At 43.7% G+C, this 57671-nt stretch carries 52 protein-coding genes and 2 pseudogenes (1 of these 54 running past the window's edge); 35 read left to right on the top strand and 19 right to left on the bottom strand.

The window, feature by feature from the left end:
• Positions 1-473, bottom strand: the 5' portion of a protein-coding gene (gene xseA / locus C8R34_RS09200) for an exodeoxyribonuclease VII large subunit (RefSeq protein ID WP_110340056.1). Its footprint begins 877 nt before the window's first position; only the first 473 of its 1350 coding nucleotides appear in the window; it begins with the start codon at positions 471-473; its stop codon lies off the left edge, out of view.
• Between the two features lie 375 nt (positions 474-848).
• On the opposite strand from xseA, the gene C8R34_RS09195 reads away from it, so the two are divergent.
• The 4 genes from C8R34_RS09195 (at position 849) to C8R34_RS09180 (ending at position 5552) form a co-directional block, all read left to right on the top strand.
• Positions 849-1457, top strand: coding sequence for a MotA/TolQ/ExbB proton channel family protein (locus C8R34_RS09195; RefSeq protein ID WP_110340054.1), 609 nt, complete (start codon positions 849-851; stop codon positions 1455-1457).
• 242 nt (positions 1458-1699) lie between these two features.
• Positions 1700-2515 (top strand): VacJ family lipoprotein, encoded by an 816-nt coding sequence (locus C8R34_RS09190; RefSeq protein WP_258364439.1) that lies wholly within the window; start codon positions 1700-1702, stop codon positions 2513-2515.
• Between the two features lie 151 nt (positions 2516-2666).
• A complete protein-coding gene (shc, locus tag C8R34_RS09185) occupies positions 2667-4700 on the top strand; it encodes a squalene--hopene cyclase (protein WP_110340050.1) in 2034 nt (677 codons plus the stop codon).
• A gap of 129 nt (positions 4701-4829) precedes the next feature.
• Positions 4830-5552, top strand: a complete 723-nt coding sequence (locus tag C8R34_RS09180) for a phosphorylase (protein WP_110340048.1) — start codon at positions 4830-4832, stop codon at positions 5550-5552.
• A gap of 10 nt (positions 5553-5562) precedes the next feature.
• On the opposite strand, the gene C8R34_RS09175 is transcribed toward C8R34_RS09180, so the two are convergent.
• Positions 5563-7326 carry an ABC transporter transmembrane domain-containing protein gene (locus tag C8R34_RS09175; protein ID WP_110340046.1) on the bottom strand — a complete coding sequence of 588 codons (1764 nt, stop codon included), beginning with the start codon at positions 7324-7326 and terminating at the stop codon, positions 5563-5565.
• A gap of 263 nt (positions 7327-7589) precedes the next feature.
• Between C8R34_RS09175 and C8R34_RS09170 the strand changes: the two genes are divergently transcribed.
• Entirely contained in the window at positions 7590-7925 is a 336-nt protein-coding gene (locus tag C8R34_RS09170) for a DUF4156 domain-containing protein (RefSeq protein ID WP_110340044.1), read from the top strand.
• 212 nt (positions 7926-8137) lie between these two features.
• Here C8R34_RS09170 and C8R34_RS09165 read toward each other — a convergent pair whose 3' ends face one another.
• Positions 8138-8620 (bottom strand): prepilin-type N-terminal cleavage/methylation domain-containing protein, encoded by a 483-nt coding sequence (locus C8R34_RS09165; protein ID WP_110340042.1) that lies wholly within the window; start codon positions 8618-8620, stop codon positions 8138-8140.
• 317 nt (positions 8621-8937) lie between these two features.
• The gene (gene glnE, locus C8R34_RS09160; RefSeq protein ID WP_110340040.1) at positions 8938-11730 is read right to left on the bottom strand and encodes a bifunctional [glutamate--ammonia ligase]-adenylyl-L-tyrosine phosphorylase/[glutamate--ammonia-ligase] adenylyltransferase; all 2793 of its coding nucleotides are present in this window, start codon (positions 11728-11730) and stop codon (positions 8938-8940) included.
• A gap of 247 nt (positions 11731-11977) precedes the next feature.
• Here glnE and C8R34_RS09155 point away from each other — a divergent pair, with 247 nt between their 5' ends.
• The 9 genes from C8R34_RS09155 to C8R34_RS09115 all read left to right on the top strand — a co-directional run bounded on the left by C8R34_RS09155 (position 11978) and on the right by C8R34_RS09115 (position 21693).
• On the top strand, positions 11978-12841 hold the full coding sequence (locus C8R34_RS09155) for a carbon-nitrogen hydrolase family protein (protein ID WP_110340038.1): 864 nt from the start codon (positions 11978-11980) through the stop codon (positions 12839-12841).
• Between the two features lie 74 nt (positions 12842-12915).
• On the top strand, positions 12916-14388 hold the full coding sequence (gene tldD / locus C8R34_RS09150) for a metalloprotease TldD (protein ID WP_110340036.1): 1473 nt from the start codon (positions 12916-12918) through the stop codon (positions 14386-14388).
• Positions 14389-14460: 72 nt separating this feature from the next.
• Entirely contained in the window at positions 14461-16164 is a 1704-nt protein-coding gene (locus C8R34_RS09145) for an acetolactate synthase 3 catalytic subunit (RefSeq protein WP_110340034.1), read from the top strand.
• A 4-nt stretch (positions 16165-16168) separates the two neighbouring features.
• On the top strand, positions 16169-16660 hold the full coding sequence (gene ilvN, locus C8R34_RS09140; protein WP_110340032.1) for an acetolactate synthase small subunit: 492 nt from the start codon (positions 16169-16171) through the stop codon (positions 16658-16660).
• Between the two features lie 124 nt (positions 16661-16784).
• Positions 16785-17801 (top strand): ketol-acid reductoisomerase, encoded by a 1017-nt coding sequence (gene ilvC, locus C8R34_RS09135; RefSeq protein ID WP_110340031.1) that lies wholly within the window; start codon positions 16785-16787, stop codon positions 17799-17801.
• A gap of 66 nt (positions 17802-17867) precedes the next feature.
• Entirely contained in the window at positions 17868-18533 is a 666-nt protein-coding gene (locus C8R34_RS09130) for a phosphatidylserine decarboxylase (RefSeq protein ID WP_110340029.1), read from the top strand.
• A 138-nt stretch (positions 18534-18671) separates the two neighbouring features.
• On the top strand, positions 18672-19445 hold the full coding sequence (gene pssA, locus C8R34_RS09125) for a CDP-diacylglycerol--serine O-phosphatidyltransferase (protein ID WP_110340027.1): 774 nt from the start codon (positions 18672-18674) through the stop codon (positions 19443-19445).
• A 225-nt stretch (positions 19446-19670) separates the two neighbouring features.
• Positions 19671-21203, top strand: coding sequence for a 2-isopropylmalate synthase (locus tag C8R34_RS09120; protein ID WP_110340025.1), 1533 nt, complete (start codon positions 19671-19673; stop codon positions 21201-21203).
• 1 nt (position 21204) lies between these two features.
• The gene (locus C8R34_RS09115; RefSeq protein WP_165872550.1) at positions 21205-21693 is read left to right on the top strand and encodes a TlpA disulfide reductase family protein; all 489 of its coding nucleotides are present in this window, start codon (positions 21205-21207) and stop codon (positions 21691-21693) included.
• An 85-nt stretch (positions 21694-21778) separates the two neighbouring features.
• Here C8R34_RS09115 and C8R34_RS09110 read toward each other — a convergent pair whose 3' ends face one another.
• Both C8R34_RS09110 and C8R34_RS09105 read right to left on the bottom strand, forming a co-directional pair.
• Positions 21779-22357, bottom strand: coding sequence for a lytic transglycosylase domain-containing protein (locus C8R34_RS09110; RefSeq protein WP_110340023.1), 579 nt, complete (start codon positions 22355-22357; stop codon positions 21779-21781).
• Complete coding sequence (locus tag C8R34_RS09105; protein WP_110340021.1) at positions 22345-24054, bottom strand: proline--tRNA ligase; 1710 nt, start codon at positions 24052-24054, stop codon at positions 22345-22347. The genes C8R34_RS09110 and C8R34_RS09105 overlap by 13 nt, the downstream gene beginning before the upstream one ends.
• Before the next feature lie 209 nt (positions 24055-24263).
• On the opposite strand from C8R34_RS09105, the gene C8R34_RS09100 reads away from it, so the two are divergent.
• The 10 genes from C8R34_RS09100 to C8R34_RS09055 all read left to right on the top strand — a co-directional run bounded on the left by C8R34_RS09100 (position 24264) and on the right by C8R34_RS09055 (position 33207).
• On the top strand, positions 24264-24827 hold the full coding sequence (locus tag C8R34_RS09100; RefSeq protein WP_110340019.1) for an RNA pyrophosphohydrolase: 564 nt from the start codon (positions 24264-24266) through the stop codon (positions 24825-24827).
• 180 nt (positions 24828-25007) lie between these two features.
• Positions 25008-26000 carry a cytochrome-c peroxidase gene (locus C8R34_RS09095; RefSeq protein WP_110340017.1) on the top strand — a complete coding sequence of 331 codons (993 nt, stop codon included), beginning with the start codon at positions 25008-25010 and terminating at the stop codon, positions 25998-26000.
• Positions 26001-26262: 262 nt separating this feature from the next.
• Positions 26263-26508 (top strand): RNA chaperone Hfq, encoded by a 246-nt coding sequence (gene hfq / locus C8R34_RS09090; protein WP_110340015.1) that lies wholly within the window; start codon positions 26263-26265, stop codon positions 26506-26508.
• Positions 26509-26529: 21 nt separating this feature from the next.
• On the top strand, positions 26530-27702 hold the full coding sequence (gene hflX / locus C8R34_RS09085) for a GTPase HflX (RefSeq protein ID WP_110340013.1): 1173 nt from the start codon (positions 26530-26532) through the stop codon (positions 27700-27702).
• A 21-nt stretch (positions 27703-27723) separates the two neighbouring features.
• Positions 27724-28899: an FtsH protease activity modulator HflK gene (gene hflK / locus C8R34_RS09080; protein WP_110340011.1), complete on the top strand. Its 1176-nt coding sequence runs from the start codon at positions 27724-27726 to the stop codon at positions 28897-28899.
• On the top strand, positions 28900-29775 hold the full coding sequence (gene hflC, locus C8R34_RS09075) for a protease modulator HflC (protein ID WP_110340009.1): 876 nt from the start codon (positions 28900-28902) through the stop codon (positions 29773-29775).
• Between the two features lie 261 nt (positions 29776-30036).
• On the top strand, positions 30037-30222 hold the full coding sequence (locus C8R34_RS09070; RefSeq protein ID WP_110340007.1) for a DUF2065 domain-containing protein: 186 nt from the start codon (positions 30037-30039) through the stop codon (positions 30220-30222).
• A 49-nt stretch (positions 30223-30271) separates the two neighbouring features.
• The gene (locus C8R34_RS09065) at positions 30272-31423 is read left to right on the top strand and encodes an ATP phosphoribosyltransferase regulatory subunit (RefSeq protein WP_110340005.1); all 1152 of its coding nucleotides are present in this window, start codon (positions 30272-30274) and stop codon (positions 31421-31423) included.
• A gap of 36 nt (positions 31424-31459) precedes the next feature.
• Entirely contained in the window at positions 31460-32755 is a 1296-nt protein-coding gene (locus tag C8R34_RS09060) for an adenylosuccinate synthase (protein ID WP_110340003.1), read from the top strand.
• Between the two features lie 23 nt (positions 32756-32778).
• The gene (locus tag C8R34_RS09055) at positions 32779-33207 is read left to right on the top strand and encodes a GNAT family N-acetyltransferase (protein ID WP_110340001.1); all 429 of its coding nucleotides are present in this window, start codon (positions 32779-32781) and stop codon (positions 33205-33207) included.
• Positions 33208-33228: 21 nt separating this feature from the next.
• Here C8R34_RS09055 and C8R34_RS09050 read toward each other — a convergent pair whose 3' ends face one another.
• Complete coding sequence (locus C8R34_RS09050; RefSeq protein ID WP_110339999.1) at positions 33229-33597, bottom strand: hypothetical protein; 369 nt, start codon at positions 33595-33597, stop codon at positions 33229-33231.
• 1069 nt (positions 33598-34666) lie between these two features.
• Positions 34667-36037 (bottom strand): porin, encoded by a 1371-nt coding sequence (locus C8R34_RS09040; RefSeq protein WP_110339997.1) that lies wholly within the window; start codon positions 36035-36037, stop codon positions 34667-34669.
• A gap of 295 nt (positions 36038-36332) precedes the next feature.
• Between C8R34_RS09040 and C8R34_RS09035 the strand changes: the two genes are divergently transcribed.
• Positions 36333-36842, top strand: coding sequence for a hypothetical protein (locus C8R34_RS09035; RefSeq protein ID WP_258364438.1), 510 nt, complete (start codon positions 36333-36335; stop codon positions 36840-36842).
• An 83-nt stretch (positions 36843-36925) separates the two neighbouring features.
• Here C8R34_RS09035 and C8R34_RS09030 read toward each other — a convergent pair whose 3' ends face one another.
• The gene (locus C8R34_RS09030) at positions 36926-38275 is read right to left on the bottom strand and encodes a porin (RefSeq protein WP_110340091.1); all 1350 of its coding nucleotides are present in this window, start codon (positions 38273-38275) and stop codon (positions 36926-36928) included.
• A 407-nt stretch (positions 38276-38682) separates the two neighbouring features.
• Here C8R34_RS09030 and C8R34_RS16270 point away from each other — a divergent pair, with 407 nt between their 5' ends.
• The 6 genes from C8R34_RS16270 (at position 38683) to C8R34_RS09005 (ending at position 42841) form a co-directional block, all read left to right on the top strand.
• The gene (locus C8R34_RS16270) at positions 38683-38886 is read left to right on the top strand and encodes a hypothetical protein (RefSeq protein ID WP_132467081.1); all 204 of its coding nucleotides are present in this window, start codon (positions 38683-38685) and stop codon (positions 38884-38886) included.
• A gap of 225 nt (positions 38887-39111) precedes the next feature.
• Positions 39112-39528 (top strand): alternative ribosome rescue aminoacyl-tRNA hydrolase ArfB, encoded by a 417-nt coding sequence (gene arfB, locus C8R34_RS09025; protein WP_110340089.1) that lies wholly within the window; start codon positions 39112-39114, stop codon positions 39526-39528.
• Between the two features lie 100 nt (positions 39529-39628).
• Entirely contained in the window at positions 39629-40612 is a 984-nt protein-coding gene (locus C8R34_RS09020; RefSeq protein WP_110339995.1) for a serine/threonine protein kinase, read from the top strand.
• A 245-nt stretch (positions 40613-40857) separates the two neighbouring features.
• Complete coding sequence (locus tag C8R34_RS09015) at positions 40858-41352, top strand: hypothetical protein (protein ID WP_110339993.1); 495 nt, start codon at positions 40858-40860, stop codon at positions 41350-41352.
• Positions 41353-41797: 445 nt separating this feature from the next.
• Positions 41798-42244 carry a hypothetical protein gene (locus C8R34_RS09010; protein WP_110339991.1) on the top strand — a complete coding sequence of 149 codons (447 nt, stop codon included), beginning with the start codon at positions 41798-41800 and terminating at the stop codon, positions 42242-42244.
• A gap of 24 nt (positions 42245-42268) precedes the next feature.
• Positions 42269-42841 carry a YMGG-like glycine zipper-containing protein gene (locus C8R34_RS09005; RefSeq protein ID WP_110339989.1) on the top strand — a complete coding sequence of 191 codons (573 nt, stop codon included), beginning with the start codon at positions 42269-42271 and terminating at the stop codon, positions 42839-42841.
• Positions 42842-42994: 153 nt separating this feature from the next.
• Here C8R34_RS09005 and C8R34_RS09000 read toward each other — a convergent pair whose 3' ends face one another.
• From C8R34_RS09000 to C8R34_RS08985, 5 genes are all read right to left on the bottom strand, one after another.
• Positions 42995-43342: a DUF488 domain-containing protein gene (locus tag C8R34_RS09000; protein ID WP_110339987.1), complete on the bottom strand. Its 348-nt coding sequence runs from the start codon at positions 43340-43342 to the stop codon at positions 42995-42997.
• A gap of 143 nt (positions 43343-43485) precedes the next feature.
• On the bottom strand, positions 43486-43653 hold the full coding sequence (locus C8R34_RS16470) for a hypothetical protein (RefSeq protein ID WP_165872549.1): 168 nt from the start codon (positions 43651-43653) through the stop codon (positions 43486-43488).
• Between the two features lie 193 nt (positions 43654-43846).
• Positions 43847-44164 carry a DUF190 domain-containing protein gene (locus C8R34_RS08995; RefSeq protein WP_110339985.1) on the bottom strand — a complete coding sequence of 106 codons (318 nt, stop codon included), beginning with the start codon at positions 44162-44164 and terminating at the stop codon, positions 43847-43849.
• A gap of 16 nt (positions 44165-44180) precedes the next feature.
• On the bottom strand, positions 44181-44564 hold the full coding sequence (crcB, locus tag C8R34_RS08990) for a fluoride efflux transporter CrcB (RefSeq protein WP_110339983.1): 384 nt from the start codon (positions 44562-44564) through the stop codon (positions 44181-44183).
• Positions 44565-45286: 722 nt separating this feature from the next.
• Positions 45287-45496 carry a hypothetical protein gene (locus C8R34_RS08985; protein WP_110339981.1) on the bottom strand — a complete coding sequence of 70 codons (210 nt, stop codon included), beginning with the start codon at positions 45494-45496 and terminating at the stop codon, positions 45287-45289.
• A gap of 335 nt (positions 45497-45831) precedes the next feature.
• Here C8R34_RS08985 and C8R34_RS08980 point away from each other — a divergent pair, with 335 nt between their 5' ends.
• From C8R34_RS08980 to C8R34_RS08970, 3 genes are all read left to right on the top strand, one after another.
• Positions 45832-46743: a LysR family transcriptional regulator gene (locus C8R34_RS08980; RefSeq protein ID WP_110339979.1), complete on the top strand. Its 912-nt coding sequence runs from the start codon at positions 45832-45834 to the stop codon at positions 46741-46743.
• Between the two features lie 230 nt (positions 46744-46973).
• Positions 46974-47432 carry a hypothetical protein gene (locus C8R34_RS08975; protein ID WP_110339977.1) on the top strand — a complete coding sequence of 153 codons (459 nt, stop codon included), beginning with the start codon at positions 46974-46976 and terminating at the stop codon, positions 47430-47432.
• A gap of 332 nt (positions 47433-47764) precedes the next feature.
• Positions 47765-49087: a porin gene (locus tag C8R34_RS08970; RefSeq protein WP_110339975.1), complete on the top strand. Its 1323-nt coding sequence runs from the start codon at positions 47765-47767 to the stop codon at positions 49085-49087.
• A 369-nt stretch (positions 49088-49456) separates the two neighbouring features.
• Here the strand turns inward: C8R34_RS08970 and C8R34_RS08960 are convergent.
• The 4 genes and pseudogenes from C8R34_RS08960 to C8R34_RS08945 form a co-directional block, all read right to left on the bottom strand.
• A pseudogene (locus C8R34_RS08960) lies at positions 49457-49957 on the bottom strand (transposase); the annotation flags it as partial.
• A gap of 234 nt (positions 49958-50191) precedes the next feature.
• Positions 50192-51718, bottom strand: a complete 1527-nt coding sequence (locus C8R34_RS08955) for a hypothetical protein (RefSeq protein WP_110339973.1) — start codon at positions 51716-51718, stop codon at positions 50192-50194.
• A 143-nt stretch (positions 51719-51861) separates the two neighbouring features.
• Entirely contained in the window at positions 51862-53244 is a 1383-nt protein-coding gene (locus C8R34_RS08950; protein WP_110339971.1) for an autotransporter outer membrane beta-barrel domain-containing protein, read from the bottom strand.
• Between the two features lie 85 nt (positions 53245-53329).
• On the bottom strand, positions 53330-55945 hold the full coding sequence (locus C8R34_RS08945) for a caspase family protein (protein WP_110339969.1): 2616 nt from the start codon (positions 55943-55945) through the stop codon (positions 53330-53332).
• Between the two features lie 225 nt (positions 55946-56170).
• Between C8R34_RS08945 and C8R34_RS08940 the strand changes: the two genes are divergently transcribed.
• On the top strand, positions 56171-56989 hold the full coding sequence (locus tag C8R34_RS08940; protein ID WP_110339967.1) for an alpha/beta hydrolase: 819 nt from the start codon (positions 56171-56173) through the stop codon (positions 56987-56989).
• Positions 56990-57276: 287 nt separating this feature from the next.
• Here C8R34_RS08940 and C8R34_RS08930 read toward each other — a convergent pair.
• Positions 57277-57671: pseudogene (locus C8R34_RS08930) on the bottom strand (transposase); the annotation flags it as partial.

Raw genomic sequence — 57671 nt, 5'->3', positions numbered from 1 at the left:
AGCGCTGCAGTATCCGAGGAGGTGATGATGCCGATTTGTTTCGGAAACGCGGGTAACGGTTTTTTATTTGCGGAATTGAATAATCCGGCTTGTTCCAATTTGGATTTAAGCTTTTCAAAGGCCTCGAATAATTCACCGAGTCCGGCGCGTCGCATGGTTTCAACATTTAACTGAAAATCACCGCGCGGTTCGTATAGTGTGACGATTGCAAGTACTTCCACTTGCATGCCATCCTTAGGTTGCCAGTCAATATATTGATTCTTGTGACTGAATAAAACACAGCGAACTTGCGCATCGGCGTCCTTGAGGGAAAAGTACCAATGACCCGATTGATAACGCTTCAAATTGGAAATTTCACCTTGAACCCACAATAATGGAATGCTCTGTTCCAGAAATTGCTTGGTAGTGCGATTTAATTCACTGACCGTCAGTACTTTATGAACGTTGCCGAGCATGATTGAAGGAAAATTCATTTGGTTGCGTCTGTTATGTGATAATCCACATGTCACATGTCTTGTAGAAAGTGTGTAGTGTATTGTCAGAGTGTGTGTAAGAAGTGTGGTTTCTTGTAATTATCTGTTTCTTCTAATAAAGCTATATATAGATTAATAAATAATCAAGTTAAAAAAGTTGTTTGGATATGCTAACTTAATAGTGCTATCCGTAATATATTCACAAACTTATTCACAGAAATTGTGGATAGAAAAAGCACTGTTTTCTTGCTGAAAGTGCACGATCAAGATACATTACATGCCAAATTAATCGCTTAGTTATAAAATAAGCAAATCATCAGGTATTCATAGATTGCAGAATAATACCTGATCTATCATGAGTGAGGAGTTTATCGCGTGTTATCTTTGATTCAAGCGGCCGGCTGGCCGATCTGGCCAATCATTATTGCTTCTATTGTTGCCATGGGTATCATTGTGGAACGGATGTGGACACTGCGTTTAAGTGTCATTTCTCCTAAGGAATTATTGCCCAGAGTATTAAATGAATATAAAAGAAATGGTGTAAACCTTGAGATGATTGCGCGCTTGCAACAGCATTCTCCATTAGGGGAAGTGCTTGCTGCCGGGCTTAAAAATGTTAAGAGCTCGCGGGAAGTCATGAAGGAGTCGATTGAAGAATCAGGTCGTGTAGTCGCACATGATTTGAACCGGTATCTGACCACGCTAGGAACGATTGCCGCGCTGAGTCCACTGATGGGATTGTTTGGCACCTTGGTGGGCATGATTGAAATCTTTGGTTCAAATTCTCCTACGGGTAGTAATCCGGCACAACTTGCTTACGGGATTTCTGTGGCTTTGTATAATGCGGCATTCGGTATACTGGTGGCGATTCCCAGCATGATTTTCTACCGCCATTTTCGTGCGAAAGTCGATGGTTTCGTTCTTGAGATGGAATTACAAGCTCTAAAGCTGATAGAGATCGTACATGGTGAGCGGGAAAGTTAAGAGATGTTGGCATTATTTCCTTCAATTTTCTTATATTTCTTAAGGAGTTTAGATGATCTCTGTCAAGTTGGAAAAACATGAGATTGACGGAGTAGTGTATACTTCGGCCGAATCAAATATTGACAGAGTATTTTGCTTGCTTTTAGTGAGATAAATGTAAAGATTGATGGTTACGTTTTGTGATAATGATGTTTTCTCAGAACTGAATGTTTTACAAGCAAATGAATGAGAGCACCTGAATTTTGAGGAATATACATTCGGTAGTAAATATCAGGCAGTTAGTTAGTAGCGCGGTGTTTTTGTGTGTCGTGATCTTACAGGGTTGTGCAACAACCCCAAAGGGTGGTGATCAAGACGTAGATCCGGTCGATCCGCATGAGAAAGTCAATCGAGCTTCCTATGATATTACCGATCGAGTCGATCGGGCGGTATTTGAGCCCGTTGTGAATGCTTACATTGATTATGTGCCCGATGCAGCGCAACGATCTATAGGGAATTTCTACGATAATCTGTCGTATCCCAATGTCGTTCTGAATTCCTTCTTGCAAGGTAAGGTAAAACAAGGTTTTCAAGATACGCTACGTTTTTTTGTTAACTCATCAGTCGGCATGTTTGGGCTTTTTGATATGGCGACTCACATGGGTTTACAGAAGAATGATGAAGATTTCGGTCAAACACTAGGCGTATGGGGAGTTGACCCAGGTTCTTATTTGTTTATTCCGTTCATGGGGCCGAGTAGTGAGCGTGATGTTTCAAGTATTCCGGTCAGTATTTTTACCAATGTGCTTTTTTACGCAGGTCTTGCAGTGGGTTCGGTATTTGCTGCACCTTTGACGATTCTCGGTGCTGTCGACAAGCGCGCACGTTTATCCGGTCCAATGCGTATTCGTGATGAAGCGGCGTTGGATCCTTATTTATTTGTGCGTGAAGCATCATTACAGCAGCGCGAATTTCTGGTTCATGATGGCAAGCTGCCATTAGACCTTTATTATGAGCCTTTTCAGGATAATCCTTTTGATAAAGACTCGGAAAAGCAAAAACAGAAAAAAACTGACTAGCCTTGGTTATAGGGTTTTATAGTCAGACGCCTCAAGGTTAATGATACTGACAGATGATAAGAGTCTTTAAGTGAATAAAGTAGAGCTACTGGGTGGTATATGCATGTATACCTATTGGAAAATTTGTAACAGCCATAGCGCTTAGGAATATATGAACGGATCTCAAAGAAAATCTAACATATCGCAACAACGGAATGATTTCGTTTTTGAGAACGAAGCACCTTTAGCGGATATAACAGCCGACTCGAGTCGTGAAAGAATCAATGCTGACGAGCTGGAAAAGAAATTTTCCCAAGCTCGCACGGCGATGTTGTCTTTGCGGAATCCAGATGGACACTGGTGTTTCCCACTCGAAGCGGATTGTACCATCCCGGCAGAATATATTCTGATGATGCACTTCATGGATGAAATCGATGTCATTCTGGAGAATAAAATTGCGCGTTTTATCCGTGATAAACAGGACATGGCGCATGGCGGATGGCCGTTATATTATGGCGGCGCATTTGATATCAGTTGCACCATTAAATCGTATTATGCCCTGAAGCTGGTGGGCGATTCTCCCGATGCAGCGCATATGGTGCGCGCACGAGAAGCTATTCTAGAACGCGGTGGTGCGGCCAAAGCTAACGTTTTTACGCGCTTGCTGCTGGCAATGTATGATCAGATCCCGTGGCGCGGTGTGCCTGTTGTGCCTTCGGAACTGGTACTACTGCCGCGTTGGTTTCCTTTCCACCTCAGCAAGGTTTCCTACTGGTCGCGAACCGTTATGGTACCTTTATCCATCTTGTGTACGATGAGGGCACGTGCTATCAATCCGCGTCAAGTGAATATTCGTGAATTGTTTATTGTTCCACCGGAAGAGGAAACAAACTATTTTCCGCAAGCGGAGACATTGCTTAAACGCATTTTTATGTTGGTTGAACGTGTATTGTCGCGGGTGGAGCCCAAGTTGCCTCAATCGGTGCGTCAATATTCGATACGTCGCGCAGAAAGCTGGACACTCGAACGTCTGAATGGCGAATGTGGCATTGGCGCTATTTTTCCCGCCATGGTCAATGCGCATGAAGCATTGACATTGTTGGGCTATGCCTATGATCACCCTAACCGGGTGCAATGTCGTAACGCGTTGCGCGGATTGCTGGTCGATGAAGGAGAACGTGTTTGGTGTCAGCCTTGTACCTCGCCTGTCTGGGATACGGTGCTGACAAGTCTGGCATTACAGGAAGACCCAACAACGGATCAGAAACCGGTGTTGCAAGCGCTGGATTGGTTGGTGGAACAACAGATTCTGGATGAACCTGGCGATTGGCGTGATAAACGGCCGGATTTGCCGGGTGGTGGCTGGGCTTTTCAGTATGCGAACCCGCATTATCCAGATCTCGACGATACGGCTGCAGTGGCCTGGGCACTGGATCAAGGCGATTCGCAGCGTTACCAGAAGGCCCTAGAACGCGCAGCCAACTGGTTGTTCGGCATGCAATCGCGCAATGGTGGTTTTGCAGCCTTTGACATCGATAACACCTATCACTATCTGAATGAGATTCCTTTTGCCGATCACGGTGCATTGATCGATCCGCCTACCAGCGATGTAACAGCGCGTTGCGTCGGTTTTCTTGGAAAATATGGTAAGCAGCATCACCAGCATGCGGTGCTGCGTGGTATCAGTTACTTGTTACGGGAACAGGAATCAAACGGCGCCTGGTTCGGGCGCTGGGGTACCAATTATATCTATGGCACATGGTCTGTGCTGGAAGCATTTCGCTTGGCCAAGTTCGATATGCAACATACGTCAGTACGCCGTGCCGTAAAATGGTTAAATTCCGTGCAGCGCGCGGATGGTGGTTGGGGTGAAACCAACGACTCCTATTTGGATAGCAAACTGGCAGGACAATTTGCTGAAACCAGTACTGCCTTTCAAACAGCGTGGGCGGTATTGGGCTTGATGGCGGCCGGTGAAGTCAATAGTGAATCTGTACGTAAAGGTATCGGCTACTTGCTGCGCAATCAAGCGAGTGACCACTTGTGGGAAGACCCTTGGTTTACCGCACCTGGTTTTCCGCGCGTTTTCTATCTGCGTTATCACGGTTATTCAAAATTCTTCCCGCTCTGGGCGCTGGCGCGTTACCGTGCGCTGACCAGAACTTTGGAGTCTGTCGAACTTGAAACTAATCTACTGCACCAGTAGGAGTAGCAGTTCGTATTTCCTCGATTCCTTGTTGCATAGTCATGCTATGCGCCTCAGAATCGTGAAAATTTGTCCTCGCTATCCTGCTGGTTCGTTACGATTGCTCAAGTCCGACAAATTCCTGACAATATGCATATAATCGGCCTGGTGACGGCGTTGCGGGCTGAAGCCCGCTGTGTTTCATCAGCGCATATTCCATTCAACGAAATGGTGCAGGTTAGCGACCATGCGGTTTTGTGGTTAAGTGGCATGGGCGCACAAGCAGCACAGGCAGCGGCAGAGGGATTGTGCCAGCATGGCGCTACTGCATTGGTGAGTTTCGGTGTTGCCGGCGCATTGGATGCCAATTTGAAACCGGGCGATCTGATTCTTCCGGATATTATCCATGTCGGAGAACAGTTTTCCATCACCACGGTATGGCGCAATCGACTACAACAAATGCTTCCGGCCGATATCGTCGTGGTCAACGGCATACTGGCGAACAGCGCAGTGCCATTGACGGATATACAAGCAAAACGGCACTTGGCGCAAGCAACAGGTGCTTGTGCGGTGGATATGGAGAGCGGCGCTATTGCTGAAGTTGCTGCAGCAGCAGGTATTCCTTTTATCGCTGTACGCGCTATTATCGATCCACTTCAATTTTCCCCGCCGCAAGCACTTCTCAGTGCGGTATATCCGGATGGAGGAGTAAATTCAATGTGCCTGCTCGTGCTATTACTTAAACGTTCAGTCCATGTGAATACGCTGCTTCAGATGGGAGTTGGTATGCGTGCCGCACGCAAAACGCTGTCAAGGGTGATTCAATCGGCTGGTGCCGGATTGGATAGTCAAGCAGCCGATCGATCGGTATAAAATTCAGCTGCTACTGCGGTTGCAGTTGTAGTGCAGCCAAGCGCGCATACAGCGCACTGGATTGCAGTAACTCGGTATGTGTGCCCAGTGCATCCAGATGGCCATGATCGAGCACGGCAATCCGGTCTGCGGATTGTACGGTAGCCAGGCGATGGGCGATAACCAATGTCGTGCGATTATGCATCAATCGCTGCAATGCTTGTTGCACCCAATGTTCACTTTGCGCGTCCAATGCGCTGGTTGCTTCATCCAACAACAGAATCGGTGCATCGGCCAACAGGGCGCGTGCGATGGTCAATCGTTGCTTTTGTCCACCTGATAATCCTAACCCTGAATCGCCTAAGTGCGTTTGATAACCTTGCGGCAGCTTACAGATGAAATCGTGCGCGTAAGCGGCCTCAGCAGCCGCTTCCACTTCGGCATCGGTGGCGTCAGGGCGAGCATAGCGCAGATTGTCACTGATGGTGCCAAAAAACAGCACCGGATTCTGTGACACCAGCGCAAAGCACCGGCGTAAGGCAAAAAGATCCAGATGTCGGATATCAATTCCTTCCAGTTTGATGCAACCGGATTGACTATCAAAAAAGCGCAGCAGCAAATCAAACAACGTTGATTTGCCGGCACCGGAAGGACCTACCAGCGCCAGCGTTTCGCCGGCCCGGATGGTGAGTGTCAGTTCATTGATGGCAAGCACGTCGGGGCGGGAAGGATAAGCGAAGCACAATTGATCAATCTCGATATTGCCAGATACTTTAGGCAATGGTTGAGGCGTTGCTGGGGACTGGATCAGATTGGGAGCCCGTAATAATTCCATCGTCCGTTCGGCGGCACCGGCGGCACGTTGCAACTCACCGATAACTTCCGAAATGGAAGCGACAGCCGAACCTACAATGACACTATAGAAAATAAAAGCAGCCAATTCGCCACCGCTGATGCGGCCTTCAATCACATCAATGCCACCCACCCATAACATCAGGCCTACCGCACCTAGCACCAATACGATGACAATGGTGACGAGTAGTGCGCGCTGCGTAGTGCGTTGTTTGGCAACCGCAAAAGCTTCTTCCACTTGATCGTGAAATATACGTTGGTCGATGGATTGGTGATTGTAAGCTTGTACCGTTTTAATTTGCCCGAGTACCTCGCCGACATACGCGCCTACCGCAGCGATTCTGTCCTGGCTTTGTCGCGACAGATGCCGTACCCGGCGACCGTAGATCAAAATGGGAATGACCACCAGTGGCACACAAATCGTTACCAGTGCGGTCAGTTTTGCATTGGTGATGAATAACCAGATAATGCCGCCCAGCATCATAATCAAGTTGCGTAGCGCGAATGAAACGGACGATCCGATCACGGTTTGCAGCAATGTCATATCGGCGGTCAGACGCGACTGAATTTCGAGACTGCGGTTTTCCTCGAAAAAGCCCGGATGCAAATGGATCAGATGGTTGAATACTGTGCGGCGGATATCCGCAATGACACGCTCACCCAACCACGTAACCCAGTAATAGCGGGTAAACGTGCCGATAGCTAGAGCAATCACCAGCAGCAAAAATATCACCACATATTGACTCAACAGATCTTTCGATTGTGTCGCGAATCCTTGATCAATCAGCAAGCGGATACCTTGTCCGATTGACAACGTGATTGTCGCTGTGAATAACAAAGCCAACAAGCTGTAGATGACTTGGCGTTTGTAGGGTGAGATAAACCGGGCTGCCATTTTGACGGCTTGCCAGCGGGTTTGGGGGCTTGGGGGAAGGTTTGCCATGGATTGTTAGTAATGTGAAGGCATTAGCCTAGCAGAAGCTGATCCGAGCTGATGATGCAATTTCTATCATGGCTCGTAGTAAGCTTTTACCGGTTTGCTCCGGTTAAGTCAATTGCTGGCTGGTGTTTGTGCAAGCAGTGAACATCCTGTTCAAATCCTGTTCCCGTTGGCATATCATATGACCATTGAATGCAAAACCCGGAATCAGAAATAGAACACACCAATGATTTTATCGATAATTTGATTAGTAATGAGGCTTGGTAATGAAAAAAATCCTGATCGCCATATGTATATGCGGTAGTTTAATACTGTCTTCCTGCACGTGGGTTAAAGTTACTTCGAAAGGCGAGAGCGTACGCCTGGTGCAATCGGTCAAAGCAGTCGAGTCCTGCAAAAAGTTGGGGAATGCGAATGCGAAAGTTGTCGATCAAATCATATTCGACCGTGATGCAGAGAAAGTTACCGGCGAACTTGCGGATCTTGCGCGCAATGAAGCGGGTCTGATGGGGGGCGATACCATTGTTCCCATTTCGGAAATTGTCGATGGAAGGCGTAGTTTCGGTGTTTATCAATGCTTTCAATCAAAACGTATTGATTGAAATGTCCGATGATTATTGCACCCTACGTGGGCTGTGTGCAATCGCAAATCATAACAAAATAGCAAACCGCCTTGGTTAGAGACGGTTTTTTGTTAAAACATTAAGTATGTAGGTTGGGTTGAGGAATGAAGCCCAACGTTCAGAGCTTGTGTTGGGCATCTCTTCGTTCAGTCCAACCTACGTGCTAGATAGAACAAAGAATAAGATTTATATTAGCAAATGGCACCAGCAGCACGTGTTGTGCAACCGCCAGTTCTTGCCCATGTAATTTTTCCGTCTGCTTGAAGTGTACCTGTCAAGACATAGGTATCTCCAACAACTATTCCGCTAACTGCTCTTGGAACAAGGGTTAATGTAGCTACGCCGCCTGCTATTGCTAAAGTTACTCCAGCTGGGTCGAATGGAGAAGCTGCCGTTGAAGATGAAATACCAGGAATGCCAGCAGTAATTGCTGCGGCATCTGGTACTCCAGATGCAACAGATATTGCAGTAAAGGTGCCGCCAGCATTACAACGTCCGTCTTGTGCGCATACTTCTAATGCTAATTTATAAGGCGAACCTGCGGCAACAACTTCGCTAAATCGCGCTTTCAAAGTATAGTTTTGATATGCAGGTACCGCCACAGCAGCCAAAATACCAATAATTGCGACAACGATCATTAATTCAATCAACGTAAAACCTTTTTGTGCTTGCATGAGTGATTCTCCTTAAAGTTAAGTTGGACACATCAAGTGTGTGTGATGTTGCCAGCAGGAATTGTGCCAATTTTTCTTATTGAGTAATTCTACTAGAACAGGGATGGTAACGGTTACATCCAAAACAAATTTAGTACAATATTGCAATTTGTCCTACATTATTTCGCAAGATGTCCTACTTTGTGGTTCTACGAATAGACCGAAGCAGGGTTTGGCCTGTTGTTTTAGCACGCAGAATGGATCAATAATCACAGAAATCGAGTCCTCTGGTCTTCTAGCATGTCATGGTGCATATTTAAAAATTAATTTTGCGAGGGCTACAGCCGAAAAACTTCTTCCCATAATTGCAATACTGCCATGCGGTCATTGCTCAAGCGGTCGGCTGCGATACGTGCGAATTTTTGCGATTTGTCTCTTGAAACGGTGGCGCCTGACAATTCCGGCTCGCCGCCTAATCTTAGGCGGTGTTGCAGGCGACGGTATTCGCGGTAGGCGGTCCGTGCTTTGGTGGCGGCTTCAGCGGGTACGAGTCCCAGTTCACCCGCCAGCTTTAGCAGTGCAATGTTGCCAATGTTGCTGGTTAATTGTGGATATTGGTTGGCGTAGCCCAGTACCAGATATTGCACAATGAATTCCACATCAATTATACCGCCACGGTCGTGCTTGATATCAAATAAATTGGTTGGGTTAGGATGAATATCCAGCATCTTTTCACGCATTTTTAAAATTTCTTGTTTGAGCTCGATTAAATTGCGCGGCTTACACAAAATTTCTTTGCGGGTGTTTTCGAAAGCTTCTCCTACTTGTTTGTCGCCCACGACGAAACGCGCCCGAGTTAATGCCTGATGTTCCCAAACCCAAGCTTGTTCATGCTGATATTGCGCAAAAGCTTCCATCGAACTGACCAATAAACCGGCGGCACCATTGGGGCGCAGGCGCAAATCCGTTTCGTACAATAAGCCTGCTGAAGTGTGGCGGGTCAACCATGCATTGATACTTTGCCCGAGCTTGGTGTAAATCTCCGCAGCATCAGGATGATGATCTTCATATACAAAAATCATATCGAGATCGGATGCATAACCGAGCTCTTTTCCTCCCAGTTTGCCATAACCGATGATGGCAAACGCGGGTTTCTCGCAGTGGCGTTTTTTTAAGCCGAGCCAGGCGAGGTTCAATACGGTATCCAGCACCAGATCGGCCAGTGCGGTTAGGTGATCGCTCAGTGTTTCGAGCAGTAGCGAGCCTTCCAGATCGGTGACTAATAAGCGGAATACTTGGGCGTGCTGGAAGTGCCGCAGAACGTCCATTTGCCATTCGACCACGTCATTTTTGGGATTGTCGACATGATTCAACTGATAGACCAATTCATTGCTGAGTGCATTCCAGTCCGGGACAGGGTGCGGTGCGTCATGGCGCAATAATTCATCTAATAGAATAGGGTGTCGCCCCAGATAGTCACTAGCCCACTGGCTGACGCTGACGAGCTCTGCAACACGTTGTAATGTATGAGGGTGCTCCAGCAAGAGTGCCAGATAGGAGGTCTGCGAACTGATCTTTTCGAGTAACTGCAACGTGCGTTCCAGTGTAGTCTCAACGGGTGGTAATTCAGCAACAGCCTCGACCATCATCGGAACCAGTGTGTTGATTTGTTGTTGACTGGATTTGGGTAGCTGGTGATAGGCGGTGCTGTGATAAAACAACCGTAACCGTTCTGAAATTTTTGCAGGTTCGGTAAACCCCATGGTGCTCAGCTGTGTGGCGGCTGCTTCTGTCTGTGAAATATCTTGTGTTTCAGCTTGCCAGAAATAAGCCAGCATGTCGTGGGTGGGTGATTTCCTGGGAGTGGCAAAAATGAGCTCAAATTGACGTGTTACGTTCTTGCGATGTACATCCAATTGTTGCATAAAACTTGTGTAATCTGGAAAGTCCATCGCGGTTGCGATCAGACTTTGGTCGGCTGGATTTAAAGGGAGTGTTTGTGTTTGCTGATCATCCAGATATTGCAGACGGTGTTCCAGTTTGCGCAGGAAGTGATAGGCCTGTGTGAGGTCCGTAACCGCTTGCTGCGGCAGCTGTTGTTTTTTTTGTAAACGTTCTAGAACGCTGAGTGTCGGTCGAATACACAGATCGACATCGCGACCTCCGCGGATCAACTGAAAAACCTGCGTAATAAATTCTATTTCACGAATACCGCCGGGACCTAATTTGATGTTGTCGTGCATCTCCCGGCGTTCGACTTCCTTGCGTAATTGCGCATGTAAGCGCCGCATCGATTCATACGCACCAAAATCCAGATATTTGCGGAACACAAAGGGTCTGACAATTTTTTCCATGAGAATCGATTCGGTTTCGGCATCGCCCGGTCCTGCGATGACTCGACCTTTGATCCAGGCATAACGCTCCCATTCGCGTCCCTGTTTGATGAAATATTCTTCCAGCATGGGAAAACTGATTGCCAAAGGACTATTTTCTCCATGCGGACGCAGGCGCATATCGACACGGAATACATAGCCATCGACCGTGTAATCGTTCAGGCTGGCAATGAGTTTGCGGCCGAGACGGGCAAAAAATTCATGGTTTGAAATAGATTTTTTGCCATCGGTCTCGCCATCTTCCGGGTATACAAAGATCAAGTCGACGTCGGAAGAGACATTGAGTTCGCCGCCGCCCAGTTTGCCCATGGCTACAACTAGCATATGTTGGGTGGTGTTACTATGTTCTCCCCTGGGTGACCCAAAGCGATTGGATTGTGTTAACCAGCTCTCATGGTACTTGAGTGCAAAATTGATGGTGACTTCAGCGAGCTCGGTCATGCTGGACATGACTTCCGATAAATCAGCCTGACCACTGATATCACGTAAGGTTAATCGCAGCATGACTTGTTTGCGCAAGTCGCGCAGCATGCTATGTAGGATTTCTTCAGTGGTGATATGTTCAGATTGAGAATTCAGAAATGCCTGCATGGCGGCTTTGCGGAAAGGCAATTGCAGTTCTTTGAGCAGTGCCATTTTTCGCGCAGGTTCGCTGTCCAATATGCGCTGCATATAGCGACTGAAAGGCAAGACAGTGGCAAGAATCGAATCAGGCATGTTACCAGTAGTGTGCACCATTGAGCGCTCGACAGTTAATTCAATTTCATAGAATAGCAAAGGCAGCGCTTGCTGACATCAGATTTATTGTAAATCAAAATAGAACGATGTCGGCGTAGATGCTAGAATCCGGTTTGGTATTGAATATATCTCCTGTTTTTTATAGGGATTTTTCATAACTTTATAATAATATTGATAAATTGCAGTATATAATCAATAAACCAAAGCGGTTTCTTATCAAAATTTTGAAAATTAAAGTAGTGGAATAATGTTGAACGATAGCACTAAACATAATCAGCCGGTGATTGAATATGAAAAACGGGCAAGCTTTCGTGTTGCCGCCATTCAGATGGCTTCGGGCCCAAGTGTGTCTGCAAATCTGGAGGAAGCAGCGCGCCTAATAGAAGATGCAGTTTCTCAGAAAGCTGAACTGGTTGTATTGCCTGAATATTTCTGCATCATGGGAATGAAAGACACGGATAAGCTGACTGTTCAGGAACAACCGGGTGACGGGCAAATACAGAAATTTCTCAGTGATACAGCAAAACGCCTGGGGATATGGCTGGTGGGCGGATCGGTGCCATTAGCTTCGTCCGAATCGGATAAAATTTATAATAGTTGTTTGGTATATGCGGACAACGGAGAACAAGTTGCGCGTTATGACAAAATTCATTTGTTTGGATTGCGGCTAGGTGATGAATGCTATGCTGAAGAAAGAACCATTAAGGCTGGAAGCGAGGTTGTCACTGTAGACTCTCCATTTGGTCGTATCGGATTGTCGATATGTTACGATCTGCGCTTCCCCGAGTTATTCCGTATGATGAATAATGTTGATATTATTCTGGCACCTGCGGCATTTACTGCAATTACTGGCAAGGCGCATTGGGAGATCCTGGTGCGTGCACGTGCGGTTGAAAATATGGCATATGTGATAGCGCCCGGGCAGGGGGGGTACCATGTCAATGGACGGGAAACGAACGGAGATAGTATGATTGTGGATCCTTGGGGTGTGGTGATGGAGCGTTTGCCACGGGGCTCTGGCGCTGTGGTGGCGACACTTGATCCGGGGTATCAGGCGAGTTTGCGAACAAATCTGCCCGCATTGAATCATCGAATCCTACAATACTGTTAAGTTAAGCGTTTGTTAATAAATAATAATTCTCTACGTGACTGCATCATCTGCTGATAAAATAAGACCGGATAATTATGACGATTGAATGGATGACAGAAAATAAAGATTTTTATGCAATTGCCGACCGTTGCTTGTTGTCGCCCTATGACATTGATGCAACCGGATTACAACGCGTGTTGGATCAGATACTCACGCATAAAATCGATTATGCGGATCTTTATTTTCAGTACAGCCGCTCTGAAGGCTGGATGCTGGAAGAAGGTATCGTCAAATCTGGTAGCTTCAATATCGAGCAAGGGGTTGGTGTTCGTGCGATTAGTGGAGAAAAGACCGGATTCGCTTATTCCGATGACATTAGCATGCCAGCTCTGGTATCGGCGGCTCAGGCAACACGGGCGATCGCCAATCGGGGTGGTATGCCTGCAGTGCAAGTCATGAAAGATAATGCGGTGGATCGCCACACACAGTTGTATTTGCCGGAAGACCCCATCGCAAGTCTTAAAGATGCGGATAAAGTGGCTTTGTTAGAAAAACTCGAGCGCTATACCCGACAATTGGATCAGCGGGTTACTCAGGTGGTGGCATCGCTTGCCGGTGAATATGAAGTGGTACTGGTAACGCGTAGTGATGGGTTGCTTGCAGCTGATGTGAGGCCACTGGTTCGGTTGTCCTTGCAGGTGATCGTGGAAGAAAATGGTCGGCGTGAACAAGGTGTTGCCGGTGGTGGCGGGCGCTTTAATTATGCTTATTTTACCGATGAAATTTTGCAGGATTATGCAAAAAAAGCTGTGCATCAAGCCGTGATTAATTTGGATGCGCGCCCGGCGCCGGCAGGTACCATGACGGTTGTTCTGGGGAGTGGCTGGCCTGGGATATTGTTGCATGAAGCAATAGGTCATGGACTGGAAGGGGATTTCAACCGCAAAGGCAGTTCAGCGTTTTCAGGACGTATTGGTGAGCGCGTTGCAGCTCCCGGTGTCACGGTGGTCGATGATGGAACAATTCCGCAAAGGCGTGGATCGTTACATATTGATGACGAAGGTAATCCGACGCAATGTACTGTGTTGATAGAAGATGGCATACTTAGGGGCTATTTGCAGGACAGCCTAAATGCTCGATTAATGAATTCTCCTGTGACCGGTAATGGTCGGCGTGAGTCTTTTGCGCATATACCGATGCCGCGCATGACGAATACCTATATGCTGAATGGCGATAAGGATCCGGCAGAAATCATCGCTTCGGTCAAGCATGGCTTGTATGCCGCAAATTTTGGTGGCGGACAAGTGGATATCACCAGCGGGAAATTTGTTTTTTCAGCGGCCGAAGCCTATATGATTGAAGATGGAAAAATTACTTATCCTGTTAAAGGGGCTACTTTAATTGGTAATGGCCCTGATGTGCTGACACGAGTTTCTATGATCGGGAACGATATGTTACTTGATCCAGGTGTCGGAACATGTGGCAAGGATGGACAGAGTGTGCCTGTGGGTGTGGGACAACCCACATTGCGCATCGATGGGTTGACAGTGGGTGGTACGGGAAATTAGCGGTAAGCAGAAGTAGCACTGCCGCATGAATATTTAATAACTAGTTGAATTTGATATTGGGATGCAGAAAGCATGAGTGTGGAATTAACCGGCGCTGAAATTACAATACGCTGTTTGCAGGAAGAAGGGGTGCAGTGTATTTTCGGCTATCCCGGTGGGGCGGTATTGTTTATTTACGATGAATTATTCAAGCAGGATAAGGTTCGGCATATTTTGGTGCGTCATGAGCAAGCGGCCGTGCATGCAGCAGACGGTTATGCCCGTTCTAGCGATAAAGTGGGTGTGGCTTTGGTTACCTCAGGCCCGGGTGTGACGAATGCAGTAACAGGGATCGCAACCGCTTACATGGATTCGATTCCGATGGTCGTGATTAGCGGTCAGGTACCGACAAGCGCGATTGGCCTGGATGCCTTTCAGGAAGTTGATACGGTCGGCATAACGCGCCCTTGCGTCAAACATAACTTTCTCGTAAAAGATGTCACCGAACTGGCGGAAACTATTAAAAAAGCTTTCTATATCGCCTCAACAGGTCGCCCAGGTCCTGTGTTGGTGGATATACCCAAAGACGTTTCGCAGCAAAAAACCAAATTTGTTTATCCGGATAAGGTAACTATGCGTTCCTATAACCCTGTGGTTAAAGGACATTCCAGGCAGATCAAGAAAGCCGCTGAATTGATACTCACTGCTAAGCGTCCGATGATCTATGCAGGTGGCGGGGTAATTCTGAGCAATGCGGCACCTCAGCTGACTGAGTTGACGCAGCTGTTGAATTTTCCTTGTACCAATACTTTAATGGGATTAGGAGGATATCCTGCTACTGATAAGCAATCTTTAGGTATGTTGGGTATGCATGGCACTTACGAAGCTAACATGGCGATGCAGTATTGTGACGTTCTGGTGGCTGTGGGTGCACGTTTTGATGATCGTGTCATTGGTAATCCCAAGCATTTTTCTAATGAAAATAGAAAAATTATCCATATTGATATTGATCCGTCGTCTATTTCAAAACGCGTTAAGGTCGATGTTCCGATAGTCGGTGACGTTCTGGATGTGCTGAAAGAGCTGATTAAACTGCTAAAGGCCGGAAAGGAAAAGCCGGATCAAGCAGCATTGAAAGAATGGTGGAAACAAATCGAGCTATGGCGCGAGAGGGATTGTCTCAAGTTTAATCGTGATAGCGAAATTATTAAACCGCAAATGGTTATTGAGAAGTTGTTCAATATTACCAAAGGTGATGCGTTTATTACCTCGGATGTCGGGCAGCATCAAATGTGGGCCGCGCAGTTTTATAAATTTGATAAGCCTCGGCGCTGGATTAACTCGGGCGGATTGGGCACGATGGGGTTTGGAATGCCTGCGGCAATGGGGGTGCAGTTGGCCAATCCGAAAGGCAAAGTGGCTTGTGTTACGGGTGAAGCAAGTATCCAGATGTGTATTCAGGAATTATCGACCTGCAAGCAATATAAGTTGCCATTAAAGATTATTAACTTAAATAATCGCTACATGGGCATGGTTAGGCAATGGCAGGAGTTTTTTCACGGTAATCGCTATGCGGAATCCTATATGAATGCGCTACCGGATTTTGTGAAACTGGCTGAAAGCTATGGACATGTCGGAATGAAAATTGAACGGCCTGAAGATGTAGAAGGTGCTTTAAAGGAGGCATTTAAACTGAAAGATCAATTGGTATTTATGGATTTTATTACCGATCAGACTGAAAATGTTTTTCCCATGGTACCAGGTGGTAAAGGGCTCTCTGAAATGATTCTGGTGTAAATAAATGCGACATATTATTTCTTTATTAATGGAAAATGAAGCCGGTGCCTTGTCTCGCGTAGCTGGCCTGTTTTCAGCACGTGGTTATAACATTGAATCACTTTCAGTGGCACCTACTGAGGATCCAACCTTGTCGCGAATGACATTGGTGACGGTGGGATCTGATGAAGTAGTCGAGCAAGTAACAAAACAACTGAACAAACTGATTGAAGTGGTAAAAATCATCGATTTGAATGATGGTAGCCATATCGAGCGCGAATTGATGCTGGTAAAAGTACGCGCAGTTGGCGCAGATCGGGAAGAAATTAAACGTTTGGTTGAAATTTTTCGTGGCTGTATTATCGATGTGACAGACAAATCCTATACCATCGAGTTAACGGGCACCAGCTCGAAACTGGATGCGTTTCTTGAAGCGGTTGGGTGCAGCGCAGTTCTGGAGACAGTGCGCACAGGTGCATCCGGCATAGGGCGCGGAGAATGGATTTTAAAGGTATAATCCCCACCTGCTGATGAATTAAGAATCTCGAAGCCAGTAATCCAAAGCGATTAGTTTTTTCTAAATAAAGCGTTTTCACTATTGCTTGCTGGTTTCTGTGCTAATTTTGTTGAAAAGGAAAATAATGAAAGTTTATTACGATAAAGATGCAGATCTGTCTCTAATTAAAGGAAAAAAAGTAGCGATTCTGGGCTATGGTTCGCAAGGGCACGCACATGCTAATAATTTGAGCGAGTCGGGAGTGAGCGTTACGGTTGGTTTGCGTAAAGGCGGAGCGTCCTGGAGTAAAGCAGAAAAAGCCGGCTTAAAGGTCGTAGAAGTGTCTGAAGCTGTCAAGAACGCAGATGTCGTCATGGTACTATTGCCTGATGAACAGATTGGATCCGTATATAAGAAGGAAATTGAGCCCGGATTGAAGAAAAATGCCACGTTGGCATTCGCCCATGGTTTCAGCGTACATTACGGACAGGTAACGCCACGTGAAGATCTTGATGTCATCATGATTGCCCCTAAAGGCCCGGGTCATTTGGTGCGCTCTACGTATTTGCAAGGTGGCGGCGTACCTTCGTTGATCGCCGTGCATCAGGATAAATCAGGTAGAGCCCGTGATTTGGCGCTTTCTTATGCGGCTGCTAATGGCGGTACTCGGGGCGGTGTGATTGAAACAAGCTTTCGCGAGGAAACCGAAACAGATTTGTTTGGTGAGCAAGTGGTGTTGTGCGGTGGTTTGACCGCATTAATCCAAGCTGGCTTTGAAACGTTGGTGGAAGCCGGTTATGCACCGGAGATGGCGTACTTTGAGTGTCTGCATGAAGTCAAGTTAATCGTCGATTTGATTTACGAGGGCGGTATTGCCAATATGCGGTACTCGATTTCCAATAATGCCGAATATGGCGATGTATCGCGCGGCCCACGCATTATTACTGACGAAACTCGTGCAGAAATGCGTAAAATTTTACGTCAGATTCAGACGGGGGAATATGCTCGTGAATTCATTCTGGAAAATCAATCGGGCGCACCAGTGCTCAAAGCAAGTCGACGTATCGCATCCGAACATCAGATTGAACAAGTTGGTTCAAAGTTGCGTGATATGATGCCGTGGATTAAAAAGAATAAACTGGTCGATCAAGTGAAAAACTAAAGAACTGATTTTTCTGTGATTTGAATTTTGGCTTATTTATCATTTTAGATTTCTTTGTAACTACTTATGGCTCATTATCCTCATCCTATTATCGCTCGTGAAGGCTGGCCACATATCGTAATAGCGTTTACTGCTGCTTCTGGCGCTACGCTATTAGTGGGCTGGCTCTGGGCAATACCACTTTGGGTAATTGCCTTGTTTGTTCTGCAGTTTTTCCGTGATCCACCCAGGGAGGTGCCATCAGATCGCAATGCCATATTGGCGCCTGCTGACGGTAGAATTGTCGCGGTAGAAAAGATTCAGGACCCTTATCTGGAGCGGGAAGCTATTAAGGTCAGCGTGTTTATGAATGTGTTTAATGTACATTCTAATCGTAGTCCGGTCGATGGAACAGTGCGTGACAAATGGTATTTTCCTGGAAAATTCGTGAATGCGGATTTACCCAAAGCTTCTCTGGAAAACGAGCGTAATGCGCTATGGATTCAGGCAGATAATGGTGCGGATGTGACCTGTGTGCAGGTGGCTGGCTTAGTTGCAAAACGTATTATTTGTCATGCATCATCTGGCGATCATTTGGCACGTGGTCAACGTTTCGGCTTTATACGATTCGGGTCGAGGGTCGATGTTTATTTGCCATTGAACACTAAAATCAATGTCAATATTGGCGATAAGGTGTCCGCAACATTGACAGTGTTGGCGGAATTTCGTGAAGAACATAAAGAGACTAGCTAGAGAAGTGATCTATTTGCTCGCTAGAGTTTTTATTTCAATAACTAATCCTAACAGGTCGTTAAAAAAACGTTTTCGAAGCAACCGATACAAGGTTTATGGCACACTGTCATTCGTTAGCATTTTTCATATATACCAATAATGCCTGATTCTCTACCAGAGCGCACTATGCTCAAGTCCCGGTTACGACGGCGTGGCATCTATTTGTTACCTAATTTGTTTACTACCGCTGCGCTATTTGCGGGATTCTATGCCATTGTGCAAGCGATGAACGGGAATTTTGAGTATTCGGCGATAGCCATTTTTATTGCCATGGTACTGGATGGATTGGACGGTCGTGTCGCACGACTTACAGGTACTCAAAGTGAGTTCGGAGCAGAATACGACAGTATGTCCGATATGGTTTCTTTTGGGATTGCACCGGCATTGATCGTATATGAATGGGCCCTAAAAGATATGGAGCAATGGGGCTGGATAGTTGCATTCATTTACTGTGCATGTGCGGCGTTGCGGCTTGCACGATTCAATACCAATATCGAAGTCGTCGATAAGCGTTTCTTTCAGGGACTGCCCAGTCCTGCAGCAGCAGCATTGATAGCCGGACTTGTTTGGGTAACGCTTAATTTTCAGGTACAAGGCAGCGATATTAAATGGCTGGTTTGTGTGGTGACTTTGTTTGCTGCGTTAACCATGGTGAGCAATATTCCTTACTATAGCGGTAAAGAGATCAATTTACGTCGACGAGTACCGTTTTTTACTATCCTGTTATTAGTGCTGTTCTTCTTTGTTTTAATCCCCAGTCATCCGCCGCTCGTATTGTTTTGTTTGTTTGCAGTCTATGCATTTTCTGGTTTCTTTATTAAATTATGGCGTTTTAGCAGAAATAAAAAAAGTAGTGAAACACCTGGCTCATAAGCATTGTCTATTGCACAAAAAGAAAAAACTATTTATATTCGGCCATTATGTTAGTAAGAAACAATATCCACTCACTCCATCTGCTGCCAGCACCAGTGATTCTACTGGCGCTGTTATTGCGCCTTGCGCGCTAAAAATTTCTACCCTCTATTTCTTTCTACCCTATAAAATTCGATAAACGAGTTTTATCTTATTGTGAGTTTTCTTCCTCAAGTGGAGAGCATAATGCAAGAGCATTTAATTATTTTTGATACTACCCTACGTGATGGCGAACAAAGTCCTGGCGCATCAATGACTAAAGAAGAAAAGGTTCGCATTGCTTGGCAATTGGAACGTATGGGTGTGGATGTGATTGAAGCCGGCTTCCCAGCAGCTTCTAATGGGGATTTTGAAGCTGTCAAGGCCGTTGCTGATTCAGTGAAGGGGAGTGTGGTATGTGGTCTGGCGCGCGCGATTGAAGCTGATATTCAGCGTGCAGGCGAGGCATTGAAAGGTGCGCAGTCAGCGCGTATTCATACGTTTATTGCGACGTCACCGATTCATATGAAGAAAAAACTGCGTATGTCGCCGGATCAGGTCATCGTACAAGCGGTGAAGGCTGTGAAATGGGCGCGCCAATATACCGATAATGTTGAGTTCTCTCCGGAAGATGCCGGTCGTTCGGAAATAGATTTCCTGTGTCAAATACTCGAAGCGGTTATTGATGCAGGCGCGACCACACTGAATATTCCAGATACCGTCGGTTACACCATGCCGGAACAATTCGGCAAGTTGATTCGTGATTTGCGTGAACGTATTCCTAATTCTGATAAGGCAATTTTTTCAGTGCATTGTCATAACGATTTAGGATTGGCGGTAGCCAATTCATTAACTGCCGTGATGAATGGTGCACGGCAAGTCGAATGTACCATTAACGGCCTCGGCGAAAGAGCGGGTAATGCAGCATTGGAAGAGGTTGTGATGGCTGTGCGTACGCGCCAGGATTACTTTCCTTGTGATACTAAAATTGATACCACACATATTGTTTCGGCAAGTAAACTGGTCTCCGGTATTACCGGTTTTCCGGTGCAGCCTAATAAAGCGATTGTCGGTGCCAATGCTTTTGCGCATGAATCAGGGATTCATCAGGATGGCGTGTTGAAACATCGTGAAACCTACGAAATTATGCGTGCCGAAGATGTAGGTTGGGGGGCGAATAAGTTATTGCTAGGAAAACATTCAGGGCGTAATGCGTTTCGCAATCGTCTTATGGAATTGGGTATTGAATTGGAATCCGAAGAAATGCTCAATAATACTTTCTTACGTTTTAAGGAATTGGCAGATAAGAAGCACGAAATATTTGATGAAGATCTGCAAGCATTGGTTTCGGATGAAGTGTTGATATTGCAAGAGTGTTACAGGCTAATATCGCTAACGATTCATTGCGAAACAGGTGAGATTCCTTACGCACGGATCGTGATTTCAGATAATGGTAATGAAATACATGCCGAGTCTCAAGGAAGCGGTCCGGTTGATGCAACTTTCCGGGCGATTGAGGCACTGCTGATAAGTGGCGCCGAGTTACAGTTATTTTCCGTCAACAACATTACCAGCGGAACGGATGCACAAGGGGAGGTCACTGTTCGGTTACGTAAATCTGATCGTATTGCGAACGGACATGGGGCAGATACGGACATTGTTGTGGCTTCTGCAAAAGCGTACCTGAGTGCATTAAATAAACTTTGTAGCAAGTTGGAGCGAGCTCACCCGCAAGTATAGTATGGCTTGTCAATTACGCTACCAAATACTGAAACATAAATTGGCATGGTCATTTTGCCTGATGGCGCTGCTATTGAGCGCTCCGGTACAGGCCTTTGAGTTTCAGGATGCAACAGGGAAAATTCATAAGCTTGAAGACTACAAAGGGCGATGGGTACTGGTTAACTTCTGGGCAACCTGGTGCCCGCCCTGCTTAAAAGAGATTCCGGATTTGATCGCATTGTATGAGAGCCGAAAAGATATTATGGTAATTGGTGTGGCGATGGATTCTGGCGATCCGCAAGTGGTGATGGATTTTGTGCGGTCGATGTCAATTACTTATCCTACCGTTCTGGGGAATCGGGAGATTGCTTCTCAATTGGATGATATCTCGCTTTTACCCAGTACGTATTTTTACGATCCGGATGGTAATCCGGCTGCACGCCAGTTGGGCATTATTTCGCGCGAGAGTATAGAAACGTTTATTGAATCGAAATCTTCTAAAAAGTGAAGAACAGTCAACACGATGGCATCAATTCTGTGCAGCTCTGGGCGGAATTCTGATCCAGTTTGCTAATCATGAGGTGATGAAGCGTTTATCGCCAAGTACTCAACCATTTATCGAATACCAGTTGTGGATAAGTCGCTTCACCAAGGCTACCGTTATATCGGCCCAGCGCGCGGAAATAGTCACCTTTTTCCTGATCAAGGTAATGGCGCAGAATAGTGCATCCATAGCGCAAGTTGATGCGTAAATGAAAGAGATTGTGATCCTGATGACCGATGAGATCGATCCAGAACGGCATGATTTGCATATAGCCGCGCGCACCGGCATAGGAAACGGCATATTTCTTGAAGCCACTCTCGACTTGAATGACACTTAATATGAGTTGGGGATCCAATCCTGCCCGCGTTGCTTCATAGTAAACCGTGCGCAGAAATTCTTCCCGCTCAAGCGTATCAGGTATAAATTTTTCCAATCGGCGACTCATGATAACAAGCCATGTGATGTTATCGGCCATGGCAGCATACTCCGAATACGACACTGCTTGATCGCTGGTTTCGTGAAATATGCCGGTTTGGGCGTAGGCAGCAAGCTGCTCATAATGCGGATTATTGGCATGTACACTAGTGCAGCAAAGCAAAGCAACAATCGTAATCGTTAATTTATGCATAACTTGGTTGTTATAAATGAAAAAATTTCATCGATAGGTATTGCTTGCGAAGCTTCATCTTTTCGCCCTTGGTATTCAACAACAGATTGTTTCAATCCTCGTTCGCCAATAACAATTCGATGTGGAATTCCCACGAGCTCCATATCAGCAAACATGACACCAGGACGTTCGTCTCGATCATCCAGAAGTACTTCGACCCGAGCATTTGAGAATTGTTGATAGAGTTTTTCCACCGTGTCTTTTACCTGATTGCTTTTTTGCAGGCCGATCGGAACAATGACAAGCTGAAAAGGAGCCATTGTGGCTGGAAAAATAATGCCATGTTCATCATGATTCTGCTCGATGGCGGCAGCAATAATGCGTGAAATGCCAATACCATAGCACCCCATTTCCATATATCGCATTTGACCTGATTCATCGAGATAACCCGCTTTCATGATTTCAGAATATTTTGTACGCAACTGAAAAATATGGCCGACCTCAATGCCGCGACAAATTTCCAGTGTTCCCTTACCATCGGGCGAAGCATCGCCTGCAACAACATTGCGGATATCGAAAACATGATCGGGTATTTTAAGATCGCGCTCAAAATTGACATGGGTCAGATGAAAGCCTTCTGCGTTTGCGCCACAAATGAAATTACTCATGCTGATGACAGCATAATCAGCAATTACACAAGTTTCTAAACCAACGGGGCCGATATATCCAGGTATTGTTCCAGTTTCTTGTAGGATATCCGCTTCACTTGCCATTTGAAATTCAGATAAAAAGGGTATTTTCCTGACTTTCAATTCGTTGAGCTGGTGGTCGCCGCGCAGCAGCAATAAGAATATTTTGTCATGTACTTTTATTGCGAGCGTTTTGACGGTTTGTTGTAAGGGCATTCCTAAGAACGCTGCCACTTCAGCGCAAGTTTTTTTATTGGGTGTCGAGATTTTTTGCATGACACCTGTGGGTTTATCATGCTCCTGTTGCGATATCAGTGCACTGGCTAATTCAATATTGGCGGCATAATCTGAATCCGGGCAAAATGCAATGGCATCCTCGCCGGATTCTGCTAGCACATGAAATTCATGCGAGCCACTGCCACCGATGGCGCCGGTATCGGCCGCTACAGCACGAAATTTCAATCCAAGACGGGTAAAAATACGACTATATGTTTCATACATAAGTTGATAAGTTTGCGCCAAGCTATCTGCATCAGTATGGAACGAATACGCATCTTTCATCAAGAACTCTCGTGCACGCATAACTCCAAAACGTGGTCGAATTTCATCGCGAAATTTAGTTTGAATTTGATAAAAATTAAGTGGTAGCTGGCGGTAACTTTTGATTTCTTTGCGTGCTATGTCGGTGATGATTTCTTCATGGGTAGGACCGAAGCAGAAGTCGTGCTCATGACGATCCTTGATTTTTAGCATTTGTGGTCCGAATATATCCCATCTACCCGTTTCTTGCCACAACTCTGCAGGTTGTATGGCGGGCATTAGAACCTCTATGGCGCCACTTTTGTTCATTTCTTCACGAACAATATTTTCTATTTTTCGGAGTATTCTCAAGCCTAGTGGCATCCAGGTATATAATCCGCTGCCGAGACGTTTGATAAGCCCGGCACGTAGCATCAATTTATGACTAATGAGTTCCGCTTCAGCAGGTGCTTCTTTGAGGGTTGAAATAAAAAATTGCGAGACGCGCATGAATGATTCCATTATGATGATAAATTAACGCAATTTTACCTTGAAATAGTAAAGGAAGTGCGGATTAGTCTATACATAAGTATGCAGATAACTTGGCGCTGGCAAATGAAGCTATAACGAAAGTATGGAGTTTTGTTTTGTGGACACTTTCAATCTGCAATAAAGTATGAAAAAATCTATACATTTGATGGGTCAAATGGGTAATTTACATGATTGACCGTAATGGATACCGCCCCAATGTCGGTATTATCCTGCTGAATTCAAAGAATGAAGTTTTTTGGGGCAAACGTATCAGGCAGAATTCTTGGCAATTTCCCCAAGGTGGTATCAAATCAGGGGAAAGCCCTGAGCAGGCTATGTATCGGGAATTAACCGAGGAGATAGGGTTGCGTCCAAATCATGTGGAGATTGTTGGGCGAACACGTGATTGGTTGCGTTATGAGGTACCTGAGCGTTGGATAAGGCGTGAGTGGCGGGGAAATTATAAGGGACAGAAGCAGATTTGGTACCTGTTGCGCTTAATCGGGCGTGACAGTGATGTTTCGCTGCGTGGAAGCACGCATCCGGAATTTGATGCGTGGCGTTGGAATCAATATTGGGTTGAGTTGGATTCAGTGGTTGAATTTAAACGTAAGGTTTATAAGCAGGCATTAACAGAGCTGTCGCGTTTACTAAAAACAGATGTGTGTCAAAGTTCTGGTTACGACAAAAATAATGTGCCTAAAGAAGCCACTAAAATTGGCTTGGCCAGTCAATTGGAAGTCAATGAATAATCTATTCGTTGTGAGAAATTATTCTGCTATAAAGTATCGACGAGTACATATGAATTATTCTGTTATTTTTTGAGAAGCAGGATATTGTCGCCTTGTTTTGTGTTTTAAGATTCCCACTTGTGAATGTTTCATCAGGCGTAACCGGCTGCGCCATTACAGCCGTTTTTAGGGAGAATACCGATGAAGATACGTACACTGGTTGCGTCACTGTTATCGATTGGCGCTCTTGTCGCCTCGATTAATGTTTTAGCCAATGAGCCTATCCAGCCCATTAAAGCGCCAGTAGTGAAAAATGCGGATATGGTTGAATTAGGTAAGATGTTATTTTTCGATCCGCGTCTATCGAAATCCGGTTTTATTTCCTGTAATTCCTGCCACAATTTGAGCATGGGAGGCACAGATAATATTCCGACTTCTATTGGTCACGCATGGCAACAAGGACCCATTAATGCTCCCACAATATTGAATGCCAGTATGAATTTGGCGCAATTTTGGGATGGACGTGCTAAAGATTTAAAAGAGCAGGCAGGGGGGCCTATTGCAAACCCAGGGGAGATGGCATCAACGCATAAAGCGGCTGTCGAGGTTTTGCAATCAATTCCTCAGTATCGCGGGCATTTTCAAAAAGCATTTGGCTCTGATCAGGTGGATATTGATCGCGTGACGACTGCAATTGCAGCTTTTGAGGAAACTTTGGTTACGCCGGGATCGCGTTTTGATAAGTGGCTGGAAGGCGATAAGAAAGCATTAAATCCGCAGGAATTGGAAGGATATGAATTATTTAAGAGTAGCGGTTGCTCAGGCTGCCATAATGGACCAGCGGTAGGTGGTGCACTGTATCAGAAGTTTGGCGTATACCATCCTTATAAAACAGCGAGTAAAGCGGAAGGCAGAAAAGCGGTTACCGGAAAAGATACTGATTTAAACGTTTTTAAAGTACCAACGCTGCGTAATATTGAATTAACCTACCCCTATTTTCATGATGGCGCAGCAGCGACATTGGAAGATGCTGTAAAAACAATGGGAAAAGTGCAATTGGATCGTGATTTTGATAAGAAGGAAATTGACAGTATTGTTGCCTTCTTAAAAACACTAACCGGTGAACAGCCTGACTTTAAGATGCCGATTCTGCCGCCTTCCAATAATAGTACGCCAAGACCTGAACCATTTTAATTGTCTGAATTAAAAGACGGTTTTTTAAATCTTGTCATTGAAGCGATGAATGCAATTTAAGTATCCAGACTGGAAATCCAGTTTGGGTGCTTGAAATATCGTAAGAATAGAGTAAACATAAATTTTGACAGTTCTCATAATGGTTGGGAGTTAATGCCAAATCAAGGTGTTGCAGTGTTGGTGCAATCTAATGTAGATTTACATTAAAAAATCAAGTAGAGTCACTATTCCGATAACCAATAATTAGAATAGGGAGTTACCCATGGGTAACAAGGGACAGTTACTGCAAGATCCATTTCTGAATATATTGCGTAAAGAACATATTCCGGTATCAATCTATTTGGTGAATGGTATCAAATTGCAAGGACAAATTGATTCGTTTGATCAATATGTGGTGCTGTTAAAAAACTCAGTGACGCAAATGGTATATAAACATGCAATTTCTACAGTGGTGCCTGCAAGAGCGGTTACCATGCCGATTGAAACAGTGGAAGCACATGACACTTAGTGCCTGAATAATGATTCAGGTATGCATAAATTGCCCGTAGCGGATAAAGCTGTCTTAGTTAGCCTTGATTTTGGCAATGGTGATCATGTCGATCGCGTGCAAGAATTACAGCAGCTGGCCCTCAGCAGTAAGCTCCAAGTAGTAGCAGTTATTGAAGGAAAGCGTGCCCGACCTGACCCTACGACCTACATTGGAAGCGGCAAAGTCGAAGAATTGGCGCAAGTAATCATGCAGAATAAAGTGCCATTGGTTATTTTTAACCATGATTTATCACCGGCTCAGCAACGTAATTTGTCTGTACGTTTGAATTGCAATGTTATTGATCGCACTAGCCTAATTCTGGATATTTTCGCTCAGCGAGCTAAGAGCTATGAGGGAAAGCTGCAGGTTGAATTGGCACAACTTGAGCATCTGGCAACTCGATTAGTGCGGGGATGGACTCATTTAGAAAGACAAAAAGGTGGTATAGGCTTGCGTGGTCCCGGTGAAACCCAATTAGAAACAGATCGAAGGTTAATTAGAAAGCGAGTTAAGTTACTTAAAGAGAAGCTTGCAACCTTACAGCGTCAACGTAATGTACAAAGACGATCAAGGCAGCGCACCAATGTATTGTCGGTGTCCATAGTTGGTTATACCAATGCGGGGAAATCGACATTATTTAATAAATTGACACGTGCACAATCGTATACTGCAGATCAGCTGTTTGCCACATTGGATACAACAACACGAAAATTGTTTCTTACACCGAGCAGCTCAGTTGTAATTTCGGATACAGTAGGGTTTATTCGTGAATTGCCGCACACCTTGGTTGCGGCATTTCGTGCGACGCTTGAAGAGACTGTTCAAGCTGATATACTGCTTCATGTGATAGATGCCAGCAGCCCCAATCGGGATGAACAAGTTGAAGAGGTTAACAAAATATTAAAGGAGATTGGTGCTGATTCTATTCCTCAGATTTTAATCCTGAACAAGATTGATTTAACTGACTTGTCTTTAGACGGTAAAGGTTGCGGGCGTGATGAATATGATAGAATATCACGCATTCGTTTAAGTGCAAAAACAGGCGAGGGTATAGAGTTTGTAAGGCAAGCATTGACAGAAGCAAGCGCAGAAAACTCCAAAAAAATGTATGAAGAATCGACCGATACAAAGAAAATAACTGAAGGCTGTGCTACGGTACAAGGATTTTTTTGAACGAACAAAACAGGAATTATTATGGGATTAAATGATCCACAGTGGGGAAAAAATAAAGGTGATTCTGGTCCACCAGATCTGGACGACGTGCTGCGCAATGTCAATAAAAAGATTAATAATATTTTTGGACAAAAAAAAGGTGGCGGGGATGATGATGGGCCACGTGATAAAGCTCCGAAGCAGCAAAGTGGCGGTAATATTGCATTAATATTGGGTTTGTTAGTAGTGGTGTGGTTGGGCAGTGGATTCTATATTGTCGAAGAGGGACATAGAGGTGTTGTATTACGCTTCGGTCAATTTGTAGAAACCGCTCCAGCAGGTTTACGTTGGCACCTACCTTATCCCGTTGAAAAAGTGGAGATAGTGAATGTCAGTCAAGTTCGTACGGTTGAAATTGGCTACCGTAACAATGTGAGGAGTAAAGTACTCAGGGAATCATTGATGCTGACTGATGATGAAAACATCATCGATATCCAGTTTGCGGTGCAGTATATTTTGAATGATCCAGAGAAGTTTTTATTTAAAAATAGAAGTCCTGATGATGCAGTTTTGCAGGCTGCAGAAACTGCAATTAGACAAGTCATCGGCAAAAGCAAAATGGATTATGTTCTCTACGAAGGTCGCGAGCAAGTGGCTGCTAAAGCAACGCAGTTAATGCAAAAGATTCTAGATCGCTATGAAATAGGTATTTCTATCAGTAAAGTAACGATGCAAAATGCACAACCGCCGGAACAAGTTCAGGCTGCGTTTGATGATGCAGTGAAAGCCGGGCAAGATAGGGAACGGCAAAAAAATGAAGGCCAAGCTTATGCTAATGACGTCATTCCAAGAGCTGTCGGTAATGCGGCCCGATTAATTCAAGAATCTGAAGGGTATAAGCAGCGCGTCATTGTAAGTGCGGAAGGTGACGCCAGACGTTTTGAACAGATCCTGGTTGAATATAGCAAAGCGCCCACAGTGACCCGTGAGCGCTTGTATTTGGATATGATGCAGCAAGTACTTTCTAATACCAGTAAGATTCTGGTTGATCAGAAGAGCGGCAATAATCTACTGTATTTACCGTTGGATAAATTAATTCAAATGACTGGATCCACACCAGCACCGGTAGCTGTGCAACCTTCAGCACAGGAATCCGCATCTGACAACAGTATACGGACACGAGAATCTTTTCGCAGTCGTGAACGGGAGATTAGATAGATGAAAAATTTTACATCAGTATTTTCAGGCATAATTATTGCCGTTTTTTTTCTGGGAAGTTCAGCTATCTATATTGTAGATGAGCGACAACAGGCAATTCTATTTCAATTGGGGGAAGTGATCGATGTTAAAACTGAACCGGGTTTATATTTCAAAATTCCTTTAGCACAGAATGTGCGTTATTTTGAGAAACGTATTCTGACCATGAACACGGAAGAACCGGAACGTTTTATTACATCAGAAAAGAAGAACGTTTTAGTAGACTTGTTCGTTAAGTGGCGCATTGTTGATGTCAAGCAATATTATATTAGTGTACGTGGGGATGAAGGTCTGGCGCAAACGCGTTTAGCACAAACCATAAATGCCAGTTTGCGTGACGAATTTGGTAATCGAACGGTTCATGATGTGGTTTCAGGTGAACGGGACGTCATTATGGAGATTATGCGTCAGAAAGCAGACAATGATGCTCGCTCAATTGGTGTGGAAGTTGTTGATGTGCGCTTGAAACGTGTAGATCTGCCGCAAGAGGTTAGTGAATCTGTTTATAGACGTATGGAAGCGGAACGAAAAAGAGTGGCCAATGAATTGCGCTCTACCGGTGCAGCTGAATCTGAGAAGATTCGTGCTGATGCTGACAGGCAGCGGGAAGTTATTTTGGCAGAAGCTTATCGTGAAGCTCAGAAAACAATGGGTGATGGCGATAGTCAAGCGGCTGCGACTTATGCGGCGGCTTTTCAGAAAGATGCGGAGTTTTATGCTTTCTGGCGTAGCATGGATGCGTATAAACAATCGTTCAAGAACAAGGGAGATATGATGGTTCTTGAACCGACTTCCGACTTCTTCAAATATTTGAAGAATCCTGATGTTGGTAAATGATAATTAAGAACTGACTGAATAAAAAGATATTTATTGTTCAGAGACCCTGCTGGAAATGTCATGCTCATAAGATAGAGAGCTATTTCCGAATCTAGGGCGGTGCTCTTGTAAATAGGAATATAATTTTGTTTTGCAGTAACTTTCTAAGAGGTTCTGGAAATCGCGGTTAATTTTATACTCGATTACAACAGAACCTCTTAATTTTTTTGTTTATTTTTTGAAAGTGCAGTGAGAAATTGATTAATCAGGAGTCGCTGTTATATGTGGGAAACTTTTCTGATTGCAGTTGCATTGATGTTGATTCTAGAAGGAATGCTGCCATTTTTATCTCCCAGCACTTGGCGAGAAGCATTTAGAAAGTTAATCGAAATTAATGATAGTCAAATACGTTTTATAGGCCTGACTTCGATGTTGATTGGATTAATGCTACTCCTTATCGTAAGCTAATTTGCTGTTCTCAATTCTTTTTATTGATTGATGTTTGTCGAACATGACTATGCGTAATTGGTTACTTCCAGAATATGTCGAAGATATATTACCTGTAGAAACACTTCATATTGAGATAGTACGTCGGCAAATCATTGATTTATTGCTGGTGAATGGTTACCAACAGGTCATTCCGCCCTTATTGGAGTATGTGGAGTCGCTATTATCCGGTAGTGGCAGTGACATGGATCTGCAAATGTTTAAAGTGATCGACCAACTGAGTGGGCGCATGATGGGTTTGCGTGCTGATATGACGCCACAAGTTGCCAGGATTGATGCGCATTTGCTGAATTGTGCAGGAATAACACGCTTATGTTATGCCAATAGTGTGCTGCATACCGTACCATCCGGAATAACACAGACGCGAGAGCCATTGCAGATTGGCGCGGAACTTTATGGTCACTCCGGTTTGGAAAGCGATCTCGAAGTTCAACGGCTTATGTTGCAATGTTTATCTGTTTCAGGTGTGGGTGAAATTCAACTGGATCTTGGGCATGTGGCAGTTTTCCGGGGATTAATTAAAGGTGCGGGTATATCGCGAGAACTCGAAACCGAATTATTCTCAGTTTTGCAAGCAAAAGATATTTCAACGCTACAGGAATTGTGTATAAAGTTGCCAAAACATGCTCGTGAGGCATTGATGCTGTTACCTGATTTATATGGTGATAAAGAAATTCTGATACATGCCAGTGAACGATTACCAGATTACCCTGAAATAAAGATAGCACTTAATGAACTTAATATCATTGAGGAAGAATTAAAGCCAACTGTCGATAAGATTTCATTCGATTTGGCTGATTTACGTGGGTATCATTATCACACAGGTGTTGTTTTTGCTGCTTATGCCAACGGGAGTTCAAACGCTATTGCTTTAGGTGGGCGTTATGATGAGATTGGTAAAGCTTTTGGGCGAGCACGACCGGCAACTGGCTTTAGCATGGACCTAAGAGAGTTATCCAAATTAGTCAGACCCAAAGCATATCCAAAAGGAATACGCGCACCTTTCCAGAAAAAAGATACAGAATTAGAAGCTAAGATTGAACAGTTACGTAAAGCAGGGCACATAGTCATCATGGAATTGCCAGGGCAAAACAATGAATCTTTGAACTGTGACAGGCAGTTAGTATTGCATAATGAACAGTGGATTGTTGCAGAAATCTAATTTTTTAGAAATAGAGTTATTTAGAGATATAAAGGTATGACTAAAAATGTTGTAGTCATTGGTACGCAATGGGGTGATGAAGGAAAAGGGAAGATTGTCGACTGGTTGACAGATCATGCACAAGGCGTGGTGCGTTTTCAGGGAGGACATAATGCGGGCCACACACTGGTTATCGGTAATAAAAAGACCGTATTGCACCTGATTCCATCCGGTATTTTGCGTGATAGCGTGATTTGTTATATTGGCAATGGCGTAGTGATTTCACCAGGCGCATTGCTGGATGAAATTGACATGCTTGAGCAAAGTGGTGTTGATGTGAGCGGGCGATTGCGAATTAGTGCGGCCTGTCCTTTAATCTTACCTTGTCACATCGCACTGGATAATGCGCGCGAAACTGCTCGTGGCGTTGGGAAGATTGGAACCACAGGGCGCGGCATCGGTCCGGCTTACGAGGATAAAGTGGCTCGGCGTGCAATTCGCTTGCAAGACTTGTTTCATCGGGACCGTTTTGCAGCCAAATTAGGTGAAATGTTGGATTATCATAATTTCGTGTTAAAGCATTATTTTAATCAGCCTATCGTAGATTTTCAGAAAACAATGGATGAAGCATTGATCCAATCTGAGCGTATTAAACCTATGGTGGCGGATGTGCCGCAGCTCTTATTTGATGCGCACAAATCAGGTAAAAGCTTGTTATTCGAAGGTGCACAGGGCACGCTATTGGATGTCGACCATGGCACCTATCCATTTGTTACGTCCAGTAACTGTGTGGCTGGCGCAGCAGCACCGGGTAGTGGCATAGGACCACAAATGCTGCATTATGTATTAGGTATCACTAAGGCATACACCACACGAGTTGGCTCCGGTCCGTTTCCAACCGAGCTGGATGATGAAATCGGCAAGCGTTTGGCCACACGTGGGCACGAATTTGGATCGACCACAGGACGTCCTCGTCGTTGTGGCTGGTTTGATGCAGTTGCACTCAAGCGTTCGATTCAAATAAACGGTGTAACTGGACTATGTATTACCAAACTTGATGTACTGGATGGTGTAGAGAGCCTTAATTTAGGGGTAGGTTATAAGCTGGGCAACGGTAGCAGTAGTAATATATTACCGACGGGTGCTGATGATCTGAGTGGTTGTGAGCCAGTCTATGAGGAAATACCGGGTTGGTTGGAAAATACTGAAGGAATCAAAGAGTTTGGCCAACTACCCAAAGCAGCGCAGAATTACCTGAAACGCTTGGAAGAAGTATGCGAGATTCCGATTGACATGATCTCCACGGGTCCTGATAGAGAAGATACCATTGTATTGCGTCATCCATTTAAGTAGTAATCTATCGTGGAAATGATTTTATGCAACATTTTCATCGGTTACGCATAGTAGATTGGGAAGACGAAGCATCTGCTTTACGTATGATTCGAACAGCGGTTTTTATTCATGAGCAGCGAGTTCCGGAAGAGCTCGAATGGGATGAGTTTGATATAATCAGCACGCATGTGCTTGCATTTAATGCTGACGGACAGCCCGTAGGAACTGTACGATTGTTACCGGATGGGCATATCGGACGTATGGCGGTATTAAAAGAATGGCGTGGGATAGGGATCGGCAGGGCCATGATGCTAAAAGTACTGGAAGAAGTAAGCAATCGAGGAATACCCAAAGCCATACTAAATGCGCAAACGGCTGCTGTTCGATTCTACGAAAAGTTTGGATTTCAGGCGCATGGGAAAGAATTTATGGATGCGGGAATTCCGCATGTCAAAATGATTCTGCAACGATAGCAATAGTCAAATAGGTTTTAATTATCTTCTTTCAGTTTTTCCCCATTCATTAGCTAAGGTATCAGTGGCTTGTTTCCACTGATTAGTTGCTTGTTCCAGTAATGCGTTAGCCTGTTCAGATTTTTTCCGAGCAATTGCTGCTTCTTCCTCAGCCGCTGACAGTTTTTGTTTGATAGAAGTTACTTTCTTTTCTCCAAACGCTGCATCTTTAGCGAGTGTTTCAGCAGATTGTTTGGCTTGTATCATGCGCTCATAAGCATTGCTGGCGCTTTTCTGCAGATGCTCGATGGCTTCTGCATTTGCAAATGGCATATACACGATGCTTAAAAGTAAGGCGAAGCAAGCGTTAATAAATAATCCGATGTTATTATTGAAAATAGTCTTCATCATTGTCCTTAAAATCATTGATGTCGATTGAATTCATTCTGCGAATTCGTATGCTAAGAAAGGAATGAATTTTTGATCACGTGAAACAAAAATTGAGGTGCTGATGCATTTTTCCAATACGCAATATGAGTCATTATAGAATCGAATGAATGCCATTTTTGAATTTCAAGTAATTGATCCATGCATAAATAGGGTATTGAGTTAAAATCAGTTTGTCAAAAAGCACGCGCCTTTGTTTATCATTGGTATAAGGTTAAATAACTTCTTATTAAAAATGTATCTAGCAGGCTGTTGAAGAAACTATCCGCGTCGTCGCTACAGTGTTAAAACAGGCTAAAAATGCTTAATAAACTGTGTCTTCTCGCCTGTTTTTGTCTAGCATCGACTGCCTCATAAATGTTTTTTCTAATAAGCAGTAAGTTATAAAACGAACATTTATAATGGAATTACGATAACCTAGATGAAGTATAAGTCATTTAGAATCAATAGTTGCAATTTATGCGATGGAATAGAAATTTTTATGAAAAAAATGAAAATATTTGTATGGTCTGCGATTAAAGTAAGCTTGTTTCTTTTTTGTGGTTTGGGATTGACTGTATGGTCTTTATCAGCGCATGCGAGCTGTAAAGGATGTTTATGCCCGGGGGATCCTTGTAATCTTTGCCCATTACCTGCCATGGAGGGTGCTCCGTCAAAACCCGATGAACCTGAATTGTGCGCTAGAATAAGAGAAAAAGTTCCACCAACTTCAGCACAACCCGGATCCAACGAGTATTTCCCGAATTTGGATAATTCTATCAGGGTATGTGTTAACGAAGGGGGGGATGTCATTAGAAATAGGCAGCGTAGCGCAGAGTTTTCAGCGCGGTTTTATTGCAAACCGCCTAGTATTATAAAAAAGCAGTAACTATGACATGCATGTGTCAATTTGAACTAACACCTACAGCAGGCGTTGAAAGACGTTCCGAGGCAGTCGATAACAAGCAAAACAGGTAAGGAAGTGCAGCTTGTGCGTAATAAAATGAGTATTTTGAGCTTGTTTTTAACGTCATAGGTAGTTTTTCAACGCCTGCTAGAAGGGTAATACGAAGTCGAGTGAAAATAAAATCTGATCTTTGTTTCCGCCAAACGGTCGATAAGCGGCTGTATGATAGGCATCGACTCGATCATAACGAATATTGGGGCGAATATTCAGTCTCTCTAAGAAATTCAATCCAAGCTTCAAAGTTTTGGCTGCCTTCCAATTTAGTCCCACGGTCATAGAATAATAATCTGCCGGTGCAACGGTTACATTGTTGAGGTCACCCGCATAGCTGACTGTTTTATCATGGACGACATTGGTAGCGGCGGCTATACGGAACGGAGATGGATTGCGAAAACCGACTTTATCACGATACCATTCACCCCGAGCACCGATTGCCAGATTGTCTGTTAGGTCATAGTATAGATGTGCAATCGCACTAAACCATTCCGCATCTTTTGTTACATTGCTGTATTTCTGGTTGTTCAACAAGACGCCGCCTGCAAGCCCGTAAACATGGTGCAGAACCAATAGGGTTTTAGGCGTAATTCTGTGTTGCAAGACAATGTTATAAAATCCCCAAGGTTCGTTGCTTCGCGTGGAAATCTCACCATAGGTGCCGGAGAAATGAAGTGAGGTTGCACGATTATCACTAGTCCACGTAAAGCCGGCAAGTCCACTCCAGTTTCCTAATTGCTTATCCCATCCGCCATCCCATCCACCATTAGCGCTGCCGGTAATCGGACCGCCTAAGATAAGCCAGTTTTTGTTGACGGAATAGTTTGCCAGCATGCCTGTATGAGTAAAAGGTTCGCCGACATTCAGAGTATAAGCGCGCGTATAAAAGAAATTGTCAGGTGCTGGAACGGTTTCAAAGCCTGTCGGGGTATAAAAATGCCCCAATTTTATGTTGAGTCCATTGCCGATCGGTACATAGGTTTCTAGGTATGCTTGCGGAAGGGCAGTGCTATACGTTCGTGTGGAAGAACAACATAAATGGAGATCCCAATTACTTCTTTTCAGAGGTTCTCCGGAATTTACATCAAAAGCTGGAACACCAAAAGCTTGAGTAAAGATGGCGTCTGTCCCAAACATGAAATCGAAACGTCCACCAAAATCCCATACTGTGCCTTGTGAGACGACGGGGCGACGTATGTACAAATTCAATTGATTGAGCTGAAACCGATTAGCCTGATCAGCAAAAATAACCGGGCCATTGAATCCATTAGTTTGGCTTGGATTAAAGGTCGCTCCACCATGAATCCAGCCGCCAAATTGCAGCTTGCTATCGTTAAATAATTTTTTAATCCTGGGATGATTAGCATGGAGATTACCTGCATGCGTTGTAAGTGCTGCAAAAATTAATATACTACTTGTTATGGCAAATAACAACCATCTTGGAAGCTGCAAGATACCGTACATGCTGTGGGATATTCCGAAAGAAAAAGAAATAAAAAGAGTGTGTGCTATGTCAGCGCTGAGTTTGTTGAGTGTTCTATACTACAAGGTGTTTTGCTGAATAAATATGCGGGCGTGATTATAGACGCTTTAGTGACATATTCCCATCCAAATGGTGTCCGGAAGCGGTTTTTTTGTACTCACAGTAAGTTCTGGTTGCTTGTTTTTGCTGCAATTTTCTTTCCTTGCGGCTGAGATTCTACGGAAAATGGCTTAATTATCTAAGTATTACATGAAAAATGGTTAATGGTTTCCATTAATGAAAAACAATGGTTTTCCTAATATACATGAGGTGCTGACCGAATTAAGATGGTACCGTTCGTTTTATATCTGGAGGGTATTCATTATGAAAGCACTAAAACTTCTAATACTGTTGCTTGCGCTGACTGTATTAGCTGCTTGCGCGCAAATGAGTCCTGTGACTGCTCCAATAGGGATCGTTAATAATGATCATGAAGCGTTGGTAAGGCATTACGAGAATTTGGCCGAGGAAGCAAAAATAAAGCTGCAAGAAAACAAAGAAATACTTGAAGCCTATGAAGCACGCTCTTATTACTATGGTAGGCAAGGTTTGGATCTACCATCACATGCGTCGGCCAATATTCGTGCACATGAGGAAACTTTGAGCAAGAGTTTGAAATATGTCGAGTTTCATAGAAAAATGGCAATGGAGCAACGAAATAACCGGATCAATACAGCAGAGATTGATCCAGAAGATCGTGATCTTACAGTAGAAAACGACGAGTATTCCGGTAACACAGAGCTGTGAGACAATCAATCAAACAACCATCGATTTGATCGGTGGTTGCAGTTTTTGAAGCTTCCCTGCCTTCTCCGCTTAGGCGAGAGATGTTAAAAGGGTAGTACGAAATCCAACGAAAACAGAATCTGATCCTTATGACCGGCAAAAGGCCTATAAGCTGAGGTATGGTAAGCGTCGACCCGGTCATAACGGATGTTGGGACGAACGCTGAGCTTTTTTATCGCATCCCACTGAAGCTTTAGTGTCTTGGCTGCTTTCCAGTTTATCCCGACGGTTGCTGCATAGTAGTCTGCCGGCGTGACGGTTACGCTGCTGAAGTTACCGGCATAGCTCTCAGGTACGCCATTAACTATGTTGGTGGCTGCTGCAATCCGGAACGGCGATGGATTGCGGAAGCCGTCTCTGTCGCGGAACCATTCTCCCCGAAAACCTAACGATACATGCTCGGTAAGATCATAGTATAGGTGGGTAACCAACCCCATCCACTGAACGTCTCTGACAACATTGGCGTATTTCAGGTTATTCAATAATACGCTGTTAGCAAAACCATGAACATGGTGTAGAACCAACAGTGTTTTAGGATTAATTTTGTGTTGCAATACCGTATTATACATTCCCCATGCCGCGCTGTTATGTGTCGAAGTCTCTCCAAGAGTGCCGGTAATATTCAGTGAGGTTGCATGATTATCGCTGGTCCAGGTAATTCCGGTAATGCCGCTCCAGTTTCCTAACTGCCTGTTCCATCCACCGTCCCAACCACCAGTGGCACTGCCGGTCACAGCACTACCGGAAACTGCCCAATTTTTGTTAATTGTATAGTTTGCTTGCAAACCGGTATGCGTAAAAGGCTCACCGGCATTAAAAGAATAAGCGCGTGTATAAAAAAAGTTATCCGGTGCTGGAACTGTCTCAAAACCGGTTGGAGAATAAAAGTGTCCTGCCTTGAGATTGAGTCCATTTTTACCAATAGGCACGTGTACTTCCAGGTAAGCTTGCGGGAGCGCTATGCCGTAGGTGCGCGTGGATGAGCAGCATATGTTGAGATCCCAGTTATTTCTTTGGAGAGGCTCGCCGGAATGTACATCAAAAGTTGGAACACCAAATGCTTGCGTATAAATAGCATCTGTGCCAAACAAAAAATCAAAACGCCCGCCAAAATCCCATTTATTGGTTTCAGATACAACTGAGCGTTGCAGGAACAAGTTAAATTGATTTAACTGAAAACGGTTGGCCTGGTCGGCAAAAGCAACCGGACCATTAAATCCGTCGGTCTGGCTGGGGTTAAAAGTTGCGCCGCCATTAACCCAACCACCTAATTCTATTCTGTTATCTTTAATAAATTTCTTTAAAGTGCTTGCGGCATACAGAGTAGCTGAGTCGGTAATAAAAATAAGTACACTGCCTATTGTGGCCAATAACAGCCATTTTGAGTATTTCATCTTTGTGTGGCGATATGGATTGGTTTGTAAATGTGCAATGTCCACGACAAGTGGTTGAGCAGATTATGGTTTTTAGTTCATCCAAACTGGAATGATGTAACTTTCAGGAGGCTTGCTAATTCATAAGGTGAATTCTTTTTCTTAATTGTAGATAGCATGCTCATTCTCGATAACTAACAGATTCAGTTCCTTGTGTGGTGACATAAAAATGATGAGGCTGAAGTACAAACACTCTCTCTCCTAAAACGTTTAGTAGTGTTCTCGTTTTAAAAGCGACATGAGTCAATCTCATTATTTTGTTTTATTTTACTATTTTATTTTGAGTATTACATCAATCATGAGATTGTGGTGAATTACGATGCCGTCTCAAAGAAATAAAGATCGGCGCAAATGATTGTTGATTCCTGGTGGACTCGATAATCGTTGATCTGACGGGATACCCAGCGGATATTGCTATCACAGACCGCCGGACATCCGAAGACAATGGCATAATGTCGACGACGGTATTTTTGAATGCTGGTCAGGATGATAAAGAAGCCTGCCCAATGATTGCCTTAGCAAGGCCGTTGAAAAACTATCTGCGTTGCCATTACGGTGTTAAAACAGGCTAAGAATGCTCATTTATTGCGCATAAACTGCGCTTTCTCCCTTGTTTTTGCCTGATATGACTGCCTCGAAAACGTTTTTCAACGACCTGTTAGTCGGCTGTGAGATAGTTCATCAATCAGCGCAACTTGGATCAGCAGCATCTTTCCGGATATGGGATATGAATTCGGTGATTCCGCTTATTACTAAGTCATGACATGAATCAAGAAGAGGAAATTGCGCGGCTAACCATGTTGAGAATACTAGGCAATATCGTAATACCCTTGGTTGAGATCGAAATACAAGCGATACGCTCACAGGGCTCCGGTGGACAGAATGTCAATAAAGTAGCGACCGCAATACATCTGCGATTCGATATCCAGGCTGCATCGCTACCTGAGCGATATAAGGAAAGGCTATTGCAATTAAAGGATAGCCGCATCACCAGCGAAGGTGTCATTATCATTAAGGCGCAGCGGTTTAGCAGTCAGATCAAGAACCGGGAAGATGCGCTGAATCGATTACGTGAAATGATTAAAAGCGTCACAGTGCCAATAAAGCTTCGAATGCCTACCAAGCCGACCAGAGCTTCCCAAGTAAAACGTCTGGAAAGTAAATCGTTACAGAGCCAAAGAAAATCGTTACGCAGCAAGATCGGCGAGGAGTGATAAAATCAAACGTGGTACTGGTAAAGCGAAGCTCGTGTCCTGGGCAATACCGACTGAAGGAAGCAAGCAGTATTCAATCCATGCACAAAAGACATAAACCATGACAACACCGGCTTTCTCTTTACTGACCCCCGATTGCGTTATGAACGCGCTGGACAATCTGGGTCATCGCTGCGATGGCCGTCTGTTGGCACTTAACAGCTATGAGAATCGCGTTTATCAGGTTGGTATGGAAGACGGCTTGCCGCTAATAGCGAAGTTCTACCGATCGGGACGCTGGACGGATGAGGCTATCCTGGAGGAACACGCTTTCGTGCAGGAATTGGCCGAGCGCGAAATTCCTGTGGTACCCGCGTTGGTGATGAGTGGAAAAACACTCCACACCTTCGAGGGATTTCGCTTCGCCGTTTTTCTCAGACACGGCGGACGTGCGCCTGAATTTGAAGATTGCAACACGCTGGAATGGATGGGGCGGTTCCTTGGCCGCATCCATGCCATTGGCGCACTCAAGCCGTTTCAACATCGTCCCACGCTGGATATAGCGAACTTCGGCGTAGAACCGCTTGATTTCTTACTGACCAATCATTTTATCCCGGTCGATCTTGAGGCTGCTTATCGCAGCGTAGCAGAGCTGGCGTTGGCTGGCGTGCGTCACTGCTTCGCGCGTGCCGGCAGTACTGTCAAAGTGCTACGTCTGCATGGTGATTGTCATGCGGGGAATGTGCTGTGGACAGAAAACGGTCCGCACTTCGTGGATTTTGACGATAGTCGCATGGGGCCGGCTGTGCAGGATTTGTGGATGTTATTGTCGGGCGAGCGCGCAGATATGGTACGGCAGTTGAATGACGTGTTGGCGGGGTATGAAGACTTTTGCGATTTTGATTCCAGTGAGTTGCATCTGATCGAAGCTTTACGTACCTTGCGCCTAATTCATTATTCTGCCTGGCTAGCACAACGATGGGACGATCCAGCCTTCAAGCAAGCTTTTCCGTGGTTTAATACGCAACGTTATTGGCAAGAGCGCATTTTGGAATTGCGCGAACAGATCGCGCTAATGGACGAGCCACCACTAGGGCTGGTCTGATTGAAAAATTTCGAAGATTGTTGTTGGTATTAGGAACATCAAGTACTCGACACAGCCGATTGGTCGCAGCTTGTGTTGCCAAAAAGACTTTAAACAAATTTGTTACAAATAGACCCTATAACCTGCTTTTTTAAAGCATTAGCCATAATTCCATAGATTTATACTTGTTTTCGTCTTATTTTGTTTGGTTGAAAGTCAGAAACAAACTTTTAATTGAATTGTCATTATGGTTAGAGGTGAATCCAATGAAAACAGATAAACAAGTAGGGGCGAGATGCTATTCATTATTTAATCATTTGCAACGTATCGCTGATTTGCAGATTCCAGAGATTGATTATGAGGCGGCTATCCAGATTCCCGAAAATTCTTTTCAATTCCATACCGTTGCATTTTTTCATAACTTACGTTTAGCTGCTCTTGAGAACAATTTCGCCAATCTTCTGACTTGTTGCTATTATGAATCTGAAGACTTGGAACAGTTTCAACGCTTGACGCCTTTCTTGTGTTCTAAAAGCCATTTATTGTGTAGTCATACCTTGCAGCCATTTCATCAAGTAGACGAAGAGACAGTGCTTGATTTTTTCATGCGTTTTGCTACCAACTTCTCTAGAGATAATGACTTAGGACAATTTATTCAATTTAAAATCATTCCATTTATGCACAGTTTTAAAATACACAAGGAAGAAATAACTCATTTGTTTCCCCAGCAGCAGCGAGCAGCGAACCAATTACTGCATTAGCTTAAAACCTGCTAACGCGCAAGGGTCGCGCCATCGTCCGGCGCGAAGGGCGTGTCGCTGAATCCCTGGTACGGTTTTGCTTTATTCTGACCTTTCCTTAATGCTAAATATTTTCAATAGGTTTTCTACAATAAGGCGGTAATAAAAAGGCGCTTTTTTGCTATCCCTGGTTTTTACATTGATTTTGTTTGCAAGCAATGCGTCATCGTCGACTTATCTGTTCCATTGCTAGGAGTTTTGGACATGGGACGCCTTTAAAGCACATTCTTCAAGACAGATCATCTCACGCAGTGAAGGTCCCCGCTTTTCATCTAGCCGGATTAGGAGTGATTGAATTTTTATTTTATATGGGAACGTTAGTTTTGCATGCTGATGGAATTGTGGAGTAATGTATCAGTCTAATTTTCTGTCTTACTATTCATATCGAATATTCACGGGAATTCCTATGGACAATATGAAATTGACGTCTTTAGCTGTCGTGCTGTTGATGATACTGATAACAAACGGCTCTGTTTGGGCGCGAGGTGGAGGGCACCACGGAGGGGGGCATGGGGGTCATCATGGACATGGTCATAATCATTTAAGCATTGGCCTAGGCTTCGGCCCTGGATTTTATGGTGGTTATGGGTATGGTGGCTATGGCTTCGGTGGTTACGGTTGGGGCGGATATGGTTATCGCTATCCTTTTTACTATCCACCTGCTTATGCTTATCCGCAAACTGTGATTGTACCGACTTCACCACCGGTTTATGTACAGCAACCACAGGTACAATCGGCCCAACCACAGACCAGTTATTGGTACTATTGCCAGAACCCTGAAGGTTACTATCCATATGTAAAAAACTGTCCAGCTGGCTGGCTGCAAGTAGCGCCACAGCCTTCAGGGCAATAACAAATTAAGGTAAACATATTAATAATGAGAAGATCATCTATATTACTGGTCACTTGTATATTGACCGCTTGTGTAAATCTGCCAACAGGCCCTAGTATGATGGTATTACCTGGTTCTGGTAAAAGCTTTGATCAATTTCGTCAAGATGACAGGGAATGTAGAGAATACGCTTACCTTCAGATTGAAGGTAATACTCCTAGACAATCCTCCCGGACGAGCGGTGTAGAAGGTGCCGCCGTTGGAGCCGGGCTAGGTGCTGCTGCAGGCGCTGCTATCGGTGGTGGGGAAGGCGCTGCCATAGGTGCTGGTATAGGTCTTTTAGCGGGCACACTGTTTGGAACAAGTAATGCCACATCTTCAGGGAATATCAGCCAACAAAGATATGACAACAGCTATATTCCTTGCATGTATGCGAAAGGCCATAATGTTCCCGTTTCGGGTAACATCACTAGAAGCCCAGCCGCTGTTTATGATGACCGCTATCGAAGGGTTTCAACGCCGCCGGCGAGTTCTACATTGCCGCCGCCCCCGCCCTCGTCAGGCAATCCGCCTCCTCCTCCACCGGGTAATCCGCCACCACCACCGCCCATTCGGTAACTGTTTCAGTGGCTTGTGATGTTCTTGGATAACGAGTCACTGATTGTTAATACTTCGGGGTGTGTGCTCAGGAAACCATGGAGTGACACTTCTTTGTTGGATAACTATGGTTAGCGGTAAGGTGCATAATATGGTGTGCGAAAGCAGGATCTGCTATATTGATTCTATAAATCCTTTAAGCACGATTGCATGATTAGTAACCTCGCTTTTAGCTGCATATACCAAGACTATATTCTTATGTTCGGTTAATAAATTTGAAATAATTGCTACGGCAGGATTTTGTGTAAGCTCTGCAACATAGCGAGTGCGAAATTCAAGGAATTTTTCTGGGTCATGCCCAAACCACTTACGTAATTCCGTCGAAGGCGCAATCTCTTTTAGCCACAAATCAATTGCTGCCCGTTCTTTAGTCAATCCTCGAGGCCACAATCTATCCACCAAGATTCTGTATTCATCTGTCGCAGCCTTTTCGTATACCCGTTTAATTCTGATAGTGTTCATGGTATTTGTAGAGTATGGGATGAAGTCTTTGTAAAATACAGTTTTTGAGATTTAAACCTAAAATACTGTCGTTCTTCTGAGCGATGTATATGATTCTTAATCAATGCTAATGCTGCCGGAAACAGCCAGGTAATTTCTCATCGTTACTTAGCTGATTCGTGGTAAAGCTGGTCAAACTCGCTTAGACTTTGCGCAAAAATACCTAAAATATGGTGGCGAGGCCGTCCTGTGGATTCGGCAATTTTTCTAGGTGTGGCAAGAACTTCTGGCGCAGCTTCAGAGGAAAATTTTTCGCGAGCGGCGCTAGACATGAAATGTCATTGTATCTTGACGTTTTTGTGGGGTTTAGGATACTGATCGCGGATCATCGCGACTCATACTTCTTTTACTACTCGAGTACCAATCCTGCCACTCATTCTTCCGATGAATAGCTGATTTAATTTTTCATCTCTTCTTTCGCTCGCTCGAATCATTTTCTTCCCAGAAGAACCGAAGCGACTCACATTAGGTTTCCCCGGTCATACCGAACTCAATCGGTATTTTGACATAGAACACATTAATACCTGCTTGATTCAGATGCGCGAACATGCATGCTGCTTCCTGTTCATTCACGGCCATAGTCACTTCGATTGGCTGATCCGCCAAATCAAAGAAATGCGCGGAATGCAGTTTGCGTTCGTGTCCAAATCCTTCGGTTGCAGCAATCAGCGTTGTGCCGCGAATACCCAATTTCTGTGCCGCTTGCACTAACCATTCTCCGAGAGGCATGTGATCGTGCTTGCGATCTTGCTGTGTAAAGAAAGTCAATTGATAGCCATTCATGATCTTCTCCTTAGAGTCAAATGGTTCTGAGCGCAGAAACGGTCGCTAGTCCCAGCATCGTCATTACCAAAGAACCTATCACATGAACACTGATTGCACCGGTGGCCCAAAGTATACGCCCCTCTTGAATCAGAGTGGTGACTTCAGCAGAGAAACTGGAAAATGTGGTTAACGCGCCCAGAAAACCGGTAATTACCAGCAAGCGCCACTCGGGTGCAAGACCAGGATGATGGGTAAATATAGCGAGTGCCACGCCTATCAGATAACCGCCAATAAGATTCGCCACGAGTGTACCAAGTGGAATAATCGGAAACAGCGCATTAAGGGATACCCCTAGCAACCATCTCAGTATGGCACCCAAGGATGCGCCAATACTAATGGCTAATATGGAATTGAGCATAAGCTTCAGTCACTATCAATTTGGAGCTACCAATTTTAAATGTTTTTGCTTGTGAAGGTAATGAGATTTTGAGGTATGTTGATTTTCAAGGGATCCGAAGTTTCATAAGATGAAGAGATGAAATGGAGGATGAAGATGGAATTACCGCGTACCCAATATAGTCACGAATTTAGGGAGCAATTAGTTAAGTTTTTCAAAGAAAGAGTGGATCGCTGGTAGAAGCAGAAAAACGATTGTTGTTATTCAAGGGGGTAACTAGAAAACTGGGTTTATGCTGACAGACGGAGAGAGTTCGCATTAGGCAAGCCTTACCGAATATATAGCTTCTATAAACGACAGAGAAAACAGAAAAGCTAGGTTATTTGCCACCAGCACAATTTACGTGGCAATACTAGCAAATCTGCTTTCCGCTTAAGCCGGTGGCTCCATTTTGACAGCACCTCAGAAGCCGTTATAACTGCCGCTAAAGGGAATTAAACAAATTGTAGCTGTAAAAGAGAATTAAACAGATCGTGACTGCAAAATAAATAGTAATTGCATAAACTTCAAATAACTGAGGTTTTTTTAATGGGTCTCTGATTCTCATAAGTTTTACTCCTCGTAATCATCTGTATTGTTTGCCTTAACCGCATATTTTTGTTCAAATGCCCCCACTGATGCTTTTTTGCTCTCTTGCAATGATTTACTTGATTACAAAAATGGGGGCACGATCCTTATCGGGTTTAACCCGAACTGTTATTCCGGATTACTTGAGAATGGTTAAGACCATTTGTTTCTAGTTTAGCAACCTGATGTATGCCTTGCAGGCCCCATACTGCATTATCAGCAGATGACGTCACAACTGCCGCCAAATAGAACGTGATGGTATAAAGAAGGGTAATTGCATAAACGATAAATAACTGTGGTGATTTTAATAACTCTTTGGTTTCCATAAGTTCTACTCCTTGTAGTACATTTGTTGATTATTTATGCAAGTAGTAAAGAATGTGCATTTAACTTGTAAAATAACCCTATTAATAATACGCTCTATCAGGTTGACAATAAAACCTTTAATTGACCAACCGGAAATATCTCACTTTAAGTGAATAAGAGTGCGCTAATTAAGGTCAATATAGATATTAGTCTTTTAGTTACAATAATAACCATAATTTATTTGCGGCATCTAATATAAATATCTCACCTTGGAAGCGATAATACAGAGAGAATTTGCTAGAGAGAAGTACCAAAAAATGAAACATTTTGTTTCCAAATTGGATACAATAGTATTATGCAAGATCTTAACCTATTCATCATTTTTGCACGCGTCGTGGAGGCAGGCAGTTTTGCGGAAGCGGCACGTCGCATGGATATCTCTCGCGCAGCGGTCAGTAAAGCAGTTGCCAAACTTGAGAAGAATCTTAGTACACGATTACTTCTCCGCAGCACTCGACATCTTAGTTTGACGGAGACGGGCATCGCGCTTTCTGAGCATGTAGCACGTATCCTGACAGAGGCTGAACATGCCGAACAAGTAGTAAATAGCCTTCACGCTGAACCGCGCGGAACACTGAAAGTGAGTGTGCCGAGCTCTTTTGGAACGCGTCATGTCGCTCCCGTACTGCCTTGTTTTCTTGCACGTTATCCTAAAATAAAAGTTGACTTGACCATTACCGATCGTCCAGGCGACTTGATCGAAGAAGGATATGATGTACAGATTCGTGTGACAAACGAGCCGGATCCCAATCTGGTAGCTCGTAAGATTGCGCCTGTGCGTCGCATACTGTGCGCAACCCCTCAGTACTTCCAACAATGGGGTGTGCCACAAACACCAGAAGATCTAGTGAAACATAACTGTCTCGATTGTGCGCTCTCGGCTGAGCAAGGCTATTGGCGCTTCATCGGGCCGGAAGGCAAGATCAAAATTCCAGTATCAGGGACCTTACGTATCAATGATAACGATGCACTTGCTCAGGCAGCACTTCATGGACTAGGAATCGCTTTGTTACCTACCTATACTATTGGTATGGAATTACAAAAAGGTCGACTTCAGGCGGCGCTTCCAGAATACCTATCGGTAGAGCGTCATATATATGCCTGCTATCTTCCAAGTAGACATTTGCCTAAAAAGATAAGCTCTTTTATTAATTTCCTGACAGAACACGTCGGAGATAAGCCTTACTGGGACCAATCTTTAGAATAGATTGGTTTCAATCAAAATTTTGCTTCGGTCTGATGATTGTGAAACATAATTAACTATTTATTAACCGATACTTATATCCGATTCACAATGCGATTTATCTTATTGAAATGTTTCTTATTGGAATGCTTTTTAATAGTTTTCCTGAGTAAAGAACAATGGTTTCCCCAATATTCATCATAGTATTGACTCAGATAATATGCTCCCATGTCGTTCTACTTGGAGTTACTATCATGAGCATAAAACTGAGAAGATATCTTGTAGTTTTACCTTTACTTTTTCTATTGGTTGCGTGTGCGCAGCTGGGTCATATAGAAGCACAAAATGATGATGGTAGAAAGCTGGCGCAGAATCCAAAAACTTATAGTGATCATGATAAGTTGGCTAATTACTATGACGATGTAGCCAAAGAAATGGCCACAAAAGCAGCAGAAAAAAAGAAAGCCTTGCAGCACTATGAAGATAAGAGCCAATACTATGGGCGAGGAGGACAGGATTTTCAATCACATGCCGCGGCCAATTTACGTTATTACGAGCAAGCTGTACAAGAAGCACAAAAACAGGCCCATTTTCATCGAAAAATAGCAGCAGAATTGTTGCAGCGCAAATATGCCAAGCCAGCAGAGATTCATGGTCAACAAGGCAATCGTACAATCAAGACTAAGCAAAACTCGAACTCAAGCAACTTGTGAAATGCCTAAAAATCCAATAAAGAAAGGATCTTGGTTTTATAGGTAGTAAGAATTCAGTAAGAATTATTTGATTCCCAACATCACCTCTTCAAAGCGCCTTTGGTCTTCTGATCCTGGGCGTTTTGCTTTTCCTATAGTGGCTTTTTCAACAAACAAGTATTCGTAGATCGTACAAGTTAGTTGCTTCATTCTATCTAATAAATCATAAATTCCACTGCGAAGTGAAATGCGTTTCTAATGGTTTCTCTTAATAAAGAATAATGGTTTTCCCGGTATGCGCCATTGTCTTGACTGAGCTAAGGTACGATCCACTTTGAAAAGAGAATCTAAAAATGAATCGCACAGCAAAAAATAATAATCAAACGTCATACATTTGGATAGGGACTATGTTTTCGATTCTATTGAATTTGAGTAGTGTGCATGCAAATAGCATGACAAACCTGTTCAGAGAGAGTGGTTTTGAATTGGGCGGTTGGATCAACGGTGGCGCAACCTATAATGCCAATAATCCATCGGATGGCTTCAATGGTGCTGTTACTTTTGCGGATCGAGCCAACCGATTTCAGTTAAATCAGCTCAACCTATTTTTACAGCGTAACGTGGAATCAGAAGGCAAAAAATGGGATATTGGCGGTCGTTTCGATTTCTTATTTGGAACAGATGCTATTTATACACAGGCTTTTGGTATATCAGCCTTTGATGAGAATACCGGTGAGCCATCAGACAGGGGTAACTGGGATCTCAATTTGTGTTGTAAATCGACCCGCACTTATGGAATTGCACTTCCTCAAGCTTACCTTGAAGCTTACTTGCCGGTCGGAAATGGACTCAATATTAAAGCCGGTCATTTTTATTCACCGCTTGGTTATGAAACTGTTCCTGCTCCTGATAACTTCTTTTATACCCGTGCTTATGCGCTTAACAGTGGCGAGCCGTTCACGCACACAGGTTTCTTAGGCAGTTATACAATCAATCAAAATTGGGCAATTCAAGCTGGAGCAACTACGGGCAGCGCGACCGGAGGTTGGGATGGTGGTTTTGATAAACAATTAGGTAACTGGGGAGGATTAGCGAATATTCGCTGGAACAGTAATGATCAAAAAACCTCGGTAGCATTAGGCGGAACGTACGGACAAACAGCAGTCAATGAACCCTGGATAATGTACAACACTGTTCTGCAGCATTGGATCACACCCAAGACTCATTGGGTCGTGCACCATGTCCATGGGTGGGCAAGTAACATTAACCTGCCTGGAGGAATTCAAAATGCAGCATGGTATAGCATCAATACGCACCTGACATATGATCTTTTCCGTGATTTATCCATAGGTATACGTGCTGAACGATTTCATGATCGGAATGGTTGGCGCGTTTTTTCACCTTATCGGATACTCTCGGCCCTCAACAATAAAGGAATCAGCTACGCAGGCAACATACCATTTGTCAGCGCACCTGCAGATTATTACGCAGTCACACTGGGTATGAATTGGAAACCAGCGAAGAGATTAAAGATTGACTGGAAACCAATGCGCAATATCAGTATCCGTAAAAACATTCGCTACGACAGGGCAGACGGCATCGATATGGCATTCCGGCCGTTTGATGGCAGGAAGGATCAATTTTTGTTCTCGCTGGATGCTACGATTCCTTTCTGATTCAAGTCAATAAGATTAGCGATAATCTGATAAATTCGCTGATATTTTAGAATGGGGAGCTACTCTGAATTACACAGCACATATGAATATTACGACTGATATGTGCTGTCAAAAATGGAGTCCATGTGTTTAACCGCATCGCTTATGGAACTGCAGAGACATAGTCATCATGTATTCAGGTTGATGTATCACTTTGTATGGATTCCGAAATATCGTCATAAAGTATTTATGGAACCCTAGATAAGGGAGGAAATTCCCCTAAAAAAAGGAAAAAACTTCACTTTTTGCCAGTGGCATGCGTGACAAATGCCTTTTAGAAATTTTTCTCTGTGGATACAGCAAAATTTTCGAGGTTGTGCAGAAGTCTTTGCAATCCAAATAAACAATCGCATAAAGCGAATCCAGCGGGCGCGATTGCCATTCAGTCACCCGCTCAATCACTGCGTCAGTTACTCTGGAGATCAACGTAGGCGATACATCAGCATCGTACATCTCCTTGAATGTCGACACAATTTCTCGCGTCGTCATACCTCGGCCATACAAACTCAGAATCTTGTCATCCAGCGAGGTAAAACGCGTCTGTCGTTTCCTGACCAACTGCGGTTCGAAGCCTCCCAGTCTGTCGCGAGGCGTGTTGAGTTCAAATTCACCGTCTTCCGTTCGTAGGGTCTTGCCAGAGTAACCATTGCGACGATTGTTTGAATGGGGGCGTTCATGCTTGTCGTAGCCCAGATAATCATCAAGCTCAGCGTTGAGTGCCGTTTCTATGACAACTTTCCTTAACGTCTGGCTGAATTCGCTTAGGTCTCGCTCTGTTTTTATCCCTTTCGCTACCTCTCGAGCAAAATTCTCTAATTCTTCTTTGGTCATCATCTATCCTTTAAAAATACTATGATAGACAATTGCACAGTTTACGGGACAGTCTCTATAGAAGCGAGTTAAAAGGCATTATTGGCAAGATAGGGTATGACTATTATTATGGCAAAATCCCTATAACCTCTACTTTTGATTGGATCCAAAATTCGAGGAGACTACAAGATTTCTTAACATAGCCGCAAATTGTCCAGGTAATTGTCATCTCATGTACTGTCTTGGCAATTAATTTTATTGAGGAAGAGAACAGTCCTGCTCAGTAGCACCCAAAAAGGTCCTAAGCGTGGTTATGCCCTTTGAGTTCCATAAACGATCAAAAGTCACTCGTGCGTTCGGCATTTTATAAATTTTAGGTGTAAGATTGTCGGGGTCGGCACTGGCATTGCCGCAGACAAGAGCTTTTAAATTATGACTGTAGACACTGAAATTCAAAAATGTCATGAAATTGGGAGTCAACGCGATATGACAAGTGCGGCAATAGGGTTTAACAACATCGTTGTACAGCTGCTCATTCGAAGCCCAGCCGGCTGGAACAAAGGACGAATTAAATTCGCTGTCTGGATCAGGATACCAACCATTGATCAGTTCAGCGATCGGATGTGCTGGCTCTGTGGTCGGAATTTTGTCGCGAATCCATTCGTTTAGTTGACGAAGCGATTTTTCTTGCGCCTTTTTAGTCAATCCAACTTGGCTAGAAAATACAAAATTTTCGAGATCGAACGGCAGGAAATTCGATTCTAGGTCATATTCTGTAAAATTGTCCTTTGTATATTTTTTACCACCGTGACACACCACGCATGCTCCCGGTATATATTTCTCACCACGACCGTCGAGATTTACGGATTGTAGTAAATCTCCGGAAGGTCCAAACACGTAAAATTTCGTAATGTTATCGCTACCTTTTTCCATGGCGACACAAGCGGCAAGATTAAGATTGTGGATGGCATTGTCGAGATTTGCCCCCTCATCAAGATCGTCAACGCGCGGATAATTGCAGACATAGTAGGCGAGGGTATCATTGGGAGCATAAAATACTCCATGCATATTCCGCTGTAGATTGAGGTCGGCCTTGTTCGCATAAATCGCTCTAGCGCCGCCTACGAATGGATGGTTCAGCCCCCAGTCCTTTTTCCATTGAGTAAAATTTGTCTTAGGCTCGATCATTTCACCATCCGATCCACAACCAGTTACCACACCGATCATATAATAGTAAAGGCAGGATTCTTCTTTGGTATTAATATTTCGAAAATCTGGATTAACGTTTATGTAGCTCAAGAAGTGCTGGCTCTTTGGCTCATTTGTTGGAATTTTATCTGAGGGCCTCGATGCCGAAATTGGCTGATCTCCGAAAATGGCGCTGCCATCGGTCGACATGGTTACTCCGCGATCTACATAGGTTCCATTAATGTCAGTCACGCGAACATAGGCAAAATGAAGACCGCGTGAAACTGGTAGCTGCCATTGCGCTTCAGCATTAGAGGACGAGAGAATTGTGCCCGCATTTACCGTCCATGTATAGCTTAAGCCATCACCTATAGCCACCGTAGACAGCGTGACGGTACTATTTGGAGGCACCTGAATCACATTATTGCCGTCCAACTTCGCTTCGAAGCTCATTATCTCCGGTTCTGCAAAAACCAATGACGCTGTATTCATGAGCACTACGCTTGCAAACATGCCAGTGGCAATACGTCGCATGACCCATGAAAAGTAGTTGGACAAATTTGGTGAAAAAAATATCATAATCGATAAACGCATGATCTTCTCCTTATTCATATCATTGAGCGCAATAATTCCAGTTAGCAAGTAATGCTGGTTGGGTTAGATTGAGGAAAACGAATTTAGCAAAGATAGATATTAAGTCGCACGAAGATCGGAATACCTAATCAATCGCCTATTGACTAAAAATTAATCCGTCCACCAAAAGTTACACGATGGCTTGAAAGATCCTGATAACCAAGTATTGTATTATAGCTAACAAATACAGAGACATTATGAGGCAGAGTCCCAATTAAACTAGCGCCAACTGTAAAGTAATCTCGATCTGGGTTTTGAGCTAAAACATGAAAATTGTTATTGATGTTATTACTATTTAGATAGCGCACATCTATGCTATGTTGATTATCAGAGAACTCATGATTCCAAGCACCAAGAACTTGTGGTTGGAAAATTCCTCGAGAAGTACTGAAAGCGTGGTTTAATCTCAATCCAAGCGTGGTAGGCAACGAACTTATGTTTTGCTTGCTAAATCCCATAGCCCAGGCAGCGACGTTGCTTTCTTTATAAGAATCAATCATCAATTCTTGATAATTAGCCCGTGCAAATGGCTCAACCGTAGTGGCTCCGCGGTTGTACTGATAACCAATACCTCCTGCAAATGAATATTGTGAACCATCAGGTCTGCCAGCAATTGAGGGTATGTTATCTACCACTGCACCCGTTGTGCCTAATGTATATACAATATCTCTGTTAAGTTGGTAATTTATACCGCCATAGGAGGCGATACCGTCAATATATAGACCACTATTATGTGTATACATTGAAAAAATCGACCCCGTATATGAATCAGATTTCACAGTGCTTCGGGAATCGTTAACATTTGCATTAGTACCCGTGTAACTAAAGGCGGAACCCACTACAATATTATTATTGATTCGATAATCGACCCCGAGGTCTCCTCCCCAGTTCCCAAAGTTAAACCCTTGTTGATTAGTCGATGTATCGACATTTCCTGCCGTGTAATTTCCATTTCCCCAAATACCAAGACGATTGGAATCTGCAATGCCCGCAGAGCCACCACTTTGAGATGGGCTCAAAGCAAAGGAAAAAGAACCAGGATTTTGTTGTACACGCTGAGCAAAGTGAACTGCATTTGGATCACGCATTTGCGCGCGTAATTGAGTCATACGAGAAATAACAGCAGCGTTAGAGGCGCCTAACATCCCTCTCATGGTACGCGCGGCTTGGATGCTGGGGACAATGGCTTGTTCAGGTGCAATCTGAGTAATGGCATCATATACAGGATTATTTGAGGCATCTTCCCCTACATTGACTCTCATTCTATCAGCATCATTATCAATTTCTTTTAACAATTGATCACAACGATTAATAAGACCGGTCGAGGCATTTCTTGTATCCAAACATACATCAACCATGGCATTTGACATATTGGCTTGTGTTTCATTAACAAGTCTTGCATCAGCAGCTTTTGCGACACTTGTATGACAAATGCATAAGAACACAGAGGCTTTTAAAAAGAAAACTATTAAATTTTTTGATCGCATAATCAATTTCAATTCCCTCTTGTCCTTGTTTTCTTAATTATTACTTTCTGTGCGGTATATTATCTTAATTTTATCTAATCAGGATTTAATGTAACTGTTTAGGATAGAAAAAAAATTCTCCTGCGCCATGTCCTGCATGACTGATCGGGGCATACTCAGGCACTTGATTAAAATCAAAAGCTTTGGCAGCGTCTGCAACTAATGCTGAAATATCACGATAAAGAGTATAGGATTCCATTATGTCATTATTTTTTCGTAGCGTCTCAATAAATGCCTTGGCAAATACAGAGTGATTACCGCCACCTCCATCTAAAACGGGCTCTAAACCGCCCGAAGATAAAGCTAACCGGGACTTGGTATTTAATAATGACTTAATCCAATCTGCACGCTTTTCAATTGTCATTCCAGCTTCAAGTCGTGCAACTGAACTACGCGTAAGTGAACCTGAATAACATGAGTCAGCTACCACCAATATATGCTTTGCTGCAATAATCTTTAGCTGATCTGTAATATTATCAACTGATATCCAGTTTGCTGAGCTGTCAGGTTCGGCATCAACCGGTAACCAGTGCCCTCTATCATTTACCTTATCCAAGATTCCATGACCCGCATAATAGACCAGGAAGTTATCTTTTTCTGTCAATATCTTACGATAATCATTTAATGCTTTAAGAATGTCATAGCGATTTGCATTGACTAATACCTTTGTTTCAAACCCATAATTATCATTTAATAGTTTTGCTACAGCTTCTACATCATTAATTGCCGTAGCTAAGTGAGGTAGCTTAGAGTAAGTATTGTTCCCTATGAGTAGTGCGTAATATCTTCCAAATGCAGTGGGAGGTAATAAGCTCTGCAACCTTTTTTCTGAAGTTGACTTTGGTGTTGAAGATGCTAAAGCTGGTTGCACCTCAGCTTTTGTCTGCTCGATGTTAAACTTCATTTCGGTTCGCTTACTGTTTTGATCAACTGCGACAACCTTAATGGGTGTAATCGCAGACATTAGAGGAACATCTACCTTAAACATACCGCTTTTATCTACAATCTCTTCTTTATCATTTACAATAAAAGAAATTAACCCGGCAGGTGCGGTCACCTTTCCCACTATTGTTCTTGTTGTCAATCCTGAACGAGTGCTGATTGATAATACACCTCGTTGAACAATTAAAGGCGGTTCAATGATTTCAATTTGTGGTCCTGCTAAATTACTCAGACTGTTGGTTTTACTCTCTGATAGAACGGGTTCTATTTTTTCACGGGCAAGGCGATCTTGTAGGAGTGCGATTTGTTCGTTTTTCTCTTTCAATATCTGCTGTTTTTCATGGCTCTGCTTTGTTAGTTCTTCCTTCTCAATGTTCAGCTTGTCTAATGCTTGCTTATGGGACTGGAAGGCAAACTCAAGTTCATCCAAAGCCTTACTTAATTTCTTTACTTCGTGGTTGTCTTGTGTTGAGATTGCTTTTTCCCTTTTCTCATTTAACTCCTCTTGCAATAATTTAAGATCATCTTCTCGTTTTTTTAGATAATTATTTTTTTCGCTGAGAGTTTTTTGAGAAAAGGATAACTGAGTTTGCGTTTTTTGCAATTCTGACTCTAATTGTGCCGAATCAATTTTGCTTTTTTCAAGCTCAGATCGTAATGAAGCTAATTCGTGATCTGTTTTTATAGCAATTTGCTCCGCACCATCTTGTAGATCTTTCAATGCTCTATTCTGCTCTTGGGCTTCGTTTTCCAGCCTCAGAATAACTATCTGATTAAACTCCAGTTCAGCTTCTTTTTGTTTTAGCGCTTGCTTGAATTTTGCTATTTCCAATGATGCTGCACTATTGGGGAGCGTTTCTCGATCAATTTGCTGTATTTTTTGTTGTAATGCTTCACGTATTTGATCAGCAGCTTTTTGTTCAATCAATAAATCCTGCCTGCGACTTTCTAATTGCTCACGAGTATTATCGAGCTGTTGTTGGGTATCCGATAATTTCTTCTTAAGTGCGGCTGATTCTTGTTGATAATAAGATGATTCTATTTTATATTCTGACACTTGCTGGCGAAGCTTATCAACTTCTGGATTAGAAATTTCAACACTAGCCGAAAAAGCGATATCTGTATTTTCTAATCCTGATGCCTTACGATACCAGGTCAATGCTGTGATTGAGTCCTGTTTTACACCCAAACCTTTTTCATAAAGAAATCCCAGATTGATTTGGGCTTGAGCATTTCCTTGCTCTGCAGCTTTACGATACCAAGCAGCAGCCGTCGCATAATCAGGAGCAATACCTAGACCTTTTTCATAAATTTCCCCAACGTACGTTTGTGCTTCTGCATCCCCTTCCGATGCTTTTGGTAGCCAAATTTTTAAAGCAGATGCATAATTCGCACGATCATAAGCAACATATTCACCACCACGAATTTCGCAATCAGCAGCTGATGTGCGTACTGGTCGTCTGGGAGTCAAATAAGTCATATTGATTCCCAATTGTCTTAACTGGCCTGGAAGTAAACAATCGATAATCTGCAATTTATTAACATTACCCGCATTACTTTCAGTATCAGCAGGATTCGATGGAACGGAAGAACAGCTAACCAGAATAATGACTGTAGGTATACTGAAGAGAAAAGAAATAAACTGCCATGGTCTGCGCTGAAAAATCTGATTAATAAGGTTAAGTGACAACTTATATTTTATTGGATGAGGTTCTTGCATAACTTATCAAATCACATATTATCAATGAGTTGCATAATAAAATATCATCCATCATGCCCGGATGTGAATTTCTAATATTTCAAAATACTAATTGCTCATCAAAGATAAGATTTAAGAGTATCTATAATCCATACTGAATTCACCTGTATCTGTGTATTTGATACAGAATCAATCATTTTATAATACCTCAATTATTATCAATTACCTTGGAATATTTAGTGAGTTATGGGTGGATTATGGCGTATTTGTCTCATTTTATTAATATTAACTGCGTGTGCAATTCCTTCTGAGTTGATCCATAAACAAGCAGTGTTGCATGGTTTTATGAATCAACGATTAAATAGCAAGCAATTTATCCTAAATTCTTATATTAATAAACCTTTTTGTGTTGACAATAAAATACATATTTATATTCCGGATGATGGCACGCCCTGGAGTTCGCGTAATGATATCTCATTAGATCCAAACTCACGTTATTCACTGCTTTTGGATCTAATGGCCATTGATAATACATCTTCCCAATATCTTGGGCGTCCCTGCTATCTTGGATACCATCAGGCTGAAGGCTGCCATCCTTTATACTGGACCTATTGGAGATATTCAAAGGATGTAGTTGATAGCATGAGTTTCGCTCTGCGCCAGCAACTTGATGATTATCCTAATTGTAAGGTAACGTTAATTGGTTATAGCGGAGGAGGGACTTTGGCCATGTTAATTGCGCCACAATTATTAAATGTAAAAGCGGTAATTACAATTGCCGGGAATATAGATATTGATGCCTGGAGTGAATTACATTCGTACAGCCCATTAGAAGGTTCTCTTAACCCAGCTGTCTTGCCACCGCTTCCCTCGTATATCAAACAATTGCATTTAATGGGCTCCGCTGATACAAATATTCCCCCGTCTATTGTAAAAGATGCATTACAGCGTCAACCTGAGCCACAAATTTTGCATTTCGAGAACTTTACTCACGAGTGTTGTTGGAGAAAAATTTGGCCATCCATTTTAAAGATTGTCGATCAAATGGAAAAAACCATGCAATGAACAAAGATTCAGATCACATGTACGTCGTCAAAGCAATGTGGACTAATGGGTGGCTGAATTAAGAGACGCATTAGCTCATCAGATTTGAGTTTGTTGCTTGTTTAGCATAAAACATTTGGTGTCGCAGAGCTAAGGTTCGCCGTTTTATTTTTTCACGTTCATTCAAAATAGATTGGCCTCGACCATAAAAGACATCAGCCGGTGTTAAATTATTGAGTGATTCATGATAACGCCCGTGGTTGTAGTAATCGACAAACGAGCTATAGTCAAATCTGGTGTACGGAGAATCAAGCGGCAACCTGTTTTTGATCTCCCGTTTGTTGTTTTATGCCGTTAACGAATGTAATACCGGAGACTACATCGGCCAGCAGATTGTAGCCCCTTAGCCGGAACCATTTTTCTGCGCTGTTTCCATAAGTTTGAACGCCATAGTCAGCGTTGTTGTGCGGCTGCCGCAGTTTTTGGTCTTGGCTGTTCTCAACCTGACAGTAGCAAATACAGATTCAACCGGATTAGTTGTTCTGATGTGCTGCCAGTTCTCGGCAGGATAATCGTAGAAAGCCAGCATGGAATCTTTATCTTTAGCCAGGCATTCCATGGCTTTTGGGTACTTCGGATTAAAACGCGTTATACAGTTATCAAACGCTTCATAAGCTTTTTCACGTGTTTCTGCTTGCCAGAT

Origin of the sequence: Nitrosomonas sp. Nm84 (assembly GCF_003201565.1) — a bacterium.
Lineage (GTDB): Bacteria > Pseudomonadota > Gammaproteobacteria > Burkholderiales > Nitrosomonadaceae > Nitrosomonas.
This window is presented reverse-complemented; position numbering and strand designations above follow the sequence as displayed.

Bases quoted from the DNA above. Each gene is read 5' to 3' on its own strand.
- C8R34_RS08950 (WP_110339971.1), bottom strand. From the start codon at position 53,244: ATGCGATCAAAAAATTTAATAGTTTTCTTTTTAAAAGCCTCTGTGTTC.
- C8R34_RS09035 (WP_258364438.1), top strand. From the start codon at position 36,333: ATGAAAAACAATGGTTTTCCTAATATACATGAGGTGCTGACCGAATTA.
- C8R34_RS16470 (WP_165872549.1), bottom strand. From the start codon at position 43,653: ATGTCTAGCGCCGCTCGCGAAAAATTTTCCTCTGAAGCTGCGCCAGAA.
- C8R34_RS08945 (WP_110339969.1), bottom strand. From the start codon at position 55,945: ATGCAAGAACCTCATCCAATAAAATATAAGTTGTCACTTAACCTTATT.
- ilvN (WP_110340032.1), top strand. From the start codon at position 16,169: ATGCGACATATTATTTCTTTATTAATGGAAAATGAAGCCGGTGCCTTG.
- crcB (WP_110339983.1), bottom strand. From the start codon at position 44,564: ATGCTCAATTCCATATTAGCCATTAGTATTGGCGCATCCTTGGGTGCC.
- C8R34_RS08995 (WP_110339985.1), bottom strand. From the start codon at position 44,164: ATGAATGGCTATCAATTGACTTTCTTTACACAGCAAGATCGCAAGCAC.
- hflK (WP_110340011.1), top strand. From the start codon at position 27,724: ATGGGATTAAATGATCCACAGTGGGGAAAAAATAAAGGTGATTCTGGT.
- C8R34_RS09015 (WP_110339993.1), top strand. From the start codon at position 40,858: ATGAAAACAGATAAACAAGTAGGGGCGAGATGCTATTCATTATTTAAT.
- C8R34_RS09180 (WP_110340048.1), top strand. From the start codon at position 4,830: ATGCATATAATCGGCCTGGTGACGGCGTTGCGGGCTGAAGCCCGCTGT.
- ilvC (WP_110340031.1), top strand. From the start codon at position 16,785: ATGAAAGTTTATTACGATAAAGATGCAGATCTGTCTCTAATTAAAGGA.
- C8R34_RS09170 (WP_110340044.1), top strand. From the start codon at position 7,590: ATGAAAAAAATCCTGATCGCCATATGTATATGCGGTAGTTTAATACTG.
- C8R34_RS09010 (WP_110339991.1), top strand. From the start codon at position 41,798: ATGGACAATATGAAATTGACGTCTTTAGCTGTCGTGCTGTTGATGATA.
- C8R34_RS09145 (WP_110340034.1), top strand. From the start codon at position 14,461: ATGAGTGTGGAATTAACCGGCGCTGAAATTACAATACGCTGTTTGCAG.
- C8R34_RS08940 (WP_110339967.1), top strand. From the start codon at position 56,171: ATGGGTGGATTATGGCGTATTTGTCTCATTTTATTAATATTAACTGCG.
- C8R34_RS09050 (WP_110339999.1), bottom strand. From the start codon at position 33,597: ATGATGAAGACTATTTTCAATAATAACATCGGATTATTTATTAACGCT.
- C8R34_RS09130 (WP_110340029.1), top strand. From the start codon at position 17,868: ATGGCTCATTATCCTCATCCTATTATCGCTCGTGAAGGCTGGCCACAT.
- C8R34_RS09155 (WP_110340038.1), top strand. From the start codon at position 11,978: ATGTTGAACGATAGCACTAAACATAATCAGCCGGTGATTGAATATGAA.
- shc (WP_110340050.1), top strand. From the start codon at position 2,667: ATGAACGGATCTCAAAGAAAATCTAACATATCGCAACAACGGAATGAT.
- C8R34_RS08955 (WP_110339973.1), bottom strand. From the start codon at position 51,718: ATGCGTTTATCGATTATGATATTTTTTTCACCAAATTTGTCCAACTAC.
- hflX (WP_110340013.1), top strand. From the start codon at position 26,530: ATGCATAAATTGCCCGTAGCGGATAAAGCTGTCTTAGTTAGCCTTGAT.
- C8R34_RS09165 (WP_110340042.1), bottom strand. From the start codon at position 8,620: ATGCAAGCACAAAAAGGTTTTACGTTGATTGAATTAATGATCGTTGTC.
- C8R34_RS09065 (WP_110340005.1), top strand. From the start codon at position 30,272: ATGCGTAATTGGTTACTTCCAGAATATGTCGAAGATATATTACCTGTA.
- pssA (WP_110340027.1), top strand. From the start codon at position 18,672: ATGCCTGATTCTCTACCAGAGCGCACTATGCTCAAGTCCCGGTTACGA.
- C8R34_RS08985 (WP_110339981.1), bottom strand. From the start codon at position 45,496: ATGGAAACCAAAGAGTTATTAAAATCACCACAGTTATTTATCGTTTAT.
- glnE (WP_110340040.1), bottom strand. From the start codon at position 11,730: ATGGTGCACACTACTGGTAACATGCCTGATTCGATTCTTGCCACTGTC.
- C8R34_RS09115 (WP_165872550.1), top strand. From the start codon at position 21,205: ATGGCTTGTCAATTACGCTACCAAATACTGAAACATAAATTGGCATGG.
- C8R34_RS09060 (WP_110340003.1), top strand. From the start codon at position 31,460: ATGACTAAAAATGTTGTAGTCATTGGTACGCAATGGGGTGATGAAGGA.
- C8R34_RS09005 (WP_110339989.1), top strand. From the start codon at position 42,269: ATGAGAAGATCATCTATATTACTGGTCACTTGTATATTGACCGCTTGT.
- C8R34_RS09040 (WP_110339997.1), bottom strand. From the start codon at position 36,037: ATGTACGGTATCTTGCAGCTTCCAAGATGGTTGTTATTTGCCATAACA.
- C8R34_RS09105 (WP_110340021.1), bottom strand. From the start codon at position 24,054: ATGCGCGTCTCGCAATTTTTTATTTCAACCCTCAAAGAAGCACCTGCT.
- C8R34_RS08970 (WP_110339975.1), top strand. From the start codon at position 47,765: ATGAATCGCACAGCAAAAAATAATAATCAAACGTCATACATTTGGATA.
- C8R34_RS09000 (WP_110339987.1), bottom strand. From the start codon at position 43,342: ATGAACACTATCAGAATTAAACGGGTATACGAAAAGGCTGCGACAGAT.
- C8R34_RS09070 (WP_110340007.1), top strand. From the start codon at position 30,037: ATGTGGGAAACTTTTCTGATTGCAGTTGCATTGATGTTGATTCTAGAA.
- C8R34_RS09020 (WP_110339995.1), top strand. From the start codon at position 39,629: ATGACAACACCGGCTTTCTCTTTACTGACCCCCGATTGCGTTATGAAC.
- C8R34_RS09055 (WP_110340001.1), top strand. From the start codon at position 32,779: ATGCAACATTTTCATCGGTTACGCATAGTAGATTGGGAAGACGAAGCA.
- C8R34_RS09100 (WP_110340019.1), top strand. From the start codon at position 24,264: ATGATTGACCGTAATGGATACCGCCCCAATGTCGGTATTATCCTGCTG.
- tldD (WP_110340036.1), top strand. From the start codon at position 12,916: ATGACGATTGAATGGATGACAGAAAATAAAGATTTTTATGCAATTGCC.
- hfq (WP_110340015.1), top strand. From the start codon at position 26,263: ATGGGTAACAAGGGACAGTTACTGCAAGATCCATTTCTGAATATATTG.
- C8R34_RS09120 (WP_110340025.1), top strand. From the start codon at position 19,671: ATGCAAGAGCATTTAATTATTTTTGATACTACCCTACGTGATGGCGAA.
- C8R34_RS09030 (WP_110340091.1), bottom strand. From the start codon at position 38,275: ATGAAATACTCAAAATGGCTGTTATTGGCCACAATAGGCAGTGTACTT.
- arfB (WP_110340089.1), top strand. From the start codon at position 39,112: ATGTTGAGAATACTAGGCAATATCGTAATACCCTTGGTTGAGATCGAA.
- C8R34_RS09110 (WP_110340023.1), bottom strand. From the start codon at position 22,357: ATGCATAAATTAACGATTACGATTGTTGCTTTGCTTTGCTGCACTAGT.
- C8R34_RS08980 (WP_110339979.1), top strand. From the start codon at position 45,832: ATGCAAGATCTTAACCTATTCATCATTTTTGCACGCGTCGTGGAGGCA.
- C8R34_RS09175 (WP_110340046.1), bottom strand. From the start codon at position 7,326: ATGGCAAACCTTCCCCCAAGCCCCCAAACCCGCTGGCAAGCCGTCAAA.
- C8R34_RS08975 (WP_110339977.1), top strand. From the start codon at position 46,974: ATGAGCATAAAACTGAGAAGATATCTTGTAGTTTTACCTTTACTTTTT.
- C8R34_RS09095 (WP_110340017.1), top strand. From the start codon at position 25,008: ATGAAGATACGTACACTGGTTGCGTCACTGTTATCGATTGGCGCTCTT.
- hflC (WP_110340009.1), top strand. From the start codon at position 28,900: ATGAAAAATTTTACATCAGTATTTTCAGGCATAATTATTGCCGTTTTT.